Annotated in this window: 51 protein-coding genes and 1 pseudogene (2 of these 52 running past the window's edge); 15 read left to right on the top strand and 37 right to left on the bottom strand. The window is 41.7% G+C overall.

Going from position 1 to position 57,671, the window contains the following annotated elements:
- The 9 genes from fni to PBAT_RS05410 all read right to left on the bottom strand — a co-directional run.
- A protein-coding gene (gene fni / locus PBAT_RS05450) for a type 2 isopentenyl-diphosphate Delta-isomerase (RefSeq protein ID WP_246168771.1) crosses the window boundary here: on the bottom strand, positions 1-897 show its 5' portion. It extends 138 nt beyond the left edge of the window; only the first 897 of its 1,035 coding nucleotides appear in the window; its start codon is at positions 895-897; the stop codon falls past the left edge of the window.
- A gap of 255 nt (positions 898-1,152) precedes the next feature.
- On the bottom strand, positions 1,153-2,631 hold the full coding sequence (locus tag PBAT_RS05445) for a phytoene desaturase family protein (RefSeq protein WP_188016994.1): 1,479 nt from the start codon (positions 2,629-2,631) through the stop codon (positions 1,153-1,155).
- Positions 2,628-3,806, bottom strand: coding sequence for a glycosyltransferase family 2 protein (locus tag PBAT_RS05440; RefSeq protein ID WP_246168352.1), 1,179 nt, complete (start codon positions 3,804-3,806; stop codon positions 2,628-2,630). The genes PBAT_RS05445 and PBAT_RS05440 overlap by 4 nt, the downstream gene beginning before the upstream one ends.
- A gap of 53 nt (positions 3,807-3,859) precedes the next feature.
- The gene (locus tag PBAT_RS05435; protein WP_068647289.1) at positions 3,860-4,609 is read right to left on the bottom strand and encodes a lysophospholipid acyltransferase family protein; all 750 of its coding nucleotides are present in this window, start codon (positions 4,607-4,609) and stop codon (positions 3,860-3,862) included.
- Entirely contained in the window at positions 4,578-5,348 is a 771-nt protein-coding gene (locus tag PBAT_RS05430) for a carotenoid biosynthesis protein (RefSeq protein ID WP_084402841.1), read from the bottom strand. The genes PBAT_RS05435 and PBAT_RS05430 overlap by 32 nt, the downstream gene beginning before the upstream one ends.
- A complete protein-coding gene (locus PBAT_RS05425) occupies positions 5,345-6,217 on the bottom strand; it encodes a phytoene/squalene synthase family protein (protein ID WP_246168346.1) in 873 nt (290 codons plus the stop codon). Before PBAT_RS05425 ends, PBAT_RS05430 begins: the two co-directional genes overlap by 4 nt.
- A complete protein-coding gene (locus tag PBAT_RS05420) occupies positions 6,214-7,671 on the bottom strand; it encodes a phytoene desaturase family protein (protein ID WP_068647288.1) in 1,458 nt (485 codons plus the stop codon). The genes PBAT_RS05425 and PBAT_RS05420 overlap by 4 nt, the downstream gene beginning before the upstream one ends.
- Positions 7,668-9,218: a phytoene desaturase family protein gene (locus tag PBAT_RS05415; RefSeq protein WP_068647286.1), complete on the bottom strand. Its 1,551-nt coding sequence runs from the start codon at positions 9,216-9,218 to the stop codon at positions 7,668-7,670. The genes PBAT_RS05420 and PBAT_RS05415 overlap by 4 nt, the downstream gene beginning before the upstream one ends.
- A gap of 180 nt (positions 9,219-9,398) precedes the next feature.
- Positions 9,399-10,319: a MerR family transcriptional regulator gene (locus PBAT_RS05410; RefSeq protein WP_068647284.1), complete on the bottom strand. Its 921-nt coding sequence runs from the start codon at positions 10,317-10,319 to the stop codon at positions 9,399-9,401.
- Positions 10,320-10,586: 267 nt separating this feature from the next.
- On the opposite strand from PBAT_RS05410, the gene PBAT_RS05405 reads away from it, so the two are divergent.
- Positions 10,587-12,101, top strand: coding sequence for a phospholipase D family protein (locus PBAT_RS05405; RefSeq protein WP_149466279.1), 1,515 nt, complete (start codon positions 10,587-10,589; stop codon positions 12,099-12,101).
- A gap of 69 nt (positions 12,102-12,170) precedes the next feature.
- On the opposite strand, the gene cls is transcribed toward PBAT_RS05405, so the two are convergent.
- Positions 12,171-13,679 (bottom strand): cardiolipin synthase, encoded by a 1,509-nt coding sequence (gene cls / locus PBAT_RS05400; RefSeq protein ID WP_068647282.1) that lies wholly within the window; start codon positions 13,677-13,679, stop codon positions 12,171-12,173.
- A gap of 247 nt (positions 13,680-13,926) precedes the next feature.
- Here cls and PBAT_RS05395 point away from each other — a divergent pair, with 247 nt between their 5' ends.
- The 5 genes from PBAT_RS05395 to PBAT_RS05375 all read left to right on the top strand — a co-directional run bounded on the left by PBAT_RS05395 (position 13,927) and on the right by PBAT_RS05375 (position 19,980).
- Positions 13,927-14,274 (top strand): DMT family transporter, encoded by a 348-nt coding sequence (locus tag PBAT_RS05395; RefSeq protein ID WP_068647280.1) that lies wholly within the window; start codon positions 13,927-13,929, stop codon positions 14,272-14,274.
- Positions 14,274-14,588: a DMT family transporter gene (locus tag PBAT_RS05390; protein WP_068647279.1), complete on the top strand. Its 315-nt coding sequence runs from the start codon at positions 14,274-14,276 to the stop codon at positions 14,586-14,588. Before PBAT_RS05395 ends, PBAT_RS05390 begins: the two co-directional genes overlap by 1 nt.
- A 117-nt stretch (positions 14,589-14,705) precedes the next feature.
- Complete coding sequence (locus tag PBAT_RS05385; protein WP_068647276.1) at positions 14,706-15,605, top strand: TetR/AcrR family transcriptional regulator; 900 nt, start codon at positions 14,706-14,708, stop codon at positions 15,603-15,605.
- A gap of 69 nt (positions 15,606-15,674) precedes the next feature.
- Positions 15,675-18,794 carry an efflux RND transporter permease subunit gene (locus PBAT_RS05380; RefSeq protein WP_068647274.1) on the top strand — a complete coding sequence of 1,040 codons (3,120 nt, stop codon included), beginning with the start codon at positions 15,675-15,677 and terminating at the stop codon, positions 18,792-18,794.
- A gap of 253 nt (positions 18,795-19,047) precedes the next feature.
- On the top strand, positions 19,048-19,980 hold the full coding sequence (locus PBAT_RS05375; protein WP_068647272.1) for a 1-phosphofructokinase family hexose kinase: 933 nt from the start codon (positions 19,048-19,050) through the stop codon (positions 19,978-19,980).
- A gap of 109 nt (positions 19,981-20,089) precedes the next feature.
- Here the strand turns inward: PBAT_RS05375 and PBAT_RS05370 are convergent, their stop codons facing one another.
- A complete protein-coding gene (locus tag PBAT_RS05370; protein ID WP_068647270.1) occupies positions 20,090-20,791 on the bottom strand; it encodes a TorD/DmsD family molecular chaperone in 702 nt (233 codons plus the stop codon).
- A 356-nt stretch (positions 20,792-21,147) separates the two neighbouring features.
- Here PBAT_RS05370 and PBAT_RS05365 point away from each other — a divergent pair, with 356 nt between their 5' ends.
- The gene (locus PBAT_RS05365; RefSeq protein WP_188016993.1) at positions 21,148-22,386 is read left to right on the top strand and encodes an MFS transporter; all 1,239 of its coding nucleotides are present in this window, start codon (positions 21,148-21,150) and stop codon (positions 22,384-22,386) included.
- Positions 22,387-22,454: 68 nt separating this feature from the next.
- Here PBAT_RS05365 and PBAT_RS05360 read toward each other — a convergent pair whose 3' ends face one another.
- Entirely contained in the window at positions 22,455-24,137 is a 1,683-nt protein-coding gene (locus tag PBAT_RS05360; RefSeq protein ID WP_068647268.1) for a glutamine--tRNA ligase/YqeY domain fusion protein, read from the bottom strand.
- Between the two features lie 228 nt (positions 24,138-24,365).
- Here PBAT_RS05360 and PBAT_RS05355 point away from each other — a divergent pair, with 228 nt between their 5' ends.
- Positions 24,366-24,620, top strand: a complete 255-nt coding sequence (locus PBAT_RS05355; RefSeq protein ID WP_068647267.1) for a DUF2164 domain-containing protein — start codon at positions 24,366-24,368, stop codon at positions 24,618-24,620.
- Between the two features lie 24 nt (positions 24,621-24,644).
- Here the strand turns inward: PBAT_RS05355 and PBAT_RS05350 are convergent, their stop codons facing one another.
- From PBAT_RS05350 to PBAT_RS05315, 8 genes are all read right to left on the bottom strand, one after another.
- Positions 24,645-25,307, bottom strand: a complete 663-nt coding sequence (locus PBAT_RS05350) for an MOSC domain-containing protein (protein ID WP_068647264.1) — start codon at positions 25,305-25,307, stop codon at positions 24,645-24,647.
- A 38-nt stretch (positions 25,308-25,345) separates the two neighbouring features.
- Positions 25,346-25,678 carry a hypothetical protein gene (locus PBAT_RS05345; protein WP_068647262.1) on the bottom strand — a complete coding sequence of 111 codons (333 nt, stop codon included), beginning with the start codon at positions 25,676-25,678 and terminating at the stop codon, positions 25,346-25,348.
- A 37-nt stretch (positions 25,679-25,715) separates the two neighbouring features.
- A complete protein-coding gene (locus tag PBAT_RS05340; protein WP_246168345.1) occupies positions 25,716-26,213 on the bottom strand; it encodes a GNAT family N-acetyltransferase in 498 nt (165 codons plus the stop codon).
- A 28-nt stretch (positions 26,214-26,241) separates the two neighbouring features.
- The gene (locus PBAT_RS05335; protein ID WP_068647260.1) at positions 26,242-27,456 is read right to left on the bottom strand and encodes an MFS transporter; all 1,215 of its coding nucleotides are present in this window, start codon (positions 27,454-27,456) and stop codon (positions 26,242-26,244) included.
- 72 nt (positions 27,457-27,528) lie between these two features.
- Positions 27,529-29,604, bottom strand: a complete 2,076-nt coding sequence (locus PBAT_RS05330; protein ID WP_084402839.1) for a molybdopterin-containing oxidoreductase family protein — start codon at positions 29,602-29,604, stop codon at positions 27,529-27,531.
- 212 nt (positions 29,605-29,816) lie between these two features.
- Entirely contained in the window at positions 29,817-30,653 is an 837-nt protein-coding gene (locus PBAT_RS05325) for a formate/nitrite transporter family protein (RefSeq protein ID WP_068647257.1), read from the bottom strand.
- A gap of 264 nt (positions 30,654-30,917) precedes the next feature.
- Complete coding sequence (locus PBAT_RS05320) at positions 30,918-32,279, bottom strand: FAD-dependent oxidoreductase (protein ID WP_068647255.1); 1,362 nt, start codon at positions 32,277-32,279, stop codon at positions 30,918-30,920.
- 448 nt (positions 32,280-32,727) lie between these two features.
- Complete coding sequence (locus PBAT_RS05315) at positions 32,728-33,948, bottom strand: GNAT family N-acetyltransferase (RefSeq protein WP_068647253.1); 1,221 nt, start codon at positions 33,946-33,948, stop codon at positions 32,728-32,730.
- Positions 33,949-34,234: 286 nt separating this feature from the next.
- Between PBAT_RS05315 and PBAT_RS05310 the strand changes: the two genes are divergently transcribed.
- The 3 genes and pseudogenes from PBAT_RS05310 to PBAT_RS05305 all read left to right on the top strand — a co-directional run bounded on the left by PBAT_RS05310 (position 34,235) and on the right by PBAT_RS05305 (position 35,240).
- Positions 34,235-34,495, top strand: coding sequence for a hypothetical protein (locus PBAT_RS05310; RefSeq protein WP_068647251.1), 261 nt, complete (start codon positions 34,235-34,237; stop codon positions 34,493-34,495).
- 142 nt (positions 34,496-34,637) lie between these two features.
- Positions 34,638-34,799 (top strand): annotated as a pseudogene (locus PBAT_RS26295) (TetR/AcrR family transcriptional regulator); the annotation flags it as partial.
- A gap of 9 nt (positions 34,800-34,808) precedes the next feature.
- Positions 34,809-35,240 carry a TetR family transcriptional regulator C-terminal domain-containing protein gene (locus tag PBAT_RS05305; RefSeq protein WP_338045663.1) on the top strand — a complete coding sequence of 144 codons (432 nt, stop codon included), beginning with the start codon at positions 34,809-34,811 and terminating at the stop codon, positions 35,238-35,240.
- 83 nt (positions 35,241-35,323) lie between these two features.
- On the opposite strand, the gene PBAT_RS05300 is transcribed toward PBAT_RS05305, so the two are convergent.
- The 4 genes from PBAT_RS05300 to PBAT_RS05285 form a co-directional block, all read right to left on the bottom strand.
- A complete protein-coding gene (locus tag PBAT_RS05300; RefSeq protein WP_068647247.1) occupies positions 35,324-36,955 on the bottom strand; it encodes a formate--tetrahydrofolate ligase in 1,632 nt (543 codons plus the stop codon).
- Positions 36,956-37,141: 186 nt separating this feature from the next.
- Positions 37,142-37,618, bottom strand: a complete 477-nt coding sequence (locus PBAT_RS05295; protein WP_068647246.1) for a glutathione peroxidase — start codon at positions 37,616-37,618, stop codon at positions 37,142-37,144.
- A gap of 156 nt (positions 37,619-37,774) precedes the next feature.
- Positions 37,775-38,791 carry an LLM class flavin-dependent oxidoreductase gene (locus PBAT_RS05290; RefSeq protein WP_068647244.1) on the bottom strand — a complete coding sequence of 339 codons (1,017 nt, stop codon included), beginning with the start codon at positions 38,789-38,791 and terminating at the stop codon, positions 37,775-37,777.
- Positions 38,792-38,987: 196 nt separating this feature from the next.
- Positions 38,988-39,332, bottom strand: coding sequence for a DUF3243 domain-containing protein (locus PBAT_RS05285; protein ID WP_068647242.1), 345 nt, complete (start codon positions 39,330-39,332; stop codon positions 38,988-38,990).
- Between the two features lie 227 nt (positions 39,333-39,559).
- On the opposite strand from PBAT_RS05285, the gene PBAT_RS05280 reads away from it, so the two are divergent.
- Positions 39,560-39,925, top strand: a complete 366-nt coding sequence (locus PBAT_RS05280; protein ID WP_068647239.1) for a response regulator — start codon at positions 39,560-39,562, stop codon at positions 39,923-39,925.
- Positions 39,926-40,061: 136 nt separating this feature from the next.
- Here PBAT_RS05280 and PBAT_RS05275 read toward each other — a convergent pair whose 3' ends face one another.
- From PBAT_RS05275 to PBAT_RS05235, 9 genes are all read right to left on the bottom strand, one after another.
- Positions 40,062-41,783 (bottom strand): DEAD/DEAH box helicase, encoded by a 1,722-nt coding sequence (locus tag PBAT_RS05275; RefSeq protein WP_068647237.1) that lies wholly within the window; start codon positions 41,781-41,783, stop codon positions 40,062-40,064.
- Positions 41,784-42,156: 373 nt separating this feature from the next.
- Complete coding sequence (locus PBAT_RS05270; RefSeq protein ID WP_068647235.1) at positions 42,157-43,827, bottom strand: ABC1 kinase family protein; 1,671 nt, start codon at positions 43,825-43,827, stop codon at positions 42,157-42,159.
- The gene (locus PBAT_RS05265) at positions 43,827-44,144 is read right to left on the bottom strand and encodes a phasin family protein (protein ID WP_068647233.1); all 318 of its coding nucleotides are present in this window, start codon (positions 44,142-44,144) and stop codon (positions 43,827-43,829) included. The genes PBAT_RS05270 and PBAT_RS05265 overlap by 1 nt, the downstream gene beginning before the upstream one ends.
- A 15-nt stretch (positions 44,145-44,159) precedes the next feature.
- Positions 44,160-44,801, bottom strand: coding sequence for a ThuA domain-containing protein (locus PBAT_RS05260; RefSeq protein WP_068647232.1), 642 nt, complete (start codon positions 44,799-44,801; stop codon positions 44,160-44,162).
- Positions 44,802-45,149: 348 nt separating this feature from the next.
- Positions 45,150-45,992 carry a uroporphyrinogen-III synthase gene (locus PBAT_RS05255; protein WP_068647230.1) on the bottom strand — a complete coding sequence of 281 codons (843 nt, stop codon included), beginning with the start codon at positions 45,990-45,992 and terminating at the stop codon, positions 45,150-45,152.
- A 116-nt stretch (positions 45,993-46,108) separates the two neighbouring features.
- A complete protein-coding gene (locus PBAT_RS05250) occupies positions 46,109-47,173 on the bottom strand; it encodes a GerAB/ArcD/ProY family transporter (protein WP_068647228.1) in 1,065 nt (354 codons plus the stop codon).
- Between the two features lie 36 nt (positions 47,174-47,209).
- Positions 47,210-47,434 carry a hypothetical protein gene (locus tag PBAT_RS05245; RefSeq protein WP_068647226.1) on the bottom strand — a complete coding sequence of 75 codons (225 nt, stop codon included), beginning with the start codon at positions 47,432-47,434 and terminating at the stop codon, positions 47,210-47,212.
- Positions 47,427-48,608 (bottom strand): Ger(x)C family spore germination protein, encoded by a 1,182-nt coding sequence (locus tag PBAT_RS05240; RefSeq protein WP_169810081.1) that lies wholly within the window; start codon positions 48,606-48,608, stop codon positions 47,427-47,429. Before PBAT_RS05240 ends, PBAT_RS05245 begins: the two co-directional genes overlap by 8 nt.
- Before the next feature lie 8 nt (positions 48,609-48,616).
- The gene (locus PBAT_RS05235) at positions 48,617-50,143 is read right to left on the bottom strand and encodes a spore germination protein (RefSeq protein WP_068647446.1); all 1,527 of its coding nucleotides are present in this window, start codon (positions 50,141-50,143) and stop codon (positions 48,617-48,619) included.
- 202 nt (positions 50,144-50,345) lie between these two features.
- Here PBAT_RS05235 and PBAT_RS05230 point away from each other — a divergent pair, with 202 nt between their 5' ends.
- Positions 50,346-51,449, top strand: coding sequence for a GGDEF domain-containing protein (locus PBAT_RS05230; protein WP_068647222.1), 1,104 nt, complete (start codon positions 50,346-50,348; stop codon positions 51,447-51,449).
- A 68-nt stretch (positions 51,450-51,517) separates the two neighbouring features.
- Here the strand turns inward: PBAT_RS05230 and PBAT_RS05225 are convergent, their stop codons facing one another.
- From PBAT_RS05225 to PBAT_RS05215, 3 genes are all read right to left on the bottom strand, one after another.
- On the bottom strand, positions 51,518-52,480 hold the full coding sequence (locus tag PBAT_RS05225; protein WP_068647220.1) for a DUF2167 domain-containing protein: 963 nt from the start codon (positions 52,478-52,480) through the stop codon (positions 51,518-51,520).
- Positions 52,481-52,588: 108 nt separating this feature from the next.
- Positions 52,589-54,037 carry a DHA2 family efflux MFS transporter permease subunit gene (locus tag PBAT_RS05220; protein WP_068647218.1) on the bottom strand — a complete coding sequence of 483 codons (1,449 nt, stop codon included), beginning with the start codon at positions 54,035-54,037 and terminating at the stop codon, positions 52,589-52,591.
- 65 nt (positions 54,038-54,102) lie between these two features.
- Positions 54,103-54,519: a MerR family transcriptional regulator gene (locus PBAT_RS05215; protein WP_068647217.1), complete on the bottom strand. Its 417-nt coding sequence runs from the start codon at positions 54,517-54,519 to the stop codon at positions 54,103-54,105.
- 236 nt (positions 54,520-54,755) lie between these two features.
- Here PBAT_RS05215 and PBAT_RS05210 point away from each other — a divergent pair, with 236 nt between their 5' ends.
- Entirely contained in the window at positions 54,756-56,306 is a 1,551-nt protein-coding gene (locus tag PBAT_RS05210) for an FAD-dependent oxidoreductase (RefSeq protein ID WP_246168344.1), read from the top strand.
- Positions 56,307-56,414: 108 nt separating this feature from the next.
- Here PBAT_RS05210 and PBAT_RS05205 read toward each other — a convergent pair whose 3' ends face one another.
- Positions 56,415-57,356 carry a helix-turn-helix transcriptional regulator gene (locus PBAT_RS05205; protein WP_068647215.1) on the bottom strand — a complete coding sequence of 314 codons (942 nt, stop codon included), beginning with the start codon at positions 57,354-57,356 and terminating at the stop codon, positions 56,415-56,417.
- Between the two features lie 164 nt (positions 57,357-57,520).
- On the opposite strand from PBAT_RS05205, the gene modA reads away from it, so the two are divergent.
- Positions 57,521-57,671: the beginning of a molybdate ABC transporter substrate-binding protein gene (modA, locus tag PBAT_RS05200; RefSeq protein WP_068647213.1), read on the top strand. 665 nt of this gene lie beyond the right edge of the window; only the first 151 of its 816 coding nucleotides appear in the window; it begins with the start codon at positions 57,521-57,523; its stop codon lies off the right edge, out of view.

Genomic DNA, 57,671 nt, shown 5'->3' with positions numbered 1-57,671 from the left:
CCCTAGGAGGCTACGGCCAAATCCCGCGAGATTGGCGCCGAGCGCTAGTGCTTTCGCGGCATCCACGCCGCTATTCAGCCCGCCGCTTGCGATCAAGCCTCCGTACGGGGAAACCTCCCGCACCTCGGTTATACATTCCGCGGTGGGAATGCCCCACCCCGCGAAGGCTTCCGCTGCCGCGCGGCGAACCTCGTCTCGGCTGCGGAATTTCTCAACTTGGCTCCAAGAGGTGCCTCCGGCACCAGCCACGTCTATGAAAGCAACGCCCACGTCATATAACCTCGACGCGGTCTCACCATCAATACCCCAACCCACTTCCTTGATACCTACAGGTACATCAAGCTTACGGCATACTTCTTCAATTCGTGATAGTAATCCACTGAAGTTCGTATTGCCCTCTGGCTGAAAGACTTCTTGAAGTCCATTCAAGTGCAACACGAGCATGCTAGCACCAGCAATCTCAATAGCACGTAAGCAATCATCCGTTGTGAAGCCATAGTTCAACTGAACGGCCCCGAGATTGGCGATAATCGGTATACTTGGCGCCTTATCTCTAACATAGAAAGTGGATGCTAGTTCTTCTCGTTCCACCGCAGCACGAACAGAACCAACACCTAGCGCCCAACCCCGCCTTTCTGCCGCTTCCGCAAGACGCGAGTTAATGGCTCCTGTCGTTTTACTTCCACCCGTCATGGAGCTAATGAGTAGTGGCGTCCGCAATGACAACCCTATGAAGTCAGTATCCATGCTAATATCATCAAAGTTAGTCTCTGGCAGAGCACAATGCCGGAATCGATAATGCTCTAAACCCGTCGTTACGCCATTGCCGCCTACCTCCTCATCCAGACAAAGGCGTACATGCTCTATTTTACGTTCACCCGTTGGCACTTCTGGCATGAGCGATTCCCTCAATGTTCCAGTCGTATCCCTCTTATGTAGGAATAAGTTCTCTGCCGCACCCTGAGATTCCGTGCCCATCATTCATTTCCCCCTTAAAGTTTTGGAACAAAACTACATCGTAAGCATTCACCTTAAAGTTTTGGAACAAAACTTGCATCGTAAGCATTAACTTAAAGTTTTGGAACAACACTTGCATCGTAAGCGCCCACAGCACAACTCTTTTCGTAAATCCATTTATGTAAATGATATATATTATACCATATGCTCCGTGATATACTCGCCCACCAATCTCCCTGACAAGGTCACCATCGGGGTGCCTCCCCCTGGATGCGTTGTACCTCCAACATACCATAACCCTTCGATATCTTTGCTACGGTTGCTTGGACGAGAGAACGTTTGTCCTATCGAATTAGAAGAAATCCCATAGATTGATCCTTTATATGCTAGTGTATCCCTCGCAATATCCTCCGGTGTGTAGTATTTAAACACATCTCCCTGATCTAGACCCGATATACCATGTTGACTTAAGGTGGATAATACTGCATCACCGTATATCTTTTTTTCCGTTTCCCAATTCAAGTAACCACTTAATGATGGCGCATTGGCAAGAATAAACAAGTTACTTCCACCTTTCGGTGCCATCCCCTGTTCGGAGTAACCTGAATAGCACACATAAACGGTTGGATCTGCTGGTGTTAATCTTCGTTCAAATATGTCTCTAAATTCAGGTTCATATTTATGCGGGAAAAATACCGTATGATGCAATAACTTCGAATATTGCTGGCGCACGCCTGCTAAAGTAACAAATCCAGAAAGCGAAGATTCGTATTTCCCAATCCGACGATCTCGCATGGAAGGTCGATCTTGCTCTTGGATTAACATGCGATTCACACTAAGAACATCGCCATTTGCCACAACGATCGGTGCCTCATAGAATCCTTTATTGGTCTCCACACCAGTCGTTCTGCCATGAGCCACTACAATTTGTGTCACTTCCGTATCGGTCATGATACTCACACCAAGTTCTCTTGCTAATCGAGCCATAGCTTCTATCAAACGATACGTTCCACCCCGGACACCATATACGCCATTCTTTGCCTCTACGTGCCCTAACATCGCAAAAATAGAAGGGGCTTGATAGGGGGATGATCCAACATACGTCGCATATCTTCCAAACATAGCAAGCGTATTGGGATGACTGAAATACCGCTCGAGAAGTTTCTGTAGGGTTGTAAATGGACGTACTCGCCATAAGCTCCGTAACATCGGCAAATTGGCTTTATCTCGCCAAGAAAGAAGCAACTTGTTCATGAATTGTGCCTCTGCATGCTGATATAATAGACCTGCTTCCTTTATGTATGCGGCATAATGTAAGGCATCGGTAGGACTATACGTTGCGATCTGGTCTTCCATTCTTGAAACGTTACGAGATAAGTCAACCCTCGATCCATCAGCAAATATATTACGACTACGAGGCTCTAGTTCGTATAGTTCCACGTAATCTTCCATACAGGCTCCTACCTTATCAAAGACATCGCGAAAGACATTTGGCATCGTAATCGTACTTGGACCTCGATCGAATGTGTATCCCTCTTCTTGAATCTGCTGTAGTTTACCACCAAGGGTTGATTGCCGTTCGATTAACGTAACTCCCCATCCCCTCGCTGCCATTGTAATGGCACAGGAAAGACCCCCAAATCCAGATCCTACAATGATTACCTTCCGGTTCATCCATACCACCTCCCCTTCCATAGGTAACCCTTACCTGTGACACCCGATTTCCAAGAATTCAGAGCTATGGCAGATAAACAAAGTATACTGATCGGCAGACATAAACAGAGCCATTTCGATTGACCACTCGCCCTGTCCGTTACCCCCTTCACCAACATTCCTAGAAGCGTTACCCCGATTGCACCCATAACTAATATTCCATTTCCCATTCCCATAGAAATCAAAATAGCCATCAGTGGAAATACATAGAAAAGATTATAAAAAGACAGAACAGCTATTAGTAAAAAGCCATTACGACCGACGCCTTCATATATATTTTTGTGATACCCATTCCATACTTCACTCGCACTTTCATACATCCTCATCTCAGCATGCTCATGCACATCAGCTAACATGACTGTATGTCCCGCAACCTTTACTGCCCGAGCCAACTGCATATCGTCGAGTAGCCCATCCTTGATTCCCACATGTCCACCTGACGCCGCATAACTGGCATGATGAATGAGCATGAATGCACCATGCGCTGCAACAAACCTTGGGTCTTTTGAATAACGAATTAACGGAATGGGAAGATGACAACCAATGGTAAAAGCCATCATAGGCACGACTAATTTCTCTAACCAAGTCCCTGTCTTCTGAAAAGGAAACCCAGTAATTAATCCCTTACCTTGTAAGTAAGCCGTCTTCATAACATCATTTAGGGCATTGTTCTTCAACCGAACATCTGCATCTATAAACAACAACCATTCACCTTCAGCTTGTTGAGCCAATTGGTGACACGCAAAGGATTTCCCCATCCAGCCAGCAGGTAGTTCTTTTCCCTTGATAAGCTTTACTCTTCCATCAAGCTCTGACATCGCTCTGATCTTAGTCTCTGTGTCATCCGTAGAATGATCATCTAATATGAGGACCTCAACATCCATATTGAAAGTATCACATCTCAGAATAGATGATAAACACCCTTCAATATTATGAGATTCATTACGTGCGGGGATCAGAATGGATACTCTGGGCAGCATGCCGCTATCTGAATGGTCCTTCAGCGTTGATCCTATCGATTCCTTACTATTGTTATTTACCTGTCCGATTTTGGGCATTTTAGAAATATTCCATATGACGAACCCCAATTGGCAACCTACTGCAATAGCAATGATCTTCAGCATTAATGCCATCATTATAATCACCTTTTCCCCTACAACTATTCATGATCATATCTATTCACAAATCGTTAGCCCAAGGGCTGTTTTCCAAAAAACGTCCTAACCGCATCCCATTTCTCATTCGTAGATTTACCTACACGAAGCAAGCTCCGATATCCCTCTGGAATACCTTCTGGAGAAGTTATTACAGCTAAACGATGACCATCTAATTGATACTGGAGTCTCTCTTCTAGTAGTAAAGAAATCTCTCTACTATTCATATCGTTCCACTGAAGCTGCAGGGGTTTTCCCACAAGCATTGTGACATCAGGCTTAGAATGTTGGAATAACCCATGATATAGTGTGACCGGCACAACTGAAACCTCTGGATTCTGCCGTAACAATAGACCAACACCCGGTTGAAATGCCAGCGGTCTACTCTCCAAATGTTGAATACTCCCTTGTGGAAACATCCATGGTCTCTTACCTGATCTTAATAACTCGGATGTATATCTAAAGGAAGCCCGAATGTCCCCTGGGTCAGATCTATCAATAGAATATGCACCAACTTTTCGGAAGAAAGCGTACTTCTCCAATTGGCGTTGTTCCATCATCATATAATGGTCACCAATCGATGCCTTTTGAGTGGAGAAATACATAAACAGCCCATCCCACCATGAGCTATGATTCATGATATACAACAGATTTTTAGATTGACTAGACTCCGGATCTAACTCTCCATGAATATGAAATGATCTAAATTGCCTCCTAATCAGATACCACTCGTTATATCGAGAGAATAGCGCATTAAATCGAGTTGACTTCGTTGCGATAAGCATAACGATGACTCCCTTCAGCCATAATCATGCCAGTGACTGCGATGAGTCCAATGCCCAATAACCCTGCTTTCACGCCCATAAGTCCAAATAGGAGTAGTATCATTTGATATAGCCTAACAGCTCTTCTAGAAGTTTTAAGGTCAATCTTAAAAAGTGGAACACATAGAGACATCAGTGCACCAATGATGAACCAGCTTAAATAATTGCTCCAAGGCACGCCATAGAAACCACCTTGCTCAGCCCAAGTCCAGAAACTTCGATGGTATGCCACAGGATCTAGAACTAGATCCAATATGACTGTCCATAATCCTACCTTCAGTGCACGTACTAGCTTGCCATACCGCCCTATCGTAGGACTCATTAATGAAGCATTGTACACGACAGCAATCCAAGCAAATCCTAACGTAAACGGCACACCTAACAATCGGTATCCTAAGATGTCTGAATATTCATAAGTACCGAAAGGCCATCCCGTCTGAACACCTATCATTTCTATCCCGACGCCACTCAACCAGATTAACCCGATGGACAGATACAATCCGCCATGTTTCCAGTTCCTAAATAATCTATTGGCCGCAGGAGAATAAAAGTCGGCCTTCGTAGTGAGATGCACAGCATAGATTGCATATAGAATTAGAAATAGTCCATTGGAGAATTCCAGAGCATCTGGTACCCCAGTAAATAATAGAAGAATTGCTCCTATGGAGTACCATACCCAGAATATGATATTTACGATCATTGTATTGCAATCCCCCCTCCTACCGAGGGTTGCGTATACCTTGAATATATGTCTAGAAATAGTCCCATTTTTTCTTCATCTGAGACAAATGCTCTACGAGTAAATACGTCATAACCATTAGCTTCCACCGCATTTAAAATACGAACATAAAACGTAGCCGCTAATTCCACGGCCATACCACTTGTCTTAGGGTAACTCTCTATATCAGCAAGCCCTTGTTGAAACCAGCGTAGGGCTGAATTCTTCAATTCACGAATCAGTTCTATAAATGAACTATTCACTTCTCCACGATCCATTTGCCCTTCTGTGTACCCATGTTTATTCATTAAATCTAATGGGATGTATCGACGACCTCGCTTATGATCATCCCCAATATCACGAATAATATTGACAATCTGCATGCCCTTGCCCAAGGCGATCCCAGAAGCAATGATTTCAGCGCTACTTTCTTCTCTCAGAACAGGCAATAACATCTCCCCAACGGTTCCAGCCACTAGATAACAATACCGTTCCAATTGTTCCATTGTTGTATAATGTATAAATGACAGATCTGAACACTGTCCTTCCATTTGTCGTAGGAAAGGATCCTTATTCAAATCAGGATATTGTCTGAATAACCACCTTAATGCAGGCCAAATAAAATGCCCTTCTGCTGCATCTAGCAACAAGAAATGCTGACGTAATTCATGAATGGAGTATGGTGCCTTATCTGGTTCATCAACACTATCGTCAATGATGCGGCAGAAAGCATAAATGACGTTAACTGCTTCACGTCGAGGACTCGGCAGTCCACAAAATGCTTGATAAAAGGAGGAAGACCCCTCTTGAATCATGTCTTCGCATCTATCTAAATACTGTTCATTCATCATAAACTCATCTCCTTCATCAACTGATTCACAGCAAGTCTTGCTCCCTGCATAACAATAGGCACTCCTCCGCCCGGATGTACAGATGCTCCTGCTGTATATAATCCTTCAATGGAATAGGGTCTCGACTGTGGACGAAATACCCCTGATTGAGATAACGTTGGTGCAATACCAAAACTCCCTCCCCCGAACAATCCATCCTGTTCTGCATCTTGAGGCGTTCTAATTTTTTTCCACCGAATAGCTTCACGTAACCCTTGGAATCCTCGATCTTCTGCTTCTTGAAGTACCTTATCTACAAGACTCGGCACCTCTATATCCCAATCCACACCTTGGGCATCTGGAACAGGGATCAAAAAGTACATCACGCTATGCCCTGAAGGCGCCGCCTTCTCATCAAGCGCAACAGGATTGAACACATAGAAGGATGGTGAAGAGGCGATTTTTCTCTCCAGAAATATTTCTCGAAGACTCGTATTCAGACTCGGTGGCAAGAAAAATTGATGTGTCATACTTTCTTCCCAGCGTCTCTCAACCCCTAAGTACACCAGAACACAGCCCGAGGATGGACGAAAAACCTTTTTCTTTGCGGGTACTTCTGATCCCTCAATAAGTCCTTTTAAATGAGGGAATTCGCCATTATATATCACAGCATCAAATGACTCGATCTGACCGTTCACCTTAACTCCCGTGAATTTAGCATTCTTGACAATAATAGATTCCACTTCAGTATTTAGTTGGAAAGGAATCTTACGGGTAACTAATTCTTCCGACAATAACTCCGGAAGACTCCCGTATCCACCTTTCACCATCCATACACCGTACTTATGCTCTGCATAGGGTAGCAAACTATAAATTCCAGGCGTTTCAAACGGTGAACCGCCAATGTATAAACTTTGTAGTGAATAAGCATCCTTTAACTCTTCACTTCTGAAATATTGTCCGACTGCACCTCGGATACTTTTATGTGCTTGCATCTTAAGCATCAGATACATTAATTTAGGTGTGAAGAAATCCCTTTTACGTTGAAATCCCTTTTCAAGAAATCCCGCCTGACCGGCTGGATACATCGCGTCCAAATCAGCCATGAACCGCTTAAATCCACGTCCCTCACCAGGAAATATCGATTCGATCTCTGTTACCTGTGCCTGAGTATCTGCTCTCTTGGTCAATGCCTTTCCATCGTGATAGTGTATACGATATAGCGGGTCACAGCGCAGTAGTTCTAATCGATCTCTAGATATCCCCGCTTCCTCCAGAATGCTATGAATCATTTCAGGTAACAGCACAATTGTTGGACCTTGATCAATGCGGTATGGGCCTTCCTCTTCAAATACAATACGACCCCCAACCTTCGATGATCGTTCAAATACAGTGACATCAATCCCTTGTTTGTGAAGCAATAGAGCCGATGTTAATCCACCAATACCTCCCCCGATGATAGCAACTCTCGTCATACCGTTCTCCCCACTTTCGATTGTGGTATTCTGCTAGTCTGCTTCTTGCTCCCACGAGCATCTTCTTCCTCCAACAACCGAACACTAATCTGAGCTGATTCAATAATTGTAGGCAGTCCACTACCTGGATGTGTGCCTCCACCTACAAGCCATACCCCCTCTACTTCTTCGAATCGATTATGAGGTCGAAGTGTCATCATTTGACCTAAGTTATGAGAAAGATTAAAGGTTGCTCCCTTATATACATCTTGTTCATTCTGCCAATCTAGCGGTGTGAAAAAGAGGGATTCCTCTATCCTAGATGAGAGTCCTGACAAAGCAGGAATGCCCTCAAGTAACTTCATCATGCGGTCTTGAATATGCTCTCGATCCTTCTCCCAATCCAGACTAGCTGACAAATTCGGTACTGGCATCAAGGCATACAGTGAAGATTTACCTGGAGGAGCTAGCGTAGGGTCGATGACCGAAGGATTGTGTACATATAGTGAAGCATCATCAGATAATACTTTGTGTGTTGTCATATCATCGACATTGCTACGATAGTCATTCGCAAAATATACAGAATGATGAGGTAAATCAATCTCTCCCTCTACACCCATGTATAACATGGCAGTGGACAGGGAGTACTTTTTATTGTTCAGCTTCTCCGGTGTGTACTTCTTCAGCAAGCCCGGTTCAAATAATGTCGTCATGGCCATTCCGAAATCTGCATTAACGATGACATGATCAGCCTCAATACGCTCTCCATTCGCAAGTAAAACACCAACGGCTGTGCCATTCTTGGTTAGAACTTGTTTAACACCACAAGAGGTATGAATCACGCCCCCAAGTTCGGTAGTTACTTTCGCCATCGCTGTAAAGACCGCGTTAACTCCCCCAATAGGGTGAAATAAACCGAATTTATGTTCAATGAAAGACAATATCGTAAATGTCCCTGGACACTCCCATGGTGACATCCCTAAGTATTTGGCCTGAAAGGAAAAGGATGTACGTAATCGCTCATCCTTGAAATAACGCGAAAGCCGTCCATACACGGTGTCTGTTGCGTGGAGGTAAGGTAGCGCTCGTATAACATCCCTTTTCAAATAATCCTTTAGCGATTGAAAGGGACGGCGAAGTAAGGGCATAATTCTATCGAATTTGATGTCCTCTTCTGCCATGTAACGACGATAGCCCTCTTCATCACCAGGAAATAGCCGGGCAATTTGCGACGCAGTAGCCTCAACATCCTTAGATGGAGTAAATGCGAGGTCTCCAAAATGGAGACTGTATAACGTTTCTAATTCTTTCATCTCTACTTCCTTCTGAAGAGAGCGTCCTACGTCGGCAAATAATTGTTCCAAGATCTGCGGCATCATCAGAAATGTAGCACCACGGTCGAATCGGAACTCTCCCAATTGAAGTTGTCCAGATCTACCTCCGACCCTATCTTGCTTCTCAAATACCTGTACGTCATATCCCTTAGCAGCCAAAAGCATGGCAGCAGCAAGTCCACCAGGACCCGCCCCTACGACTGCCACTGTTTTTCTTTTCTTTCCTTGACTCACTTGTGGCTCACCTTTCTCCCTCGAAAAACATTATACAAATATAATACAAATACGATACAATTTTGTGAAGGGTTATGCACAAAAAACCATGTTGCTCTATTGCCGCAACATGGTTTTAATATTTTATCCTATTCATCTATACTTCATGCTAGTCGTCTTCTAATTAATAATTACACTATATTAATGTCTCCCATTAGCTCCAAAGTGACCACTTTGAATAAACCAATCTTGCCATTGCTCTGAAGGTTCCGTCATGACCCATTTCGGGTATGTCGTACTACCAGCATTCTCATACCCTTTGCCACCCAGCACAAAGATAAGGTTCGGGTAACGCTCAGTCATTTGAGTAACTAACGCATCACAATCAGGAACCTGCGTCACATTTGTAACCGCCATGCATACCATTTGGATATCCTGATCGGCAATAATCTGCATCACACCATCCATAGGTGTACTCGCACCTAGATATAGCACTTCCAGTCCATTTTTACGTAGAAATAATGAAAAGAGTAATAACCCCACATGGTGATATTCTCCTTCGGGACAGAATGATAGTGCTTTAGGTAGGTGCGTATTGATAGGAAATACGTGAAAAAATTGATAAAACCGCTGCGAGATTACGCCTGTCATATAATGCTCTTGGGCGACCGAAGCTTTACCTTCTTCCCATTCATCTCCCACTCTGACTAGTACAGGAACAAGTATATGGTGTAGCATCGCATCGTAACCATACATTGAGAATCCAAAGTCTATCAGCGCATTTGCCTGTTCACCTTGGAAATGAAACAACTTCTGAAAGATCTGATCTCTCATATTCTGATAGGCATCCGTCGTCGTACCTTGACCCAAATCCGAAACGTACTGTACACGACTCTTTTCTTCTTTCCGTGCCTTTAACATACGGACAGCTTGAGAGATATTAATATCGTGATCTTCCACCTGTTCTTTCAACCAACGTAAATCTTCAATATTCTCCTCACTATACACACGATAACCAGATTCTGTACGCATAGGGTCCACTGCTAAATACCGATTCTCCCATGCCCGAAGTGTAACACTTGGTATATTAAGCATTTCAGCAACTTTTTTTATAGAATACACAGCATACCCACACTCTTTCTTTTCTCATTCTGGGCTAATTCATACCTTCATCTGACTCAATATATACGGTCCGAACCTTATACAAATTTAGTACACTCATTATACATGATGGGTTAGATGTTGTCACTTCATCAAAATTTAGTAAACCACTCAAGAGATCCACGCTATATTCTGAACATGAAATTATGGTTCACTGCTTCAAAGGAAGTTTCAAACGTTAATAGTTATATATAAACACCGTTAGCTTGATTAGAGAGGAAGATCAACATGGGGTTACACTCCAAAGATGCGAACAATATTACACCGGGACAACCCCTTCAACTGGAACATACAGTCCCTAAGAAACGAAAACCTCGAACCATATGGATTGGCTCTACTCTAGGATTGTTAGTGTTATGGCTCATTGCTGTAATCATATACCAGACCCATAAACCTCTTCCCGAGGGAATCTCCTATGAAAGCCCCATATATCACGTGGATGATGTTCAGTTCTGGAAAGACATTACGTATGCCAAAGGTAAAGACCAAATGGGACATGATCAAGAGATTTTGCAAAGAATCCTTCAGATCGTAGAAGAATCAAGAGAATTTCTGGTCATTGACCTATTTCTTTTTAATAACTACACCCATGAAGGTGACTCTTTCCCAAAAGTTAGCCGTATGCTGGCTGATAAACTTATCGCTCATCAACAGCAATACCCTGATATGGATATTGTTTTTATTACAGATGAAGTGAATACCAATTATGGATCAGCACCCAATGAACTATTAGAAGACTTGAAGTCGGCGGGCATTCGAGTGATTATGACAGATGTAGACCCATTGCGAGACTCTACACCTATTTATTCGGCTTTCTGGCGTACATTTGTTCAATGGTTTGGACAATCCGGAACCGGATGGATTCCCAACCTCATGGCTGATCAAGGACCAAAGATTACACTTCGTTCTTACTTAGACTTACTTAATGTTAAAGCTAATCATCGAAAAGTAGTTGTTAGTGAGCATACCGCGCTCATATCCTCTGGAAACGTTCATGATGCGAGTGCATTCCATTCGAATATTGCCTTGGAAGTGCAAGGAGATATTATCCAAGACATATTAGCAACAGAACAAGCTGCAGCCAATATGTCAGATGGCGGTGAACTACCGAAATATCAACCAAGTGGCCAGACGACAACTCAAGGTCCCATTGGTGTCCGATACTTAACTGAAGGTAAGGTATACAAACATGTACTCCTTGAAATGGAGAAGGCAACGCAAGGAGATACCTTGTGGATGGGAATGTTCTATTTAGCCGATGAGAAAGTAATGAATGGCTTACTTGATGCAGCAAAGCGAGGCGTAGATGTAAGACTCATATTAGACCCCAACCAGAATGCATTCGGAAGTGATAAGATTGGCATTCCGAATCGTCCCGTTGCGGCTGAATTATACGAACGATCTGATCACGCCATTCAGATCAAGTGGTATAACACGACCAAAGAACAGTATCATCCAAAGCTATTGTACATTTCCAAGCCTTCGAACGACGCCATTATTATAGGTGGATCTACTAATTTCACCCCTCGTAATCTGGACGATTATAACTTGGAGAATGACCTTTGGGTATCTGTACCTCCAGAACAACCCTTAAATCTGGAGATGCAAGATTACTTTAATCGATTATGGTCCAATGAAGGTGCACCTTATACATTAAATCTAGATGCTTATCAAGAGAAGACCACATGGCTGAAAGATGTTTTATTTAGACTTCAGAAAATCCTTGGTCTCACCACATTCTAGTCATTTCTTTACGAGTAAGTATAAAAGATAAAGAGCGTCCGCTAAAAATAAGCAGACGCTCTTTATTCTTTATAATAGGGGTGCCATTAATCTTGCAGCAGATTCCATGAAACGTTCCCATAGCTTCTTATTCTTTAATTGATCTAAAGTAACAAGGTTCGTTGATAATAGGTCCCGTTCGAAGTCTGTCACCATCTTCTGCACACTAGCTGTCTTAACAAGAAGCGCATTGACCTCAAAGTTAAGATTCAAGCTACGCATATCCATATTCGCCGTCCCAATCGTCGCTACTTCACCATCTACGATCAATAGTTTGGAATGAATAAACCCCTTCTCATACTCATAGATCTTCGCACCTGCTTCCAACAGCGATGGGAAATAGGAATGAGATGCATAGAATGGAAGCTTCTTATCTGGCTTAGCAGGGAATAGAATTCTTACATCCATCCCTGACATAGCAGCAACTCTTAACGCAGTTAATAAATCATCATTGGGAATGAAATATGGCGTCGCAAGCCATACACTTTTCTTCGCCGAAGTAATCATAGAGAAGAAGATATTCCGTAATACGCGTCTCTCATTGTCGGGACCGCTCGCAATCATCTGAACGGCACCGTCACCGCCACTCGTCAGAGTAGGTGAGAAATACTCTTGTTCAAGGAATTTCTCACCCGTCATATGCAACCAATCCTGCAAGAAAATCATCTGTAGCGTTCGTACAGCTTCTCCTCTAACTAACATGTGTGTATCCCGCCAGTAGCCATACGTCTTACTTCGGCTCAAATACTCATCGCCCACGTTCAGTCCACCGATAAAACCTACATCTCCATCAATAACTACAATCTTACGATGATTACGAAAATTCACACGACTGGAAAAGAAATTGGTCTTAACGCTACCGAACGCAACCAATTTCACACCCGCATCAACCATTTCTTTCAGAAATGATTTAGATATCTGAATACTCCCTACCGCATCATACATAAATCTGACCTTAACGCCCGATTTGGCCTTATTGATTAGAATTTGTTGAATCCGTGTACCGATATCATCTGCTCTAAAGATGTAATATTCCATATGAATATGATGTTCGGCGTTCTCGAGTTCAAGAATCAGGTTGGAGAAGGTCTGCTCTCCATTCGTAAGAATCGTTGTTTCTGTATTTAATGAAATTGGTGTACGTGCTAGCTTCTGGGATAATTTCAACATTTGTTGTTGACGAGGTGTAAACTGCGAAAGATCCTGATGGAAACGTAATTCTTCTTTCTCAAATCTTTCATACACCTCCATATCACGCAGTGCCTTTTTATCGTACTTCCGGCGATTGAAATAGTTCTGTCCGAATAGGAAGTAAAAAATCAACCCTACGATAGGAACTAATGCAAGCAAGAGTATCCAAGATAACGTTGTAGATGGATTCCGGTTCTCCATAAAAATAATAAAGCATAGTGAAATGACCGTTAGTGTAGAGAATATACTTACAATCGTTCCCGCTGTTTTCCCTACAACACCGAACCCAAAATAATAAAATGCAAACACAATAGCTGAAATTAATACTATCTGTAATCCTCGTCTCATATATTCCCTCACTTTTAATCTACTCAATGTATTCTATAAGCACTGTAACAATACTATTGTACATGATTCATCCTAATCCTCCTATTCACTTCTTCAAAATTTATTATCCTATTTCAAAATGACGTACATGAAATGTTATACTGAAACTTTAAGTCGTTTGCAGAAAGCGCTAATGTTTCCATAGCCCGATTCGCTTAGGTCTTGAATTCATCATCACAACAATATAAGGGGTAGAAGGAGTGTCATCATGAATCGACAATGGCTTTATGTATTTATTGGAGGAATTATTGAAGTGGTATGGGTATCTGGATTAAAACATTCAAATACAATTGCAGAATGGGTGGGAACAACTCTTGCTATTGCAGTCAGCTTTTTCCTTATTATTATGGCTTCCAAACAATTACCTATCGGGACGGTCTACGCTGTATTTACTGGATTAGGCACGGGTGGAACGGTTATTGCGGAAATGCTATTCTTCGATGAACCTTTTCTATTGTCCAAGGTACTACTTATTCTGTTACTCCTATCTGGTGTCATAGGTCTGAAGTTAATTACGGATAAAGATATGACACCTTCGAAGGAGGCGAATATCTAATGGCTTGGATTGCAGTTATTCTCGCAGGTTTATGTGAAGTATTCGGCGTCATCGGCATTAAGGGTATCGCAGATCGTAAAGGTCCCAAGGCATATATCCTTATGTCCATCTCCTTTGTAGGTAGCTTCTCATTGCTTTCTTATGCCATGACATCTCTCTCTATGGGTACGGCATATGCTGTATGGACAGGTATTGGAACCGTAGGTAGTGCCATCGTCGGTATGACGATGTATAACGAACCTAAGGAATTCAAACGGATTGTGTTTATTTCGATGATTCTTGCTGCGGCAATCGGATTGAAACTGATCTCATAATGGGTCGTCCTCCCTCTGGTTAAAGGCACAAAGTTGTAACCCATTTGAATTTGTAATATAATCTGACTATCAAGTCAATCATAGAACTCGGAAGTTCTAGAAAGGAGTGTGCACACATTGGCTGATAAGTCAGCGGACAAGAAAACCTACATTTTGAAGACTGCCTTGCAACTATTCTCTACTCAAGGTATTTCCTCAACTTCTATGCAAGAAATTGCTGAAGTATGTGAAATGTCTAAGGGAAGTTTATATCTACATTTTAAATCTAAAGATGAGCTGGAAGAAAGTATTTACTTATACTGTTTCCATCTCATTCGCGACAGTATTATGCAGGTAGAACAAGACAGTCTTCTTTCCCCTAAAGAGCAACTACATAAACAAGTGGAGGTTCTTCTAAGTCATCTGATTGAGTTACGTGAATTTGTGAAGAAGCAGTTTATTGATGGTTCGGGCCCAAGTAAAAAGCATACTTGTATGCGCGATGAGCAATTCAAAATGCTTCACTGGTTTAAAGTTAAACTTGAATCGATCTATGGTTCTGAAGTAGAACCGTACACGATTGACCTCATCTTATTTTTCGGTGGCATACTAGCCTCCTATTTAAGAATGTTGTTTATTCCTGGCCTCCCTATAAACATCCAAAAAATGTCAAAACAATTCATATCCCTACTCGATGACATCACCCAAAGTATGATCTCCAAGTCTTCCGAACCACTCATTACTTCTGATGTATGGGGTCAATGGATTAATGAATTTAAAGATCAATCCAACGTTCAAAGGCATCCTCTTCAGATAACCAAAGAAATAAAAGACTACCTCAAGACAAACTCGATTGATAAGAATACGTACAAAGATGCTCTTGAATCCATACATATTCTGGAGAAAGAAATTGTAGATATTCAACCTCGAAGAGTTATTTTGATCGGTATGATCGCTAATTTACTACCAATATCAGAACTACAAGTCTTAACTGATGAACTCAAGGAGATTATTTCACTATATTCGATAACTCAGTAAATAACTTAGTGAAATCCTATTTATCCTGTGTAACCCAAGAAGTATAGAGAGAGGAGCAGAACCATACTTATGAAGAGCATTATTAACTTCTCATTAAACAATAAATTCGCTATCTGGATACTTACGATTATTATTACTGCTGCAGGACTATTTGCCGGAGTATCCATGAAACAAGAAACCATGCCTAATATCAGTATTCCGTTTCTAAATGTAGTTGCTGTCTATCCTGGTGCAGCTCCCGAAGGTGTTGTTCAAGATGTAACTATTCCCCTTGAACAACGTTTACGCAATGTCGATGGCGTCAAGACGGTGACTTCCACTTCTATGGAGAATGCCGCTTCGATTGCTATGGAATTCGATTACGGCACAGACTTGGACCAAGCCACTGCTGCTGTTCGAGAAGCCTTAAATGAAGTTACTTTACCAAAAGATGCACAAAAACCAACGATCTCTAAATTTAGTCTAAGTTCTTTCCCTGTCATTTCTCTAAGTGCTTCAAACAATCAAGCGAAAGACTTAGAAGAATTAACAAAAGTTATCGAGAATCAAGTTAAACCTGAAATCGAGAAGCTTGCAGGTGTTGCCTCCGTAAGTATCTCGGGACAATATGTTAAAGAAGTTCAATTAAAATTTAATACGTCAAAAATGGCGGAGTTAGGCCTAAACGTAGATACCGTTAAAGGAATCGTTCAAGGTTCCTCCTTACGTGTACCGCTAGGACTATTTAATTTAGAAGAATCCGAAAAAGCCGTTGTAGTCGATGGGAATATTATTGAACTCGACGATCTGAAGAACATAGCCATTCCTGTAATTCCGAACGCGGCTACCGGAGCGCAAAATGCTCCAACAGGAAATGTAAATGCTCCAACAGGTGGCGCGCCTACGGGTATTCCTACAGTTAAACTTAGCGAAATTGCCGATATTCATGTTATTGGTAAAGCGGAGTCCATCTCTCGTACCAATGGTCTTGAATCCATCGGGATTTCAATTGTGAAAGACAACGATGCAAATACAGTCGATGTCGTTAATGCCGTTAAAGACAAAATGGCAGATTTGAAAAAAAGCTACTCTGGTCTTGAGTTAATTACTCTGCTCGATCAAGGTGAGCCTATCGAAGACTCTGTAAATACCATGCTTAGTAAAGCTGTATTTGGAGCATTATTCGCTGTCATCATTATTCTAATCTTCCTTCGTAATATTCGATCAACGATTATTTCGATTATTTCAATCCCATTGTCACTTTTAGCAGCCGTTCTCATCCTTTGGCAGTTAGATATTACACTGAATATGATGACATTAGGTGCAATGACAGTAGCCATTGGACGGGTCATAGATGACTCCATTGTCGTCATTGAGAATATTTATAGACGATTAACCGATAGTGACGAGCCGCTACGTGGTCGTGAACTCGTTCGCGAAGCAACTCGTGAAATGTTCGTTCCTATCATGTCATCTACGATCGTAACCATTGCAGTATTTCTACCTCTTGCCTTTGTAAGTGGTATGGTTGGCGAACTATTCCTACCTTTCGCATTAACGATGGTATTTGCTCTCTTGGCTTCACTTGTGATTGCCATTACGATTGTACCTATGCTTGCACATACACTCTTCAAAAAGGGAATTAACAAGAAGAGACACACAGGCAAAGAAGAAATTGGCAGTCTCGCTAGAGGGTATCAACGTATTCTTAACTGGTGTCTCTCCCATAAAGCCATTACCTTCGGTGGAGCTATTCTCCTTCTTGTAGGTAGTCTAATGTTGTATCCTTTGATTGGCACTAGCTTCATGCCGGATCAAAAAGATAAATACACCATGGTGACCTACTCACCTAAACCAGGAGAGCAACTTGCCGCAGTCGAGAAACTCTCTCTGGAAGCTGAGAAGCTCATTCTTGCACAACCAGACGTAGAGAAAATGCAATATTCCATTGGAGGTAGTAATCCTATGGGTGGTGCTAGTGCATCCAACTCAGGTCTATTCTACATTGGATACAAATCCGACACGAAAAATTTCGAGGATGTCCAGAAACAACTCGTTGAAGATCTACACAAACAAGTTCCTGAAGGTGAATGGGCTTCTCTAGACATGACTGGCGGAATGGGTGGAAGTGGCTTAAGTGTTAGTGTATTCGGTGATAGCTTAGAGGATATTAAACCTATATCCGATGAGATTCTTAAGCTAGTTCAAGAAGATACCAAGCACTTCGATAAAGCGAAGACAAGTCTTTCTACTTCATATGATCAATACACCATTGTAGCTGATCAAGAGAAGTTAAGTTCACTAGGTCTTACGGCTGGACAGATTGCCATGAAGTTAAGTCCAGTACGTGAACGTCCAGTTCTAACTGAAATTGAAGTCGATAACAAAACCTATAAAGTGTACATCGAAGCAGACAGTACTGTTTATAAGAGTATTAATGAGATTGCAAATGAGAAGATTATGTCCCCTCTTGGGATAGAAGTTGCCATTAAAGATGTAGCCAAAGTGGAAAAAGGAACTTCTCCGAACTCCATTACACGTACAGACGGTAAGATGGTCGTATCCATTTCAGCCAATATTATAACAGCTGATGTGGGTAAAGCTTCGACAAACTTAGAAGAACAAATCAAATCAATCGAAAAGCCTGACGGTATTGAAATTAAATTCGGCGGTGCGACAGAACAAATTAATGATACATTCACACAACTTGGTCTTGCGATGTTAGCTGCCATTGCGGTTGTATACTTTGTTCTCGTGGTAACCTTCGGTGGAGGTCTTGCACCGTTTGCAATTCTCTTCTCCTTACCTTTCACAATCATTGGTGCCCTTGTTGGACTACTAATTGCGAAAGAACCACTCAATGTGTCCTCACTCATGGGTGCTTTGATGCTTATTGGGATCGTTGTAACGAATGCAATTGTACTTATTCACCGCGTTATACACAAAGAAGAAGAAGGTTTGTCTACACGCGAGGCATTACTTGAAGCAGGAGCAACTCGCCTTCGTCCAATCTTAATGACTGCACTTGCAACTATTGGTGCATTGCTACCACTCGTGACTGGATTAGAAGATAGTGCTGGAATCATTTCACGTGGTCTTGGGATTACCGTCATTGGTGGTCTGATCAGTTCCACATTGCTAACACTGGTTATCGTACCGGTTGTGTATGAGTTCTTGATGAAATTTAAAAAACCTAAATTACAGGACTAAGACAACCATCATAAAAAAGGACGTATTCTCTTCCCCTAATGGGATGTAGGATACGTCCTTTTTTTATAAAATATAAGATACTATCAGTTTCACTTGATACGCTATTCCTTATATTTCCGCTGAAACGGGTGGCGTCCTTGGGCAGGGCTAGCTCAGCAATTTCTACTTGTTTGGTTAGTTCAACGTGCTTATCCTTAGGTAATATGCGATAATTTATGACAATTAGAATAACCCTTTGAAGGAGTAGTGACCTATGATCACCACGGTAACCTTAAATACAGCACTAGATATTACTTATACCATTCCTCAATTCCAAGTGAATCAATTGCACAGAATGCGTGGTTACCTATCTGTTCCAGGCGGTAAAGGTGTAAATGCCGCTCGGGTATTACAAACTTTAGGCGAATCAGTTACAGCTACAGGTTACGTAGCAGGATATCAAGGTGCTACCCTATTAGCAGGTCTGGAGTCCGAGACGATTCCCTCTGACTTCATCGTTCTTCGTAATGGTGAAACCAGACGGGCCATCACCATTCTTGATCCTATGCTTGGCACAAGCACTGAACTTATAGAGGACGGTCCCACCATAACAGAAACAGAGCTACAGGAGCTTCGTCTAAAAGTAGAATCTTTGGCTAAAGACGCTGCTTGGGTACTGCTATGTGGTAGTCTACCCCTTGGCTGTCCCACTTCGATCTATGCGGAGCTTGCCGAAATTGCACACCATCAAGGGGCTAAGGTAGCATTAGATACTCGTGGGGAGGCTCTCCGGGAAGGCCTTCAAGGGAAGCCAGATCTAGTAAAACCTAATGAGCATGAATTAGCTGAACTAACAGGGATTAGCGAAGATGATGACTATGGGACGCTTCAGGCTATAGCTTCCTTATTAAGTTCGGATACCCAACTTATCGTTGTGTCACAGGGTGCCCGCGGGGCACTCGCAGGTTATGGTGGAACATTCTATAGAATTCAGATTCCAAGAGTACATGCCATAAACCCCGTAGGTAGTGGTGATTCGATGATGGCCGGTCTCGTGAGTGCTCTTCATAAAGGGCAGAACATCGTCGAAGCTCTCAAACAAGGTGCAGCCTGCGGAACGGCTAATACACTTCACACGATGGCCGGAAAAGTAACCCTGCAGGAAATTGGCGCTATTTATAAGGATATACAGATCATCCCCGTCTAACCTGATGACTCAGGATTGAATCAGGGCATCTGTCAGTAATGTGATAAGTCATGAAACACCAAAAAAGCCGACTCCTAAACATTGCTCAAGGAATCAGCTTTAAGAACTACTATGAACTAATCAAACATGAGTCAAGTTCTGCTCGACATGAGCGTAACATGGCAATATCATAAGGTAGAAACTCTTGGAGAATATAACCCAGACTTCTGTATATTGGAGATCGCGCTTCCTTACATAAGGCCTCAGCTACACTTGGAACCCACTGCATGACATGCTGCTCTAAAAACTGAATTTGAGAATCCATTAACGCGTGTTGTGAAGCCCGCAAGCATACATCATCTGACATTCGTTCACCGAGTACTGCCATATATTCAAGCTCAATTGAGATATGATCATCTTGTTCAAGGACCAATTTATTAAAGACAATGCCCGATTGTGCATACCTATTACGGATATCTAACATATAATCCACACTATTCTTACTTAACATACTTCGATAGTCATTCTCACAAAGCGAAGGAAATATCGGCCGAACGCCTTCAAATAAACGGTGATACTCAGCCCTCTCTACTTCGCATAGCTTCGTCAATTGTTCAGGCATTGTATTCGATAAATAATCTTTAAGTTTCTGACCTTCTTTGGTCAGGAATACTTCTTCTCTCATAGCCATATGTTTCTGCCACTGGGCAATCAGAGACAATCTTGGCCGGTTCCTTAAGAAGTCTATAAGTAGTTGATACACCCAACCTCTTCCTTGCTTCCAACGTACACATTCTTCGGAATCTCTAACCATTACCAAAGTCATCGTCATCATCTAACCTCCTTATATATTTACAATGTGAGAAGGTACAATATAATAAAAACAATAAACGTTAGCGCTTTCTTATCATTAAGATTACATCAAAACTTAAATAATTCATGTGACATTATTCACAAAATTAACCAATTTATTTCTAGACCATCCTTGCTTGAAATTTGAATCATATCTTAAAAGGCAACTGCATACGCTACTAGGGACAAAGCGTCATTTGATACATGCATTTCATATAACCCTTTATGATATGGAAATTTACTGGTTTGAATCCCCTTACAACACGTGATAAAGTGAAGTGGTCAACTTAAACACAGTAAATAGCCATTGTCGATTTGCATTCAAATCGGAAAGGAATGTCGATATTGCGTGAATCTATACAAATAAAGTCTTCCTTAACCACCCTTAAGCTATTTAATTTCTTCATATATGGCACCATGGTCATCTTCACAAGCTTTTTTCAACTGTACCTACAGGATGTTGGTATGAAGAAATTTGAAATCGGAGCACTCATGGCCCTAGGGCCCTTTGTCTCCTTGTTCGCTAACCCTTTTTGGAGATATTGTGGCGACCGTCTGCTTAATATGAAACGTATTATCATTATTATGATGAGTGGAGCATTAGTACTGGCACAGTTTGTTTTTCAAGCCGATACCTATGCCATGGTGTATTTAGCCATGATTCTATTCTTTTTCTTTCAGACGCCCATCTTCTCTCATAGTAACAGCCTTATTCTAGGCTATATTGAGAATACTCCTTATCAGTTTAGTTCTTTTCGTATATGGGGATCGATTGGTTGGGGCGTAACTGCCATTGCTGTTGGACAAATTCTAGATTGGACGGGTATATCCAAAGTATCGACATTATTTACTGCTGTCCTTATCATAGCCATTGGAGCGGTCTTAATTCTTCCTCCACTCAAACGTTCTTCCAATTCACCTACATTGTATCTCAAAGGGTTTACCAATATCATGAGTAATCGATACTTTCTCTCTTTTATTCTGATGGGTGTTCTGGTATCGATCCCTAATGCAATGAATAACACATTTATGTCATTATATATAACTGAACTCGGAGGCTCCAAAAGAATTGTCGGGTTAGCCGTATTCCTATCTGCTTTTTTGGAAGTTGCTATGTTCTTCCTATTTGATCGATTTATGAAACGCAAAATATCTTGGATGTTAGGCTGTCTTGCCTTAGTGAGTCTACTCTTCGGTCTTCGCTGGCTCTTGATGGCTGAAGCCACACTTCCTCTACAAGTCGCTGCCATTCAAGTTCTACACTGTATCACCTTTGGCGGATTCTTCTATATTGGAACTCAATTAACATCGTTATTATTACCTCGTCCCTATCGTGCAACTGGCCAAGCTGTATACACACTCGCATTGAGTGGTATCTCAGGTGTTATTGGTGCATTTATAGGCGGGTGGTTGTTCCAGAACTTCGGTGCAGAAGCGATGTATAGAACAGGAATGTTATTTGCTTTAATAGGTGCTGTAGGATTCGGATGGATGTGGTACTTGATCCTTAAGCAAGGATATAGACTCTCTCTTACCGAACGTAAAGAAGATCCCGATGAAGACCTAGACATATAAGCTATCTAGCAAACAAAGCAACTCTCAGTGATATCACTGAGAGCTGCTTTGTTTTCTGGAATTAGAACCTATTTCATTTTAAATGAACTCTTGAGCGAAACGATTCGGTTAAATACCGGATGGCCTGGTGTGGAGTACTTAGAGTCCACATTGAAGTAACCATGACGGAAGAATTGGAATTTATCCTGAGGAGCTACGACTCTCATTCCTGGTTCTATAAACCCTTGCACGATCTCCAATGAATTCGGATTGATTTGATCAAGGAATGTTTTCTCTTCTTTCTCCTCAGTCTCTTCCATCTCCTCATCGGATTCCTCAGCCTTGATGAGCGGCTCGTACAAACGGAATTCAGCCGGAACAGCTTGGCTTGCATCGATCCAATGGATCGTTCCTTTTACTTTACGAGCGTTAAATCCACTTCCACTCTTCGTCTCAGGGTCATAAGTGCAGTGAATCTCAACCACATGACCTTCTTCATCCTTGATAACATCATTACATTTAATGAAATATGCGTTCTTCAACCGCACTTCATTACCTGGGAATAGTCTGAAATACTTGTTAGGTGGAATCTCCATAAAGTCATCTTGCTCAATATATATTTCACGTGAGAATGGTACTTGGCGATTCCCCATCTCAGGATTCTCAATATTATTCTCAACTTCAAACCACTCATTCTGATCTTCAGGATAATTGGTAATCACCACTTTGAGTGGGTTTAATACCGCCATCGTACGAGGTGCCTTAAGCTTTAAATCCTCACGAATAAAGTGCTCAAGCATTTGTAGATCGACGATACCCTGTGTCTTCGAAATACCCGTCTCATAAATAAAGTTGCGAATGGCCTCCGGTGTATAACCTAGTCTACGTAAGCCCGAAATTGTTGGCATACGTGGATCGTCCCAACCATCAACATGTTGTTCATCAACAAGTAACTTCAACTTTCTTTTACTCGTTAATGTCTGCGCGACATTCAAGCGTCCGAACTCATATTGATGAGGAACATTAGGCATTTCGCATTCCGCCACTACCCAGTCATAGAAAGGACGTTGATCTTCAAATTCCAGCGAGCATAGGGAATGTGTAATTCCCTCAATCGCATCTTCTAACGGATGCGCGAAGGCATACATCGGATAGATACACCATTTATCGCCCGTGTTATGGTGGTAAGTATGAGAAATCCGATAAATGATCGGGTCACGCAAGTTGATATTAGGTGATGACATATCAATCTTAGCACGCAAGACTTTAGCACCATCGCTAAACTTACCTGCACGCATACTTTCAAACAACTCAAGATTCTCTTCCACACTACGATCACGATATGGACTGTTACTACCAGGTGACTTCAACGTTCCTCGAGTCTCACGAATTTGATCGGGACTAAGGTCATCTATAAAGGCTTTCCCTTTCTTGATTAACAACACTGCACGATTGTACATCTCATCGAAATAATTAGAAGCGAATCTAAGCTCTTCCCATTCGAATCCAAGCCACTTCACATCTTCCTGAATGGATTTCACATATTCAGTATCTTCTTTGACAGGATTGGTATCATCGAATCGCAGATTCGTCTTACCACCGAATTCAGCAGCTAAAGTAAAGTTAATCCAGATTGCTCTAGCATGTCCGATATGTAAATAACCGTTAGGCTCTGGTGGAAAACGTGTCACGATTTCCTTCACCTTACCGGATTTCAAATCTTCCGTAATCACATTCTTAATAAAATTGGAGGGCGTGCTTGGGTTCTCCATTGCAATCAACCTTTCGTTGTTGAGATATATGTCTTATCTTGTTTCGCGCATAAATTACTTCATACAAATATACCTGTAAAATGAGGATAGTTCAATAACAGCAGATCTTTGTAGATTCATCCAAATCTGCTTACACAATTGTTCAGACAGACCTTTTTGACCATGAGCTTCCATTAAGATAACATGAACATCAGAGACTACAACCAAAAAAGGAGGTCCGATTACACGATGAAGACGATGAAATTACCCAAAGAACAACGAGATCAAGTCATACAGCGTATCCAGCAATATTTCGAAGAAGAACGAGGTGAAACGATTGGTGATCTAGCCGCAGACGGCGTATTCGAATTCTTCATGTCGCAACTAGCACCCATTGTTTATAATCAAGCCCTTAGTGACTCAAGGCACTTAGTGAGACAGCAAATGAGTTCACTTGAGGAAGATCTATACGCATTGGAGTATCAGATGAAGCAAACGCGTTAACGATAAAACAGGAATACATAAATGTTATCCATTTAATAGAGGTTCATCCAACCATCTTTCAAATTTCTCTCTTACGACAGACGCCAGAACGTCCAATTCCATCATACGTTGCAACGTATCTCGGTCTCTGTCGCTACGAGTACTAGCAAGAAGTCGCAGAATTTCGACTACTTTCACTTGTCCAGGATGCGAATCAAGCTTATGAATAGCTGAAGTCCCACTCATATACCCTGTCTGTAATACCCTGCAATAGAACCCACTAAATCCGGTCTTCAGAACTTGAGCAGGCAGATCTGAAGCCCCATGTTTCTGAGAAAGCTTAAAGCAAGGATATCTTGGCTGACTAACTTGTAGAATCGCTTCACCCACTTGAAAGGTATCCCCAATGCAGACTTCTGTCTCTAACATCCCTGTGACAGTTAAATTCTCTCCGAATGCTGCATACGTAAAAGGCTTCCCAAGCTCCCTCTCCCAGTATGAATAATGTTCGTATGGATATACGCACACTGCTTTATCGGGTCCACCATGATGCACAAGATCGGCTTGTCCATCTCCATCAAATAGCTCGTTACCCAAAAAGACTTTCCCCTCTACCGACTGCTTGTAAATCCCTGTCTCTAGCTCTTTACCTTTATACTCAACCGTGATGGGTTTCCCCACATTTAATGAAATCAATTGTCGTCTCATGCTATCTAGCTCCCCCCCTTCAATTCAATCAAGACTAGTTATGTAGATACATGTCGTTCATAGTTCAACCAAGACCATGCTCTCATTGAAATGACATATAGTAAATAAAAGAAAACAATTAACTTAATGATTCCTTGAATATCTAAAAAAATGGAAACAATCGTTATGATAGCAGTAAAAATAATAGATAACGAATACACTCTCGAGTTAATAGGCCCACTTACAAGTAATCCAGATAATCCTTTCGCGACAGCACCGTAACATTTGGTATGATACGGTTCAATTGCCCATATTCCTTGTTGAACCACAACCAATTCTCCACGATCTTCAATATGTTTAGAACAATGTTGACAATATAATTCTTTCATCATCATCGACCTCCTGATCCATTGATTACTCCATCACTCTTTAATTCATAAAGTATCCCATCAAGACATCATCTACATATCGTCCATTAACATGGAATTCATTAACGAGTCTACCTTCGATCACGAAACCACATTTCTTGTAAAATTTCAAAGCAGCCGGATTCGAGGAAAGCACACGTAAGCTCAACTTCTTTATCCCTTGCTCTGATGCCCATGCCTTCACCATCTCCATCAATCTTGTTCCAATTCCCTCATGTTGATATTGTGGATGAACAGCAATATTGATCTCAAATACATGCTGATTCGTTCTAATCATCGTAGGATAGCGAAATCCTACATATCCGCATAATTGTTCATCAACGACAGCTACCAACTGTGACCCCGGTTGACAATGCCGAAGGAAATCCTCGCGTGATGTCCAGTTTAAAGGCTCAGGAGAACTATTATCATCCCATACAACAGCATCCAGAGCCATGATCTGTTGTGCATCCTTCATTTCAGATAAGCGAATGGTGAGCGTTCGTTGGTTACTCTTCAATATATTTCACCCCTTTTCATAAATCTGTTCAACTAGCTATTTCAGACTTATTATCCCGATTCTGCATAGCATGTACTATAAAAAATATTACGCCAATCACAGCTGTCCCTGTTGCTAACCATGCGACTGGAATAAGTCCACCTCCATCGTATAAGAGTCCCATGGTATAGGGCCCTATGACCCTTCCGATAGCCCCGACTCCTCCGCTCAATCCAATGTAGAAAGGAGCTGATCGTCCCGCGTGATCTGAGATAAAGGCAGGAATAGCAGGTGATATTAGCATTTCACCCAACGTTGCAAGCACCATAGCTAATACTAAACCAGGATAGTTATGGGTTATTAATATCACGATATATGAAGATAGATAGAAAACGGCACTCATCGTCATCTGCGATGAAGCGGATCTCGTAAGCCACCGCTTTAATAGACTGATGATAGGTTGAGCCACGAAGATTAAAATACCGTTTAGCGTCCAGAGGAATCCATACGCTTTCTTGGGGAAACCTTCTGAAATAATAATTGGAGATACACCCGAATTCCACATCGAATTACCTAATAATATAAACAACGATCCTAGGCCTAAGTATAAATAAATGCGAGTATTCCCAAGTAACCGCCATATGTTCTCGCCAGAGATCGGTATATTTCTTTTGTCTAAATGGACTTCACCCTGATCATGATCGAGACGATTCAAGTAGATTAGAAAGAACACTGCAAATACAGCCGAAGTTAACCCATTCGCAATAAATGTGAGCTTGTACGAAATATCTGCTAGGAACCCACTTAGGGCGGTTCCTAACGCTACGCCAATATTGTTAGCGACATAAATAATATTAAATAACTCTCCACGGCGATCTGCAAATCTGAATCCGATGAATGCCTGAATCGCAGGGAGTGACAATGCATTACAGAATCCGATAAAACCCATTAACGCCATATAGAAATACCAGAATTGACTAGTCACTGGCAGAGCGAACAGCCCCACTGCGTTCAGAACTAATGACCCTACGATAAGCTTCTTAACGCCAACCCGGTGATACAGTGATCCTCCTAACAATTGTCCTAAGATTCCACCTAAAGCTTGAACCAATATTACAAGTCCAGCATCTGCCATATTATGTCCCAATTCATCAAATACAAACATCGTTGTTAAGGGCCACATCAGCGCGCTACCTGTGGAATTGATCAGACTTGCAAGGAGGAATACCTTCACTTCTTTCGGGTATGTTGGTAATACTCTCATAATGTTGTAATCTCCTAGATGTGTATTCATAGATGCTAGATTATAGAGACGTATCACAATGAATGCAGCAATCTATTCTACTACCGCTTTACTTACTTCAACCGTTGTTGAGAAGAAGGTCGCACCCTCACCCATATCTGCAAGTCGATCTGGTGTTAATACGTTAGCGCTTTGCTTCTTGCCATCCTTTTCCCACCATAATCCTTGACTGATCACAGTACCAGGAAGCATTTTGTCGGTCACAATAGCTTTTAACTCATACCGTCCACGCTGATTAAATACAATCACATCATTCTGATCTTCAATCCCTCTTGCCGCAGCGTCTTGTGGATGGATTTGGAGTGTCGGCGCTTTTTCGATTCTTTGAAGCTTCTCCACATTAGCAAAAGTAGAATTCAGAAAATTATGATTCGGTGGCGAGATGAACATAAGTGGAAAATGATCATTTACCCCTGGACGGTGTTCGCCATCGTAACCTTCCTTAAGCGGTACATACTCCGGAAGTGGAGGTAAGCCCGCCGCCATCATCGCTGATGAATACAGCTCTATTTTACCCGAACGTGTCGGTAGGTGTTCAAGAAAGCTCTGCTGTGGCGTCATATCCAGCTTCACGAATCGGTGCTCCTTCAGTGCCTCAAGTGTCACACCATTCAGATACGGGTTGGATGGATATTGTAGCGCCTCCGTAATCATGTCCTCTTCACTTTGACTGAAAGAAGCTTCGTCCATACCCATCGCACGACCTAGAAGCGAGAATAGCTCCATATTACTCTTACTCTCTCCTTGTGCAGGAATAACAGGCTCTTGTAGCTGGATATAATGATGCCAATAGGAGCTAAAGAGATCCGTACTCTCAAAAGATGATGTGGCAGGCAACACGATATCTGCATACTTCGCCGTATCTGTCACGAACAAGTCGTGTACGACCGTGAATACATCCTCACGAGCAAATCCTCGCTTCACGCGATCTGCATCTGGTGCAACGACAACAGGATTACTGCAATATACGAATAATGCCTTCACAGGATTGTCTTCCCATTCCAGTGCTTCAGCAATACGATTCATATTGATTGTACGTGCTTTAGGATTAGACCTTAGCTGTGGCCGCTCAAGCTTAGCACTGTTCATCTCTGCATAGCCCCCATTAGATCTTGAAGCTCCACCACCACGTCTTAGCCATTGTCCCGTCAAGGCGGGCAAACATGTAATGCTCCGTACATTCATACCCCCATTATCATGATGCTGAAGACCATTCCCAATATGAATGTAAGAAGTATCGGCGCGTCCATACATGACAGCAAGCTTCTCAATATCTTCGATAGGAACGCCTGTAATACGAGATACTCTCTCTGGTGTATAAGACTCTACCTGCTTACGAAGTTCCTCATGCCCTATCGTGTATTGCTTCATAAATTGTTCATTCACAAGATCATCTCTGAACATCACATGCATCATCCCTAGAGCGAGAGCAGCATCTGTACCCGGATAGAGGGGAATAAACCAATCCGCCCATTGGGCTGTTCGATTACGGTGTACATCAATGACGATTACCTTTGCACCCCGTTTGCGAGCTTGCTCTGCTAACACCACTTGATGCATGTTCGTGCTAATAATATTACCACCCCATACGATAATAACATCGGCATTAATCGTGTCTTCTGGGCTTGTTCCACCATTAAACCCCATCGTATACTTCCAGCCTGCTGTACCCGCGGAGTTACAAATGGACTGCTTCAAACGACTTGCTCCAAGCGCATTGAAGAAGCGACGGTCCATCCCGTCTACGCTGAGAATCCCCATATTTCCGTAGAAGCTATAGGGAAGAATAGACTCCGATCCATGATCACGAATGCACTGATTCAGACGACTTGTAATCTCACTAATAGCCTCATCCCATGAGATTCGTTCGAACTGACCTTCACCCTTTGCTCCTATTCGTCTCATTGGATACAATATCCGATCAGGATGATACACACGCTCTGTCATGTTTCTTACTTTATTGCAGATGGCTCCCTGCGTAATGGGATGGTCTGGGTCACCTGTAACTTTTACAATTTTGCCCTTCTCTTTATGCAGTAGCAGACCGCATGTATCTGGACAATCGAGCGGACATACCGCTTTAAACACACCATTCTCTTGTTCGATCATTTCTGCTACACTCCTTAGAATCTTTGTACATAAACGTCATCTGACCTTCATTATCTTCTATCATAAATCTACAACTTCAATTCCGCAAAGAATAACTAATAATACTTGCCCAGATCTAGTTAAGCACTATAGTTAAATGAAAAAAAGTCGACTCTCCTATTTGTCCTTAGGAAATATCGACTTAACAGATCATAATACATACTGTCTTAACCTTACAACACACGTTTGTGCGATGTACTCGCTTTGGAGTTACTATCGGTTACCGTAAGCGAAGCCCCATCTGGCTCTCTTAGGTAGGATAAATAATAGGCAGCTGCCACAAAAATAACACCACCTGCTAAATTACCTAACCAGACGGGAACGAAATTCATCCAATATTCTCCCCACGAATAGTACCCTGCAAAGATGGCTGCTGGGATCAGAAACATATTGGCTACAACGTGCTGAAATCCAATAGCTACAAAGGCCATTGTCGGGAACCAGATCCCTAATATTTTGCCACTTATATTATCTGAGCTATAAGACAACCATACCGCTAAAGCTACTAACCAGTTACATCCTACGCCTGAGACGAATGCTTGTAGAAATGTGGCATCTAATTTGTGTCCAGCCATATCTACTACTTTCTCCAAATATACGCCTGTCTCGGTTAATCCAACGATATGTCCAAAAAAATAAGCGATAAATATGGCTCCTGCAAAGTTAGCCAATGTAATTAATATAAGATTCTTAAACGTCTCCCAAGTCGAAATTTTCTTTGCCATACGAGCGAGAGGGACCGCCATCATATTCCCTGTTAACAGTTCACCACCAGCCAATAGTACTAGAATAAGTCCCACTGGAAACACGGATGCACCAATGAAATTAATGATGGAACTCCATTCTTTCGGCGCTCCAGAAATAACACGAATATCTAGCAGAAACCCAAGTGCAATAAAGGCGCCACCTAAGAAACCAAGAATGAGTACTGTAGCAAGTCGATTACGGGCTTTCTTCGTACCCATCTCAACTGCTATTTCAGCAATTTGCTGAGGTTTGTAATAGGCCATGATCCTATCCCCTCTAATCCAATATAGTTAAAATCTAATCTATTTATTATTATTGTAACGTAATTCTTTCCAATCTAAACGTAATAAATATCACATTAGCTGAAATGAAGTGAATATTTTCACAAAATAGTTATGATTTTTCATGATGTGACCCTGGACGCTTGTAATTTTATATACAAAAACACCCCCTGATGTGTGATCAAGAGGTGTTCCTGTTAGATAGTTTATAGAAGACTGAATTACTAATTAGTTAAACATATCATCCTAGACCAACACAGGGTCTACCTTAGTTAGAGCAGGCAACGCCTGTAAACCAGCCGTATTCAAGAAGTTCCATGGTTTGTTGTAATGCGGTTGGAAGAAGAAATCGATAAAGCCTAACTGATCAATAGTCATCCGATTCTGGATACAAACAGAGATCGTATTAATCGATTGTGTTAGATCCACCTTCGACATAAGCTGAGCACCCACAATACGCCGAGTATCTTTTTCAAATACAACCTTCAACGTCACACTTTCCGATGTTGGCATAAATTCAGGACGGTAATGGTCGGTCATACTCACTGTCTCTACTTGTAACCCTTCTTCTAGTGCAGCTAATTCCGTTAAACCTGTCGCAGCAATATTGTCTTCGTATATTTTGATGCCCGATGTCCCTTGCGTGCCCATATATGGAATCGTCTGACCCATCAAGTTGCGTGCAACGAGCGTTCCCATACGTACAGCATTCGTAGCTAAGGGAATGTAGGCATGTTTGCCTGTTGGATTGTAATGTATCGCACAGCTATCGCCTGCGGCAAAGACATCCTTCTTACTTGTCTGCATATAATCATCAACGATAATTGCACCGTTCGGTAGCATATCGACTTGCCCTTTGAGAAGTTCTGTATTCGGACGGAAACCAATACATAGAATAACCATGTCTGTTTCATATTCCCCTTGAGAAGTAATGACTTTGCTGACACGACCATCCGTTCCTTCAAATGCGGTTACTGTCTGATTCAATGCAAGCTTAATGCCCTTGTTCTGAAGGGTCTCTTGAATGGCATCTGTGAACTCAGGATCAAGATATTTGTTAAGAATTCGATCAACACCATCAATCAACGTCACTTCTTTACCATTCATCTGAAAAGCTTCTACCAATTCAACACCGATGTAACCTGCACCAACAACCGTTATATGCTTCGCATGACTCGCCTTTTCAATAATGGTGTTCGAGTGGTTGTAATTCTTACACAGCAAGATATTGTCTAATTTAATCCCCTCAAGGTTCGGGATGATCGGCCATGATCCTGTTGTCATAATCAATTTATCGTAGGTATCTTCAAATTCTTCCCCGTTCACTAAATTACGAACGGTAAGACGTTTCTGATCCGTATCTATATTTATCACTTCATGACGCATATTTGTATTAACGCCCAATGCTGCTAGTTGATCTGGAGAAGAGTAGAAAAGACCATGTGGATCACTCACAACACCACCCACATACAATGCTATTCCACAAGACAAGAAAGATATATTATCATTACGCTCATATACGGTGATTTCAGCTTCCGGATATAATTTTGCGGTATTTACGATGGCTGCGGTTCCGGCGTGTGTACAACCTATAGTTACTATTTTCATGATTTATTCCTCCTCCAAATTGGGTGTTCCATATTTTTATCTATATATTTCAAAAGGGAACATTGTGAATTAATTCACCTTTATACCCTTTATTATAGTGTGATTTTTTTCACATTACAAGGGATATTGCAATAGTTTTCACAATGTTCACATTTACACACTTCCATTAACCATAGGGACTCTCAGCATTAGAAGCTCTCGCCCCTTCGTCATATGGGAAAATATGTGATGAATATCATATCTAGATTTGTAGCATAACGTTCTAAATCACCTACTTTAGTGTGACCATAAGTACTGCATTTATTCAGATAAAACTATCTGAAAGCGGTGAATCCCCTTTAGTGCATCATCTTGGTATTAGAATTCAAGAACTACAGCACAAACAAACCGACTCTATTCAGAGTTGGTTTGTTTGTGTGAGCATATTTAATGTATCCCCCAATGGGATTTAGAAATAATCTGAAAAATAAGGGTGCTCCGTACGAATTAATTTCTCAAGCAATTGGACGCTTGCATCATCACTTTGCATACGACCTATCCTTGCGAGATACGTTGGGCGTTTGTAACCCATAAACATCGTGGTCATTGTCGGTATGTCTATCGTGACAGAAGGTTTACCTCCACCTTCCTTCAAGTAACCCTTCCCCGCTTTATCCACGGTTAATGTAAAGGTTCCTTGATTCCATTCGAGCATGGGGTCGTGCAGACTGAATACCAGCTGACAATCCGTTTCTTGAAGTTGAAATGGGTACTGCTCAATGAAGAGTGCAACGTCAACAATCCGAGCCATGTAATACGGGGCAATGGTCTCCTTAATATCGCCATCATCAAGTATGAACGCGAGCGGCTCATCCTTATAAATATCACCCTTAACCAAGGTTATCATCGAAAAGTGAGCACTAACGAAATTCCATAATCCTGTGCGTGCCTCTTCATCAAGATACATCATCTCTTTTATATGAAAGACTTCCTCAGATATCCAATACAAGAGATACCCCATTGGCTTCTCGTCACTGTTATAATAAATGGCTACTGTCATGTCATCCAAATCCCAGCGCAAATACTCTTCCCATGCCAGTTCGTTACGAAGCATTGCCCCATGATTTTGTAAAGCAAACTCCTCATAGATCTTCTTGATATCCGGATGCTCAATCGTTACACGATCTACATTACCTGGTACCATTTTCAGCTTCGGTAGCTGAGTATCTTGAACTTCAAAAGAGATTTTATCGGATATAATTTCCCAACCTTTACGACGGTAATAGGGAATCGAGTACGGGTACAAATACGAAATCGATTGTTTCCGATCTCTCATATTGCTTAAGGCGTGTAACATGAGCTTATTCATTAAGCCCAAATTGGCATACTCGGGGTAAGTTCCAACGCCTGTCAGCCCCCCCATATCATAAATACGACCAAATAGATTCACCTGAAAAGGGTACACAGCAAGTTGTGATATGAGCTTATCGCCATCAAACCAACCTAATACATCAGCATGCTTCAGAATAGGTAACTTGGATTGTGCAATCTCCCTATTCTCCCAGCCGAATGTTTGTAAATCACGGTTGGTCACTTGAAAAACATAACGCAGCAAATCATTAAACTGCTCCCCGTGTATCGTTTCGACACTCTTTAATTTGAGTCTGTCTTGCAACCTACGGCGATTCATCGCTTATAACCCTCCATTTGTTTAAACACCCATACCCATTAGTTTCTATTTCTACATTGCAAACTATACAAAAGAGAAATAATTTCAATCTCTTACGTATACAGGTATGTGAAATCACGACTGTTAATACCCCAACTGTATGTAACAAAAAAGCCACTCATTTCCGTAGATGGAGTATTCCCCTACAAACAATCAAATGAGGCGAGCCTATAAAAAGTCTACCATGTTCTTAACATCGGTTCAAATTCCACTTATAAAATCTAACTCACTAGGAGAACATGCTACTATGTCTTTACTAACCCGTAATAACGATGCCATACTGCTACTTATGTTCAACATATTTTTTAGTATTTGCAGGAATAGGACTGGTCACTCCTATTATGCCCAATTATATAAATACGCTCGGATTATGTCCCGATTAGTTAGGGAAGAACAGCGTTTCGTTGCGGGTATGAACACCGCCTACACTGGCCTTGAAAACATTGCAGAGCCTGTTATTGCTGGATTTTTATTTGATTACAATATAAATTACTGTATATTCGTGTAGCTTTCGCTCTTCTACTCTGCTTTATTATTTCTGTTCAGTGGGGTAAGCATCGATGGAGGATCGTTAGATTCATGATGACATTTATCGTAATGACACTTACAATGACAATAATGAGTTCATAGTTAATAGGAGTTGAAATCAACTGAATAAAAAACAGCAAGCGAGTGAGCTGACGAGAAGACGAATCGTTGAGTCAGCACGCCATGTATTTATTCAAAAGGGATATGCAGCAACATCCATTGAAGACCTCGCTGCCGCAACAGGCAGTAGCAAAGGAAATATCTATTATCACTTCAAGAGCAAAGAGGGACTAATGCTCTTTCTATTACAAGAATGGGAACGCGAATGGGAAGAACAGTGGAGTGAACTGGAACCCTTATATGCTACCTTTACAGACAAAATGTATGGTATTGCAGATTACTTAGTCAAGAATGGATTTAATCATCCATTAACCAAAGTAGCAAATGAATTCTACTCTAATAAATGGGTGAAAGATGATATTCAAGAACAAATATCTCAAATCATGCTCGCTCGTGTGAAATTTAACGAGATATTGCTTCAAGAGGGTGTTAACCAAGGGGATTTTGTTTTAGGTCCAGACGAAATCAATATCCTTGCTATTATCTTCGAAGGATTATTAAATGGACTTGGCGAAATGACGCAAAACACCAACTTAGATCAAGCGTTAAAAATATACAAGAAATCGATAGATGTATTTCTGTATGGTATTGCTAAGAGATCATAACATGATATTGTTCACAGCAAATAAGGCTTATACCTCTAGATAGGTATAAGCCTTTCGTATATCTCTAAGTATAAGAATTCCAACTAAATCAATCCTGTAATCACACCATCATCATCCATTTCCATGTGCTCCGCGGCAGGAGACTTAGGCAGACCAGGCATGGTCACAATATTTCCTGTGTGAACAACGACAAATCCTGCACCAGCAGACAAAGAGACATCTTTAACATGCATCGTAAATCCTTCTGGAGCACCTAGCAGGCGTGGTTGATCTGAGAAGGAATATGGTGTTTTGGCCATACACACAGGAAGACTACCATAACCGAGTCGGTTAATCTCGGCAAGTCCTCGTATAGCTGACGGTGAGAAGGATACACCCGCACCTCGATAAATATCTATCACTACCTTTTCAATCTTCGACTTTATATCCAATTCATCCTTATAGAATGTAGTAAAGTTTGAATTCTCATTGTTTAGAAGTTCCACAAGCGTCTGCGCAAATTGTATTGCCCCAGCACTTCCTTCAGCCCATACCTTCGATATTTCTACGCGTACTCCAAGTTGTTGGCAACGTTGTTGTACTAGCTTGATTTCTTCAGAGTCATCTCCTTCGAAATGATTAATAGCAACCAATACAGGTACTCCGAATTTACGAATATTCTCGATATGTCTATCCATATTACATAGTCCTTGATGTAATGCATCAATATTAGGGTACTCAAGCTCCTGCTTTGGAACACCCCCGTTATACTTGAGTGCTTTGAGCGTAACGACAAGGACAGCTGCTGCTGGAGTTAGACTCGCTTGGCGACATTTAATATCAAAAAACTTCTCAGCGCCCAAATCTGCTCCAAATCCTGCCTCTGTTACGACGATCTTGGCCAGTTTCAATGATAACCTTGTGCCAACGACGCTACTACATCCATGTGCAATATTAGCAAAAGGTCCTCCATGTACCATAACAGGTGTACCTTCTAATGTTTGAACGAGATTCGGTTTCATCGCTTCCTTAAGAAGAATAACCATGGCTTCTACTGCGCCTAATTGGACGGCTGTCACGGCTTCTCCCGCTTCGTTATATCCAATGACCATACTACCTAACCTATTCCTTAAGTCTGACAAGTTCTCGCTAAGACATAGAACAGCCATAATCTCAGAAGCTGTCGTAATGAGAAAACCTGCCTCTCTAACGTTACCGTTCCCATCTCCAAGTCCGGTTACCATTTGACGCAGGCTCCGATCATTCATGTCCATAGCACGTTTCCATACGATTCGCTTCGAATCTAATCGTAGGGCATTTCCATGAAATACGTGGTTATCAATCATTGCAGATAATAAATTATGAGCGGATGTTACAGCATGAATATCTCCTGTGAAATGAAGATTGATGTCATCTGCAGGGACAATCTGTGCCTTACCGCTTCCTGTTGCTCCACCCTTCATTCCGAAGCACGGTCCGAGTGAAGGCTCTCTAAGTGCAGCAATGGTAGGTTGTCCTATCGCATTCAAACCTTGTGCAAGGCCGATCGTAGTCAATGTCTTTCCTTCACCCGCGGGCGTTGGATTCATGGCAGTCACAAGGACTAACTTACCGTCTGTACGATGCTTAACCTCTTCCCAAAGGCTGGGATTAATTTTACTTTTATATTTACCGTACAGCTCTAAATGCTCATCCGCGATTCCGATATCTTTAGCTACTTCAACAATAGGTCTCATGTACTCAAGCAACCCCCATTAATATTCTGTAAATATATTCTATTCTCTATCATTATGTAATCAGATAACCACTATTGTAACCGAAAGGAACCTAGAAATATATGAGACTAATCGCATCACGGAATCCAATGGTGACAAAAAAAAGAAAAAGCCTACCTTTTCGGTAGACTTGGTTATGATGTGTAATTACAACAATTCCTTAATCGCCTGTACCATCGTCTCTGGGGATGTCTTCGGCTCGAAACGTTCAACAACTTGTCCCTCACGATTGACCAAGAACTTCGTGAAATTCCATTGAATTGCACTGTCTTCACCAGCACCTGATTGTTGTTCTTTCAAGTACTGAAACAATGGATCTGCTCCCTCGCCATTCACTTCTACTTTGGCAAATACAGGGAAGGTCACACCGAAGTTCACTTGGCAAAAGGATTCCGCTTCTTCACTGCTACCTGGCTCTTGACCACCGAATTGATTGCATGGAAAACCCAAAATTTCTAATCCTTGTTCACGATATTCCTTGTACAATGTTTCAAGATCGCCATACTGTGGCGTCAATCCACACTTACTAGCTGTATTGGCAATGATAAGTACCTTACCCTTGTACTGCTCCAAAGAAACTTGCTTGTTACCCGGAGTAGTTACTGTAAACTCGTATACGGACATCCTAGTTCCCCCTCAATTATCGATTATGACAGATTGAACTCCATTGGATCTAACGTTCTCCTTAATCATATAAGAAATAGCGTTAATATCCAAATTAGCGGCGAGAATCGCCATACAACAGTCGTGATTAGACATAACTTTGCAAGGTTATTCGCATTAGGATTGAATCGGAGCAAGATCGAATGCCTTCGCTATGAGGCGAAACGATTTGAGTCTATCTTCAAAGTTATGAATGATGCTAGCGATCATTATTTCATGTGTATTGTAGTCTTCACATATTTGTAGAATCTGCTCTTTCACTTGCGAAGGATTCCCTATGACAACTCGCTTCCGATTCTCTTCCATACGAAATCTATCATACGGAGTGTATGTATAATTTATTGCTTTGTCCACAGAAGGAGTTCCCATCAACTTCGAACCCTTTCCTAACCGAAGCAAAGAAAGATCCATACTCGAAGCAAGTCTATTCGCCTCTTCCTCGGTATCTGCACAAATAGCAAAGATGGCTACCAAGGATTGCGGCTCACTGAATACTACTGAAGGTTTAAAATTATGCTGATACTTTCTCATGTACTGACTGCCACCATGTCCGTTGATGAATTGAGCGAAAGCAAAACCTGCACCACGCTCTGCAGCAATTACCGCACTATCTCCACTGGATCCAAGTAGCCATATCTCTGGTACTGTATCTACTGTAGGGGTGGCGATCAGACCAGCATAAGGATGTTCCTCACTTAACGTATCATGAATATAAGCTATTAGATCATCTAACTTATCCGAATAACGATCTTCCGCTCGGTCTATTCCCTCCTGAAGTGCACGTGTAGCAAGTGGCATACCTCCTGGAGCACGCCCTACACCTAAATCGATTCGTCCTGGGTACAACCCCTCTAACACGTGAAAGTTCTCTGCCACTTTATAAGGACTGTAATTAGGTAGCATAACACCACCTGAACCTACACGTAACGTTGACGTCTTAGCCGCAACATGAGAAATTAACACTTCAGGGCTCGATCCAGCCAAATTTGTTGAAAAATGATGCTCCGACACCCAGAACCTATGAAATCCCCACTTCTCCGCTTCTTGGGCCATAATGGCGGTCTGAGCAAGTGCTTCTACCGATGTACTTCCTTCTGAAATGGTAGACTGATCCAACATGCTAAGTTTTATCATAAGTCGTCAAGACCTCTCTTAGTAAAAATGATGAAAGATGCTTACATTATACCATTCGGGTATGTCATTCCATCAATGAACTATGTCCGATCAACACTAAATTAATACCATGTCGTACATTACTTAGTCATCTGTTAGACATAAAGAAACCACATGAGGTCGTTACACTCTCATGTGGAAGAAAGTACTCCTACGATCAGGAAGAGCTTTGGGCCAATTTCACTAATAAATGAGACAAACCATGTTGCTCTTCTGGAGTTCCAACTTTCCAAAGCTCCTGTAAAAGTTTCTCTTCATGGTTACGTGGTTCTTCATTGTGTGACAAATAACTAGCAATTTTCTCAGCCATACCTACTAACTGCTCATCACTAAGTCCTATGGACTTCCCAAGATCAATTCTTTTATTTAAGTATTTCTGGAACGATTCGAAATCAGAGAGAATACCCTCCTTACGACCCTCACTAATCCTATCTAATACGTCGTCTACTTTAGCCATATCTACTTCTCCATCTTTATTCACTACGTGATTATGCTCTGACATGGTGAACCTCCTTTAAGCTATTGACCTTATGTCCTCTACTTAAGACTGATTAATGGATATTGTAGAATTAGCATTGGCACCTTGCTCAATTCGTATTCCCCAGACTTAATCTAATATTAGTAGCACTCAATCCATCATCTTCACAAAAAGGGTAAAACTGTCGATATAAAGTAAGTTAGCAAACATATCAGTGCAGTGACATTTTGTTTCAATACGGAGGAACTAGCATGGCAAACATTATAGTAGTTGACGATTCACTATTTATGCGACTGATATTAAAGGAACTTATCACAAGTATGGGCCACGTTGTCATTGCAGAGGCGGAAAATGGATATGAGGCGGTCTTGAAGTATTCTGAACTGCGTCCCGATATGGTCACCATGGATATCAACATGCCTAGGATGAGTGGCGTAACGGCCCTCAAAGAAATATTAAAGATTGATCCTAAAGCTAAAGTTCTCATCTGTTCTGCTCTAGGCCAACAATCCATGATTACCGAATCCATTCGAGCAGGTGCAAAGGATTTCATTGTTAAACCTATTCAAGAGGAACGCGTGATCGAAGCTATTAACAAGGTCCTTGATATTAAATAGTATGCTAACACCCTCTTTTGCACGAAATGTACCAACCGCCAACCATTTCCTCGTGCTATCACTCAAAAGAGAATACTCACTATGGCATACAAAAAGGAGAGGGGTTATAACCCCTCTCCTTTAAATTACGTTAACCTTATTTCTTACGAGAATACCCTTTACTTCCACCACTTGTACTCCGGCTACTGGAACGCCCTGCCGAAGGACCTTTTGCATTGCCTCCACGCGCTGCACTTCCACCACGAGCTCCGCCTCCGAATGTACCTCCGCGAGCTTCGCCTCCGCGTGAACTTCCACCACGAGCTCCGCCTCCGAATGTGCTACCTCCACGGGTTTCGCCTCCGCGTGAGCTTCCTCCACGAGCTTCGCCTCCGCGTGAACTTCCTCCACGGGCTTCGCCTCCGAATGTACTACCTCCGCGGGTTTCGCCTCCGCGTGAACTTCCTCCACGAGCTTCGCCTCCGAATGTACTACCTACGCGGGCTTCGCCTCCGCGTGAACTTCCACCGCGGGCTTCGCCTCCACGTGGATTGCCACCGCGGGCTTCGCCACCCGGTGCACTACCGCCACGTCCACTACCTCTGCGATTGCCACCATCTTTATTCTGCCATCCAGAAGTCTGTTTACGACCCGAGGACTGTCCACGACTGCTCAAATCCCCACTGTCACGGCTTTTTCCTCTTGAAGCTTGACCCGCAGCACTCGATACATTCATCTTCTTGAATTCACTCTTACCATTGTTATTCTCATAACGTAATTTTTCAATTTTGTGACGGATTTCAAGCTCAATGCGTTGCACTTCTGGCTTATCCTTAGGATCCGCAAGCGTAATCGCAAGACCTTTATCTCCAGCACGACCGGTACGACCAATACGGTGAATATAGCTCTCTACATCATGTGGGATATCATAGTTAAATACATGTGTAATACCTTCAACGTCTAATCCTCGTGCTGCTACATCCGTTGCAACTAGAATATGCAATTTGGCTTCACGGAATTTTCTCATAACGCCTTCTCTCTTCGCCTGAGATAGATCGCCATGAAGTTCGTCTGAATTATATCCATTCTCACGAAGTGCCTCATTCAACATCTTCGCACGACGTTTCGTACGACAGAATACCAGAGCCAAATACGGGTTGTATTCATTAATCATACTAAATAGTGCTTCTTGCTTGTTTCTGTCAGAACATTCGATAACAACTTGACGAATATGTTCCAAGGGAACAAGGGAATTCTCACCTTTAATAATGATATCTTCAGCATCCGTCGTATACGCAGCTGCGATTCTTTTGATCTCAGCAGGCATTGTTGCTGAGAATAACATCGTCTGACGGCGATATGGTAATGCTTGAATTAATGTCTCAACGTCATTCAAGAATCCCATATGAAGCATTTGATCTGCTTCATCTAGTACTAACATCTTCACGCCACCAAGATCAAGCGTACCGCGACCTAGATGGTCTAACAAACGCCCTGGTGTACCAATAATAAGATGACGTCCACCTTCAAGCTTACGTAACTGTTTGTCAACGTCCTGCCCACCATACACAGCAAGGATCTTAACATCTGTATTGCGTGCCAACTTACGTGATTCTTCTGTAATCTGCAAAGCTAACTCACGTGTTGGAGCAACAATTAATGCCTGAGGAAATTGACGATTGGCATCTATCTTCATCATGATCGGCAATAAGAATGCTAGCGTTTTGCCTGTTCCCGTACGAGCACGAGCAATAACATCTCGTCCTGCTAGAAGCAATGGAATGGCTTCATGTTGTACAGGGGTTGGTTCAGTAATCCCTTGTGTATAAATAACTTTATCTAATTCTGTCGAAATGCCTAAGTCTTGAAATTTGGGCAAATCTTTCACCTCGTTTTAATTTATTTTTATATGACAGATTGACAACCTAGTATAACAAGCTTGACCATTCCGTCCTTAATTCTACAAGCCGCCATAATAACGTAGCCCTTCGTGCCGTAAGTTTATGTTACACCCTTATCATTCATTAATAACTCTTTGTAGGAAGTATCATCAATTGCTGTGTAATCCATACGGAAACTGCACAAAAAACATAACGCCTTCAACACGGATTAATTCGTCTCATATAGAACCTAATCCCCATTGTAACACGGCAGCACGTAAGTAGAAACGGCTTTACCGCCTCTAATGGCAGCAAAGCCGTTTCTACTTCGCAATGAAGCACAAGATTCGTTAAAACTTAACATTTCCCAATCTAGAACCTTCCGGATTTAAAGATCCCATACAGCAACCATATCACCATAAATAATGCGACTGTAAACCCAAGGCCAATTACCGGAAGATGCCATAACACAGAAGAGGGATTATTTATAGCAGAGCCGATAATGAGTCCCACCATAATAATACTGAAAGCAAGTAATACAATACTCATGGAGAGTCGATTACTGATCTGATCCATCTTACGCATTAATGCTTGTAATTCAGGTATATTCATCTCTACCTTAACTTTACCTTTACTAATAAGAGTTGACAGCTGACGAGCTTGTCCCGGAAGTTCCAACATTCCTTCGAGCAATTCTGCTACTCCTCCAACCAATTTCTTCTGCAAGCGCCCTGCACTGAATCTTTCTTTCAATAACTTCTTCCCAAACGGTTCAGCCATGTCAATAATACTTAGAGAGGGATCGAGCTTCTCCATTACACCTTCTAAGGTCAATAAAGCTTTACCCAAAAGCGTTAAATCCGGTGGAATTATAATTTGGTGTTGGCGAGCTACTCCGAATAAATCGTTCAGGGCCTTCCCCATACTAATCTCTGAGAAAGGAATATCATAATATTCGTCCCTCAAGCGATCCAGATCAGCACGTAGTGAGGAGATATCCCCTTCTTCTGGAAATAATCCTAATTTTAGAATGGCACGTACCATACCGTCTGTATTCTTCCGCATTAATGCGATAATTAGAGCAGATAACTGATCTTTCATATCCTCGCTTATACGACCTACCATACCAAAATCAATGAAGGCAATGCTCCCATCTTTCCGAGCCAGAAGGTTTCCTGGATGAGGATCACCATGAAAGAATCCTTCGATGAAAATTTGGTGTAGCATACCATTGGTAACACGTTCAGCAATTTCCTTAAGGTCATAACCTTTATCAAGCAGTTGATCACGACGACTTAACATAATACCTTCAATATACTCCATTGTAAGTACACGTGAAGACGTATACTCCCAATAGATATGAGGAATATAAATATGGCGGTCATTCTGAAATTGTAATGAAATCTTCTCCGTATTACGTGCTTCTTGACTGTAATCTAATTCTGCCATGATGGACTTCGTTAGTTCTGCAACGATACGTACCATTTGGTATTGCCTCGCCCACTCCCAACGCTTCTCAATCATTTCTGCTAAACCACTGATAATATCAAGATCACGGCTGACCATTTTCATAACGCCAGGACGTTGAATTTTGACTGCTACGGTCTCTCCTGTTCTTAGCTTACCCATATGCACTTGCCCTATGGATGCTGCTGCAATAGGGGTATCCTCAAACCAAGAGAACGCATCTTCAATCGTTATATCCAATTCTTGTTCTAGTATGCCTCGAGCCGTTTCTGAGGAGAAGGCAGGCACCTGATCTTGAAGTTTAACCAGCTCCGAAATAATATCATCTGGTAAAAGATCAGAACGCGTACTTGCTAACTGACCCAGCTTAATAAACGTAGGTCCCAGATCTTCTAGCACATGCCGAAGTCTCTCACCTATCGTCTTCGTCTCCAGAGATTCATGTGTAATCCATCGACGCGGAAGTGTAAGAACCTGGAACAGTTCAAGTTCTTCCACCATATAACCGAAGCCATGACGTATAAGCGCCATAGCAATTTCACGGTATCGCCCGGTATGCCTAAGACGTACGGCCATTATTCAACCTTCGGTGTTTCCAGTTCCACGATTCTACTCTCCAATGAAGCTATACGCTGTTCAAGGATCGTAATATCATTTCCTGTAGGTACATGGAGATCTGTTAGAATACGATTCACCTGCTCAAGAATAAGAGATTTCAACTGACCTTGTTCAACCTCTCCCCGTTCAATTAGGCGACTAACCAATGCTTTGGACTCTTCGGGTGCAAGTTCACCACGGGTCACGAGATCATCCACGATTCTTTCAACTTTCTCCTTGCTAACCATCGTAAGACCCAATCCTAAAGAAATAGCTTTCTTAAACAGATCACTCATATTCAATTCCTCCTATTAACGAGATGTCCAAAGTGCTGCTTGGTGAATAAATTTCCGTAATGCCGGTTGTCTAAATGAAGGTTCATGGTGTCCAGGCATTAGAACCGTTACACGACCAAGACCATACGTATGTGTCCAAGCGGCAGGATACCATTGTTCATCCAACTTATACTCCAATAGGATCTGCTTCTCCGTGAAATTATCGAATTCAAATTGGAACGGTTCTTCTTCCATTTCAAAAGGCTCAACACCTTTGGTTATCCTATGTTCTCCACTTTGACGGAAGGATAAAGGTTGATACGTCGGATGACCGACAAACTTGCCTCCCATTAATTGAGATAACTCGTATCTCCCTCCAAGTGAAATCCCGTTATGAATAATGAGCAGCCCTCCACCATGACTAACATATGACGTTAGACCAGCTGTTTGCTGTGGAGATACTTTTTCATCCCACAAGTCTATGTAAGAGATACAAAGATCGAACTGTTGAATATTGTTATCCAGTAACATATTCTTGTTCTCACTACACTGTACACTCATCTCATCATTCAATATATGACTAATCTGCGTATCCACCCCTTGCAATGGATGAAATTTAGGATGTGTATAATCCCCTAATAGCAGGCATTTTTTATTTGTATTCGCATTCGTATTCATATATATATTCCTCCTAATGTTACCAGGGTAATCGCTGCCAGGTACCCATCCTTAACAACAGCATATTTCCCTTATTGAATTTCCAAGTTTTCCTTCGAGTCTATTAATCATAAATCATACGTAACCTACGTCTATTTCCATTCCATAATGTTCTTATCATTCTCATGCCTCCTGCTATTCTATACCACAGTTAATAGCATTCAACACAAGATATATAAAACCTCTTTAATAAACAAATATGCTACATTTATACATTTCATTAAGAAACTAAAAATGGTACAACCCCTTGGGCGCACCATTGAAATCTTCATTGTGTTTGCTTAGGAAATTATTGCACCTATTAGTATTCTATTCTTCAGTCGATGCAGCCGCTTCGTTGTCCACTTGAATAGCGAAATATCGCCCTAACGCGACCATCATACTACCCATTCTTTCTTCTTCCGGTACAATAATGCGTTGAACTCCTTCTTCTTTCAAGGCTTGAGCCGTAATCTTCCCTACAGCTACTGCTACGACTGGGCCATCAAATGCAGCAATCATAGCGTTCAGTTGGTTATGTACACGAGCATACTCAGCGAGAAATCGGAACTGCGGTGCGCTTGTGAATGTTACAGCATCTACTTTAGAATGTACAATATCTTGTACCAGTTGCTCTAAATGATGTTCTTCTGGAGCAACATGACGATAAGGAAGAATCTGTCTTGTTACTGCTTCCTGTTCATCCAACCACTTTGTAAGTTTCGGTGCTGGATCTCCATGAAGTTGTAGGATTACACTAGCACCTTTTATATGATATGACTCAAATGAACGAATAAGTCCTTCACTGCTACCGTCATCATCCCGCACGATAGGCGTTAAATGACGTTTTTTCAATGCGTTCACCGTTTTGTATCCTCTAGCAGCAATAGACGATGCGGACAAAATCTCTAGGAACTTATCTGCTACTCCCATATTCTCAGCCATATCAAATAAAGCTTCAAGACCTATACCCGTCGTCAAGATCACCCATTGTGGTGGATTCTCAATCCAAGAAGTTAATCCTTCACGAAGCAGTTCATCGTCTAGAAAAACCGTTCCTTGTGCAGGGCGATATACGGGCGTACCTCCCATATTCTCAATTAACTTACCCATTTCAGCGACTTTTCGAGACGCAGCTAACGCTACAACTTTACCAATCATCTTCTGAGCCATCTTCATTTCCCCCTCAACATATCTAGCAGAGGCACGTGGAGTTACATAAATATCAATATATTCATGCCTGACCGTCTGTCAATTATACCATATCCATTCTATTCCTACTTGAATGTTTAATTTTTCAAAGGCGTTTTACGCGGGCGAAGGATCAGAAAAATCCCAATTGGAATAATAATCTCGAATACAATAGCAATCCATGGCCATTGATGATTGAAGTCTAACATTTGAACTGCATCATGAAAGAACCACCAAGAACAGGAAAACGACAGTAATCCAATCGGCGCTGCCATCATTTTACCAGAAATAGAAGGTATCATAATCTTGAGTCCATAGCAAATAACATATAGGCTGATGGCCATGTTAATGAAAATAAGAGGGTACCATACAGCTACCAACAATAGATCGAACCTGTCCAAGAAGTCTGCAATTCTAATCTCTCGAACGAGTTCATAACTGGGATACATTAGCCTTTCCGCAACGGGTACTCCTATTGTTAATATTAACATCAATACAACAAGAACAATTAACAGCGTACTTATAACAAGTGATTTAAATAGATCTCGATAGCGATAATCCTTGCTCGATATAATAAATGGCAACACAATGATCTGGCCTGTTGAAGATAATACAAGCCAAGTACCTTCGCTGATCCCCGGGATGCTCAAATGGAAGATAGGCATGATATTCCCAAGATCAAGAACCTTGAGAAGCATGATTAGCATGAATAGCAGGGATAAGATAAATAGAGGACCCATGAACTCCGACAAGGATATTAAGGTTCTCATACCACCCCTTGTCACGAAGATCACTGTACCTACAATACAGAGAGAAATATATATTAACGGTGTATTAGGTAGTAATATCACATTCGTATAATCAGCCATGATTCTAATATCGCGTGCTAAGATGTAGAAGAAAAACCCAAGATAGAGTGAGCATATTACCCTTCCAATAATGGGAAATCTAACCGTTAGCGATTCGAATAAGGTTTGATCAGGAAACCGTTTCGCGCTCCGGGATAGCATCCATAGAATACCCGCAAATATAGCCGCTGCTACCATATAAGTTATATAGGTATGCTGTTTCGCAGCTGATAGCGAACGAACCTCATTGATAGCAAACGGCAACATATAGGCGAAACCGAGAATAATGATTTGACGATGCGTTATTTTGTTCACATTGATCCCCTCCTAATCCTTATTCCTTATTCCTTATTAAAATGGCATCCAAAGCTTGATCATTTGCCCAATCCACGCCGTTGGACTTATGACTTTATCGAATTTGATACTGTATATTAGTATGCCCAGACTTAGGACAAACAAAGAACAGGTAATCCAACGGTTGGATCGAGGAAGCGTACGAAGAACCTTCCAATCCAACCAAAGTATTAAGGCAATGATAACTAGAATTATAGTCAGTGATAGTGGTAGGTTAGTCATGGATAACCTCCTCTTCAGGAAGTCCCATTGGTTCTAGAGCTTGACCTACAGTCTCAAGATGCATATCCACAGCAATCTCCACTTTGACGTGAGGATATATGTCCTGCCACCGGCTCTTCAATCGGTCCCAATCTTTGGGTTTCTTGCGTTGAATGGTTTGTCCGAACCCTAAACTGTCAGCATGATACTGATTTTGCAACACTGCTAACGCTTTCGTTAAATCGCTTTTGACTTTCTCTTGTACGGATTCTTCTAATTTACGCATACCCATGTTACTCGTTGGACTAAAGTCAGATGCTGACTCCGTGACTGTACCCACCAACTGCATATTAACTTGCATAGTCACATCGTCCCCTTGAATCTTAGGAACTAGCTTCACGTGACTATGTCTGAATAAGATCTCTAAAGTTCCCTCACCCATAGGAGCAGGTATTGTCATTTCTATACTTTTATTTTGATTCATTCCGAGAATGATGATTCTGGCAAGGTCTCCTTTTAGAGTTCCTACCATTTGGTCACCTTTAAATATAGCTAAGCCATCAATACTAATATTTTTTACAACTTCACCCACCTTAGGAGGTACGGAAGGATCCACTTTAATGATCGGGAGTATAACGTCAAGTCCTTCAGACAATAATTCATCCAATAGCGTTACAATTCTAATGGGGTTCTTCGTGTAACTAAGAATCAACTCACGAACCATTTCTGATGGATACGGTTCTATGAGTGCATCCGTATTAAGTATTTCATAAGCAGGTCCCTCTGTAACTGCCACTACAGAGAGGAGTCGATTCTGAGGTACTCTTGTAAATATATCCAACATGGAAGAGATCCCTTCTCGTGCTAACTCTTCTCCTATAATAAGTGAACGACGAGTCGATGCGTTTAACTCTCGGGAGTTACTTCTCTGAACAGCTGATGTTGATAAACGTATGGTTTTCCCTAATGCAGATTCAATATACCAGCCCTTACCTCCACTCACACCTTTACCACTAGCACCTCCAAGCTCTCCTGGCAAAGCAACCTGTACGCTCGTACGATACGCTGAACCTTCCTTATCCACAGCAGTACCTAATACAAAGGCAATATCATTAATTTCTCTACGATCCCAACAGCCCGTTAAGAATACAGGACACATCAGTATCATCGCAGTGATAGTCAATATCTTTCTCATGATCATTTTCACCAACCTTTTTCAGGCTTAGGAGTTCCATTTATTTCTTCTTTCATTCGTTGATTATTATCTTTCGCCATTTCTTGCGGTCTATGAATCATTCTCCACCATGGTGCACGAACAAAAATATCCTTTTGATCCTTCTTGTAATATGGGCTAATTCCCGAAAGATAAGGGATTCCAAAGGAGGTCAGCTGTGATAAATGAACTAGAATCCACATCGTAGTAATCACGATTCCGAATAATCCTAATGTGCCTGCCATAATCATCAGTGGAAATCGTAGCAAGCGAACGGTAATAGCCAGATTAAACCGAGGGATCGTGAAAGAGGCTATCCCAGTCAAAGATACAATAATGACCATAGGAGCCGAGACAATTCTCGCTTCCACTGCTGCCTGGCCAATAACGAGTGCTCCCAGAATACTCACCGCTTGTCCTACTGTCTTAGGTAGGCGGATCCCTGCTTCACGTAGAGCTTCAAATGCGACTTCCATCATCAATGCTTCAACTAGAAGGGGAAAGGGAATGGCTTCTCGAGCTGCCGCTACGCTCAGTAAAAGGGTTGAAGGCAGCATATCTTGGTGGTAGGTAAGCACAGCTATATACAAGCCTGGAAGAAATATAGCGATCAATACAAAAATGTAACGCAGAAATCGAACGAAATTACTAATAAAGAATCGTTCATAGTAATCCTCACTCGCTTGCATCAATTGCCATAGAGATACGGGGCCAATCAGAACAAAGGGTGTACCGTCAACTAAAATAGCAAAGGATCCCTCCAATAACTGGGCAGCAACCGTGTCAGGTCGCTCCGAATATTGCATCTGTGGAAAAGGAGAATAAGGATGATCCTCAATAAGTTCTTCAATATACCCCGATTCGAGTATGCCATCAATCTTAATATCCTTTAGGCGTTTGGTTACATCTCGAATCTGTTTAGGGTCAGCTAATCCATCAATATAGGACAAAACAACATCTGTTTTGGTCTCTTCTCCGATCACAAAGCTAACCATCTTAAGCTTGGGGGTCTTAATTTTGAAGCGAATCAATGCCGTATTAACCCTTATAGTTTCAGTGAATCCCTCTTTAGGACCCCGGATAACAGACTCCGTCTGTGGCTCTTCGACGCTACGTCTAACGCCACCTCTTACATTAAAGATTTGTGCTTCATTGGACCCTTCCATCAGTAATACGACGCTGGCGTTAATAACAGCAGTAATGACATCTCCCCATGTCGTACCCTTTGATGCTTGTAACAGCGACACGCGTGAATTCTGAGGCGTATCAATAGATTTCTTATCTTCATTCTCAACGTAACCTATAATGAATGGCTTTAGCATTTGAGATTCTATTTCCTGAGAATCTACAATCCCTTCTATATAGAACAAGAACGCCTTCTGATCTTGTGCCACTTGAATATCCCGATATACCATGTCTGAACTATCTGAGAATATCTTCTTGGCCATCTCTATATTACGTGCCAGGTCTTTCTGTATGTGCTCCTCCTCAATAGGTGGAGATGGAAGACCCAACATATTACTAGTAGATATCAATCCCTGAGAACCCCCTGATTTACTCACACTTGATCACCTCCATTATTTCGTTACATTGGATTTATCCGTAGGTTGTTCCAAATATGTGAAAAGTATGTATATTGCCATAAAGTAATCGACAACTTCCCTCTAAATCCGCTAATATAATAAGGATTGCTTAATTTACCCAGGAGGAATTCCCTACATGATTAATGTGTTATTTATTAATATTTGTATTATCGTTACTTTTCTTTATTTCTCTGGTGTACTTTCTAAAAGATATTCGATAGGGATGTCCTCCAACTCGCTTCCCGTCCAAATTAATTCGGGTATTCTCTTTGGAATATACGGCATCGTACTGATGTTATACACCATCCCTGTTGGTTCCAATACATATGCTGATCTACGCCATCTGTTCCCTGTCGTTATAGGAACATACATCGGACCAGTACCCGCTATTATTAGCGCTATTATCATTGGCATCGGTCGAATGATGTTATATGGGTTCACCTCTTCAGGAATCGTAGCTTGCATCGGAATTATCGTGGTTGGGATTATATGCGCCATCATCTCACGTTATCCTTTGTCACGATTTCATAAAATTAATCTAATGAATATACTGAGTATGATCGTCATTCTGATTACTCTCATGATTAATATCAAGGATGTTCCTACCGTCATGAGCTTCTATCCCATTCAACTAGGTATCGCTATCATTGGGGGCTTATTCGTATATGCCATAACTGAATATATTTATTCAACAAATAAACTATTTGTTCAATTAGAACAACGAGCAACGACTGATCACTTAACACAGCTCAACAATCTGCGAGCATTTGAGTTGGCCATCAAGACTCATCTAGCTCATGCCAACGAGCGTGGAGAGAACCTATCGCTACTCGTGATAGACATTGACCATTTCAAAAAAATAAATGACACCTACGGCCATTCCTCTGGCGATGTTGTCCTTAAATCGATTGGGAAAATACTTATAGATTACTCTCGTTCCTTTGATGTGGTCTCTCGAAATGGTGGCGAAGAATTCACCGTATTATTGTTGGATTGCCCCCACCATCATGCTTTAGTGATTGCTGAAAAAATACGTGTGGGCGTTCAGAATCATACGTTTATTCTGCCTGATCAAATATTTGTTTCTATCACGATCTCGATTGGAGTTGCTACTTATCCAGATACAGTAGCAACTCCCAGTGGACATGCTCTTGTTGATATGGCCGATAAGGCGCTCTACGAAGCTAAGAGAACAGGTCGTAACAAAGTATGTACATTGGAGCTTCAGACAATGAAATAGCTCATACTCAAAGAACATAAAGAAGCCGTTATCGTAAGTTAGATAACGGCTTCTTTATGTATATTTAATTAGGGTCTATAGTCCGAATCGATTGGAGGAGGAGCATCATTATCATGATTAGGCGTAGACGTCTCATCCTTCTTACGCCCTCTACGTAGATATTTGAACAATCCAGCCACAGCAACAACTATTACGATTCCAAATTTTTTGACAAGTACGACAAGCATTGCAATTAAGCCAACTTTTTTGGCCACAACCAATCCAGCACCACCTACGATAAGTCCGGTAAGGCCAATCTCAGCTAACCTATCCGTCGACTCGTCGAAGTCTGCATACCCTTCGCCCGAATTCACAGAAAAGTTGGATAACACGATATTCTCGAATGCCTTACGGTCCTCCGCTAAATGTGTAGGGTCTGATACAAGAATAGCAGAAATATATCCTTCTTTCGTCAATATGCGAACATTGTAATTGATCAGAGTCTCATTGTTATTATCATGAGCAAGGAGTGACCATTTCAAACTATGTAGATTGTCATCATATGTCGGTGGAACATCCCAACCATCCACAAACAAGTGATTCTCCTCTGTTGTTTCCTTATTAGCTGCTTCGGTTCCTTCTTTATAACTTTGCAGTAAAGCATCCGCATCAATATCATTCTTCTCGTCATCCGCAATATGACCCACATCATCATAATCGAAAAACACGGCCCACGTTGCATTCGGATCCGTTGTATACACGGAGCCAATCTCCTTATTACTCGGTACTCCACCATATGATAACTCACTAGCTATCGTATCATCCTTATCAAGAAATTGCAGACCCGTCTGTAATTTAAGCTTGGCGATCGATCCAAGTCCTACCTCTTGTCCCGAACCCTCTACCCAGTTCAGTTCCTGAGTCTGAGTATCCGTATCCGCATGTACTACACCCGAAGCTGTCATTATTACGCATACTGCCATAATGAATGCCAATATGAAGCTAATGCTTCTTCGATTTGTTCTAAATCTTCCATGTCTACGATTTACCACAACATCTCTCCTTCAGTTATTATTTACCAATAATAAATATCGGAGAGAATGATATGGAAATGAATACCACATATTAATTTGATTCTTAATACCTATGGAATATATTGATTATAGAGAGCTGTCAGCTGTCATTTTGACGGGTCGTAATCTTCTATCTTTTAACATAAAGGTAAAGGGTATAGCTAACCCAATAATGATCGTCGCTATCATAAATACATCGCCCACACTCCACGTAAATGCGAACTGTTGCGCGGCTTCAGTCGGATTAACGACACCTTGTAAATGAAAGGCTGTACGGCTAGCGAGAAGAGAGCTAAATATTCCAATCGCAAACGACCCCATACCCTGTTTAATCCAATTATTAATTGAGGAGGCATGTCCAGACTCATTCGCAGGTACAGCCCCCATTCCAGCATTGGTAATCGGCATATTAGCGAAAGTTATACCTATATATCGAACGGCCATCCATACGGTAATGAACATATGTGATGTGGTTACGGTAAGTCCAGTTAAGCTCCAAGTAGAGACTACCATCAATAATACACCGAACAGACTGAGCTTTACGGGTCCTATTCGGGAATAGAGACGACCGGCAATGGGTGCACATACAACCATCATCAGAGAACCTGGCAACATAATAAGCCCTGCTTGCATCGCAGTAGTGTGCTGTACATTTTGTAGATAAATGGGTATGAGAAATGTCCCAGAGTACAGAGAAATAGAAATTATTCCATTTAACACAAGACTATAAGAGAACTTCCGAATCCGTAGAATACGTAAATGAAGAAGAGGTTCTTTCACTCTAAGCTCCCACAGAATAAAGAAGATAAGTAATACTGCTCCACCAATCAATAACGATAATGTCTTGACTGACTGCCAGCCCCACATACTTCCTTGGCTCAGGGCTACGAGAAGTGCCCCACTGCTTATAATTACAGATATAAATCCAACACTATCAAAATGTTGCTTGCTACTTAGCTTATAGTAAGGGATATAACGAATCGCTACCACAATCGCAATGAGCCCAATGGGTATATTCATAATAAATAGTGCATGCCAGTTGAAATGCTGAACAAGAAAACCACCCACTGTCGGTCCAAGTGCTGGTCCGAGCATGGCGGAAACACTCCACATACTAAGTGCAAAAGCCTGCTTCTCCTTCTCAACGACCTGATAAATGATGGTCATTGTTGCAGGCATGATCAGCCCACTAAACAACCCTTGAAGTATTCGGAAAGATATTAAACTCTGAATATTCCACGACAACACGCAGAGTGCAGAGCAGATCGTAAATCCAATGATCGAAAAGATATAAAGACGCTTATAACTGTACTGATCGCCTAAATATCCAAGGACAGGTGCAATGACACCCGTTGCTAACATAAACCCTGTAACCATCCACTGCACCGTATGCAACTCAGCTGTAAATTGTTGCATGAATGCAGGTAACGCTATATTAATCGTTGTCGTACTTAATGATGCTAAGAAATTTCCGAAAAAAATCGCAAAAAGAACCGGCCAGAATGAACTGGCGGCAGTAGATACCTCTCTATTCATAAGAGCCCTCCATCATGTTGTCAGTACGCAATTCAGCATCAATGCCAATTTCATCACTAACTAACTTATTTATCTAATGACTGTTCAATCCGCTTCGCCGTGTCTAATAATCCATGCAAAATTTGATTCATATCATCCATCTTCCCTTGAACGAGATCGATTTGCTGGTTCACGGTCTCCTTCATCTTCTGAAGTTCTGAAATCCGCTGCACTTCATCATTAGAAGACTGGAAATTACTGTGATGGTGCTTCATACGATCACGGATTTGTAAATAATCCTGAATTTCTTGTAATGAGAAACCAAGCACCTTTTTAGCTAGAACGATTGTTTTCAAATATTCAACATCTTCCTCTGTGTACAATCGAATTCCACCATTTGAACGCTCAGGCGTCGTCATTAATCCAATTTCTTCATAGTAACGAATCGATCTTTTGGTTAGACCCGTTTCTTTGGCAACGTCATCAATCTTTAACCAATTCATCTCTATCCCTCCGTAACTTCCAACTTTAATATATAACACTATACTCCACACTTAACGTTAACGTCAACGTTATTGTTGTTATATCTTCATGAATTTCACTCTTAAACATGCCTTCGGACAAGTTCATTCCCGACGTCCCCATATCCCAAATGATTTATTTCACAAAAATAATAGTAATTTAGGAATAATGAGGCAAACTAATCGAAATGACTAACCTAACTAGGAGGAACCTTGTTGTGAATAACCCATTAAACCCAACGAACCAACTGCCTCAATATCCTGAATCCTTATGGCGGGCTTCAACTGAACTACCTACTTTTCCCCAACTAGAAGAGGATATTAAAGTAGATGTAGCTATTGTTGGGGCTGGAATTACAGGCATAACGACTGCCTATTTATTGTCACAAGAGGGTTTGAAGGTCGCATTGTTAGACGCTGGCCGCATATTAGAAGGGACCACAGGTCATACCACTGCTAAGGTTACAGCCCAACATGGCCTAATCTATGACGAACTGATACAGCATTTGGGAGAAGATCTTGCTGCTAAGTACTATCGTGCCAACAGTGAAGCCATTGAATGGATGGCACGAACGGTGAAAGAGCTCGACATCCCTTGTGAATGGAAAGAAGAAGACGCCTATCTGTATGCGGAAGGTGATCAAGCTGAGGCCAAGCTTAGGAATGAATTCCAAGCCTACGAGAAGCTTGGAATTCCGGGATTATGGAAAGAGACTCTCCCTATTGCCCTTGAGGTAAAGGGGGCCATTCATCTCCCAGGTCAAGCACAATTCCATCCTTTAGCTTATTTGAAGCGTCTAGTGGAGGCTATTGTCAAAGCTGGCGGCGTTATATATGAGAATACAACGGTTAGTAAGAAGCTCGAAGGAACAAGACCTTTCACGCTCACAACACCACAAGGTAATCACACAGTCACTTGTCAACATATCATCTCCGCTTCCCACTTCCCATTCACAGATGGTGGAGGGTTCTATTTCTCGCGTCTGCATGCGGAACGTTCCTACGTCGTTGCAATGAAACCCAAAACACCTTTTGCAGGTGGGATGTATATTAGTGTTGATGAGCCTATACGTACGCTACGATCGGCTTCATGGCATGGTGAATCCCTCGTTCTCGTGGGTGGAGAAGGCCATAAGACGGGACAAGGCATATGCACCTATCAGCATTATGAGAATCTCGAAGCGTTCGGAGATCAATTGTTAGGCATAGAGAGCATTCCTTTCCGCTGGTCTGCTCAGGATCTGTTCACCCTTGATAAGGTCCCTTATATCGGTCAGATTACCGCAAGCGATGAAGGAATTTACGTAGCGACTGGATTCGCCAAGTGGGGGATGACGACAGGAACAGTTTCTGCAAGAATCATTACCGATCAGATTCAAGAAAGAGAGAACCCCTATTCCGAACTCTTCTCTCCTTCACGATTCCACCCTAATCCAAGCATTAAGAATTTCATCGTTGAAAATGCCAATGTAGCGAAGGAGATGTTATCCGGCAAATTAGGCATTGTCTATACGAAACCCGAGGATCTTCAGAAAGATGAAGGCTCGGTTGTAACCCATTATGGAAGAAGAGCCGGTGCGTACCGTGACACGGAAGGCGAACTTCATCTAGTCGATACAACATGCACCCACTTAGGCTGCGAGGTAGAATGGAACGAAGGTGAGCGCTCTTGGGATTGCCCATGCCACGGTTCTAGATTTGGCTATGATGGAAATGTTCTTGAAGGACCTGCACAAGAACCACTAAAGAAACTTGATGCCTACGCATAAGATATAACTTCCATGTAACTATAGCTCCCTCCTAGGACCTACAACACCAATACCACTCTCCTTCACATAAAGGGAGTGGTATTAGTGTTTCGTAAGTAAGTTAGTTTGTTATGTCTCCAACATGATTTGTCCGGTCTGTGATAGGTCATATTCTGAGATCACACTTAGTTCCTGCCTGTACTCATCGGACTGTAGAATGTCCATGAGTGATCCGATCCAGCCTAAGTTATCTGCATTCTTCATCATTACAAGATCGTATCTCTCGTTCATTAATGGAATAAAGTCGACATGGTCAACCATGGATGCCGCTTTCTCAATACCTACACCTACATCTGCTTCGCCAGAGGCTACTCTAGTAGCCACAGCTAAATGATTTGACCGTTCCTCACCGTATCCTAATAGTGCTTGACCATGAATACCATGTATACGTAGTTGCTCATCCAGTAATACTCTAGCGCCAGAACCCTTCTCGCGATTGATTAAACGTAGTCCAGGTTGGGTTAAATCCGTCCAATGGTTAATATTCTTAGGGTTGTTAGATTGAACATATAGCCCCGCTCTTCTGAACAGCAGATTGACTACCACGTAGGAGGAGCCTGCAAGTATTCTTCTGATATAAGGAAGATTGTATTCTCCTGTATCTCCATCTAAGAGATGCGTGCTAACAACGTCCGCTTCGCCTTTATACATAGATATGAGACTTTCAAGGCTGCTAACGTGGCTACGAAGTGGACGTATCCCCGTTGTCTTATCCTCGATATGCTTAGCTAATATATCAAGACTAATATCTTGGCCAGTAATAACAATAGATCTAACATTTGCCTTCATCGAAGATGGAAGTGGCGTTGCTATATGACTTAAAGAAGGCTTGTTAGACAACCCTTTAGCACGCTGCTTATAAGCTTCCAAATCTACGGCATCAATTCGCATTTGCTTGCCAACTCTATAAGAGAGCAACTCACCCTTTTTGATCAAATCATATACGGTAAGCTTAGATATCTTCAAAAGTTTCGAAATTTCTTCCGTTGTATAGGACACATCGTTTGTCATAAGGGCTCCCTTCTGGTATATCAACACGCGTTAATTGATTCATTCATTCTAGCATAACCCCTATTCGTTAGGATAAATAAGGTTTACTTTTAAATATAACTTCACGTATAATTCATACTACTTATATCTAGATATAACCAATCATAACTTAAAAGGGTGATGAAATGACTAAATTCATGAAAAACAGTAGTATTCTGTGTCTGGTTCTGATGATTTCTCTTATGGCTACTGCCTGTGGATCTTCGAAAGATACAAGCACACAAACAAGTGACGTCCCTGCACAAAAGGTAGATCTAACGATCTCTGCTGCTGCGA

The organism is Paenibacillus antarcticus (assembly GCF_001637225.1).
Lineage (GTDB): Bacteria > Bacillota > Bacilli > Paenibacillales > Paenibacillaceae > Paenibacillus_AQ > Paenibacillus_AQ antarcticus.
Note: the sequence above shows the minus strand (reverse complement) of the source record. Positions and strands in the feature narration are given on the sequence as shown.

Excerpts from the sequence above, each read along its gene's own strand:
- PBAT_RS05350 (WP_068647264.1), bottom strand. The coding sequence starts at position 25,307 with ATGAGACGACAATTGATTTCATTAAATGTGGGGAAACCCATCACGGTT.
- PBAT_RS05330 (WP_084402839.1), bottom strand. The coding sequence starts at position 29,604 with ATGATCGAACAAGAGAATGGTGTGTTTAAAGCGGTATGTCCGCTCGAT.
- PBAT_RS05365 (WP_188016993.1), top strand. The coding sequence starts at position 21,148 with ATGTCGATATTGCGTGAATCTATACAAATAAAGTCTTCCTTAACCACC.
- PBAT_RS05405 (WP_149466279.1), top strand. The coding sequence starts at position 10,587 with ATGGGGTTACACTCCAAAGATGCGAACAATATTACACCGGGACAACCC.
- PBAT_RS05390 (WP_068647279.1), top strand. The coding sequence starts at position 14,274 with ATGGCTTGGATTGCAGTTATTCTCGCAGGTTTATGTGAAGTATTCGGC.
- PBAT_RS05375 (WP_068647272.1), top strand. The coding sequence starts at position 19,048 with ATGATCACCACGGTAACCTTAAATACAGCACTAGATATTACTTATACC.
- PBAT_RS05445 (WP_188016994.1), bottom strand. The coding sequence starts at position 2,631 with ATGAACCGGAAGGTAATCATTGTAGGATCTGGATTTGGGGGTCTTTCC.
- PBAT_RS05220 (WP_068647218.1), bottom strand. The coding sequence starts at position 54,037 with ATGAATAGAGAGGTATCTACTGCCGCCAGTTCATTCTGGCCGGTTCTT.
- cls (WP_068647282.1), bottom strand. The coding sequence starts at position 13,679 with ATGAGACGAGGATTACAGATAGTATTAATTTCAGCTATTGTGTTTGCA.
- PBAT_RS05215 (WP_068647217.1), bottom strand. The coding sequence starts at position 54,519 with ATGAATTGGTTAAAGATTGATGACGTTGCCAAAGAAACGGGTCTAACC.
- PBAT_RS05235 (WP_068647446.1), bottom strand. The coding sequence starts at position 50,143 with ATGTTGGGTCTTCCATCTCCACCTATTGAGGAGGAGCACATACAGAAA.
- PBAT_RS05325 (WP_068647257.1), bottom strand. The coding sequence starts at position 30,653 with ATGGCCTATTACAAACCTCAGCAAATTGCTGAAATAGCAGTTGAGATG.
- PBAT_RS05370 (WP_068647270.1), bottom strand. The coding sequence starts at position 20,791 with ATGACGATGACTTTGGTAATGGTTAGAGATTCCGAAGAATGTGTACGT.
- PBAT_RS05305 (WP_338045663.1), top strand. The coding sequence starts at position 34,809 with ATGCTCTTTCTATTACAAGAATGGGAACGCGAATGGGAAGAACAGTGG.
- PBAT_RS05320 (WP_068647255.1), bottom strand. The coding sequence starts at position 32,279 with ATGAAAATAGTAACTATAGGTTGTACACACGCCGGAACCGCAGCCATC.
- PBAT_RS05355 (WP_068647267.1), top strand. The coding sequence starts at position 24,366 with ATGAAGACGATGAAATTACCCAAAGAACAACGAGATCAAGTCATACAG.
- PBAT_RS05230 (WP_068647222.1), top strand. The coding sequence starts at position 50,346 with ATGATTAATGTGTTATTTATTAATATTTGTATTATCGTTACTTTTCTT.
- PBAT_RS05430 (WP_084402841.1), bottom strand. The coding sequence starts at position 5,348 with ATGATCGTAAATATCATATTCTGGGTATGGTACTCCATAGGAGCAATT.
- PBAT_RS05245 (WP_068647226.1), bottom strand. The coding sequence starts at position 47,434 with ATGACTAACCTACCACTATCACTGACTATAATTCTAGTTATCATTGCC.
- PBAT_RS05260 (WP_068647232.1), bottom strand. The coding sequence starts at position 44,801 with ATGAATACGAATGCGAATACAAATAAAAAATGCCTGCTATTAGGGGAT.
- PBAT_RS05285 (WP_068647242.1), bottom strand. The coding sequence starts at position 39,332 with ATGTCAGAGCATAATCACGTAGTGAATAAAGATGGAGAAGTAGATATG.
- PBAT_RS05270 (WP_068647235.1), bottom strand. The coding sequence starts at position 43,827 with ATGGCCGTACGTCTTAGGCATACCGGGCGATACCGTGAAATTGCTATG.
- PBAT_RS05335 (WP_068647260.1), bottom strand. The coding sequence starts at position 27,456 with ATGAGAGTATTACCAACATACCCGAAAGAAGTGAAGGTATTCCTCCTT.
- PBAT_RS05360 (WP_068647268.1), bottom strand. The coding sequence starts at position 24,137 with ATGGAGAACCCAAGCACGCCCTCCAATTTTATTAAGAATGTGATTACG.
- PBAT_RS05295 (WP_068647246.1), bottom strand. The coding sequence starts at position 37,618 with ATGTCCGTATACGAGTTTACAGTAACTACTCCGGGTAACAAGCAAGTT.
- PBAT_RS05435 (WP_068647289.1), bottom strand. The coding sequence starts at position 4,609 with ATGCTTATCGCAACGAAGTCAACTCGATTTAATGCGCTATTCTCTCGA.
- PBAT_RS05280 (WP_068647239.1), top strand. The coding sequence starts at position 39,560 with ATGGCAAACATTATAGTAGTTGACGATTCACTATTTATGCGACTGATA.
- PBAT_RS05205 (WP_068647215.1), bottom strand. The coding sequence starts at position 57,356 with ATGACAAACGATGTGTCCTATACAACGGAAGAAATTTCGAAACTTTTG.
- PBAT_RS05300 (WP_068647247.1), bottom strand. The coding sequence starts at position 36,955 with ATGAGACCTATTGTTGAAGTAGCTAAAGATATCGGAATCGCGGATGAG.
- PBAT_RS05440 (WP_246168352.1), bottom strand. The coding sequence starts at position 3,806 with ATGATGGCATTAATGCTGAAGATCATTGCTATTGCAGTAGGTTGCCAA.
- PBAT_RS05310 (WP_068647251.1), top strand. The coding sequence starts at position 34,235 with ATGTCTTTACTAACCCGTAATAACGATGCCATACTGCTACTTATGTTC.
- PBAT_RS05255 (WP_068647230.1), bottom strand. The coding sequence starts at position 45,992 with ATGGCTCAGAAGATGATTGGTAAAGTTGTAGCGTTAGCTGCGTCTCGA.
- PBAT_RS05425 (WP_246168346.1), bottom strand. The coding sequence starts at position 6,217 with ATGATGAATGAACAGTATTTAGATAGATGCGAAGACATGATTCAAGAG.
- PBAT_RS05265 (WP_068647233.1), bottom strand. The coding sequence starts at position 44,144 with ATGAGTGATCTGTTTAAGAAAGCTATTTCTTTAGGATTGGGTCTTACG.
- PBAT_RS05395 (WP_068647280.1), top strand. The coding sequence starts at position 13,927 with ATGAATCGACAATGGCTTTATGTATTTATTGGAGGAATTATTGAAGTG.
- PBAT_RS05345 (WP_068647262.1), bottom strand. The coding sequence starts at position 25,678 with ATGATGAAAGAATTATATTGTCAACATTGTTCTAAACATATTGAAGAT.
- PBAT_RS05380 (WP_068647274.1), top strand. The coding sequence starts at position 15,675 with ATGAAGAGCATTATTAACTTCTCATTAAACAATAAATTCGCTATCTGG.
- PBAT_RS05290 (WP_068647244.1), bottom strand. The coding sequence starts at position 38,791 with ATGATAAAACTTAGCATGTTGGATCAGTCTACCATTTCAGAAGGAAGT.
- PBAT_RS05420 (WP_068647288.1), bottom strand. The coding sequence starts at position 7,671 with ATGACGAGAGTTGCTATCATCGGGGGAGGTATTGGTGGATTAACATCG.
- PBAT_RS05240 (WP_169810081.1), bottom strand. The coding sequence starts at position 48,608 with ATGAGAAAGATATTGACTATCACTGCGATGATACTGATGTGTCCTGTA.
- PBAT_RS05315 (WP_068647253.1), bottom strand. The coding sequence starts at position 33,948 with ATGAATCGCCGTAGGTTGCAAGACAGACTCAAATTAAAGAGTGTCGAA.